Here is a 57,671-nt window from a genome sequence, read left to right on the forward strand (position 1 = left end):
CAGTCAGGCCATCCTCGTCGACGGTACCGGCCGCAGCTTCTCCGGCCGCGGTTGGCGTGTCGTCATCGACGGTGATCACCAGTTTTTCGGCCGCAGCCGTTACGGTGTCGCCGTCCTTGTCGGTGGCCGTCAGCAGCGAGCCTAGGTTGATGGTGATGTCGTTTTCATCATTGCCGGGCGCGTGGTCCAGCGGTTTGAGCAAGGTGAAGCTGTAGGCACCCGCAGCGCTGAGGCTGAAGGTGAAGACATCGACCGCACCGGCCTTGGCCGTGAGCGTATCGCCCACGACGCTGTAGACCAGCGCTACCCCACCCGAGCTCAGCGCTGGCAAGCCACTGGTGTCACTCGCCAGGGCATAGCTCAGCGGCGTGTCGGCACCGGACTGGAAGATACCGGTCACGCTGCCGTTGGCAGCCGTCGCCGTACCCGCCACATCGCCGATACCACCGGCAATGCCATTGGCCAGACCGTCCTCATCGACGGTGCCGGCTGCGGCTTCTCCAGTTGCGGTTGGCCCATCGTCGTCGAAAATCATCTTGGAGCCGATTTCGACGGTCTGCAGAGAAGCCTGGACCAGCCTGAAGCCACCGATATCAAAATCGGCGTGATCATTGCCCTTGGCGTTGGTGGCCGCGCCGTTCTCGACGAGCACGCGGTTGTGATCCGCCGTTGTGGTGTATTCAATGTCGTAACCGGCTTTGACGCCGCTGATGGTCACAACCCCGCCGGCAAAGCTGAAGACAATGCCCAGGGTATTCGACGGTGCGGTGGAGTCCGCGACGACCCCGGTGCTAATGTTGGTGACGCGAACGCTGGTGATTGCAATCGACGTATCACCCGCATATCCGTCGATGAAATTCACGCCAGGTTCAGCCGCGGTGCTGAAGGCACTGACTCTTACGACAGCAGTCTTGCCGCCCTGCAACTGCACGACGTCGAAACTCGCCGACTTCGTATTGTAGACGGCGGTAAAGTCGATGTTGGATTCAAGGTCTGCTTCGTTTTGATCGAGGAAGGGAACCGTCACATTCTGCCGGGCACCCGTGACGAACGAAAAGCGGATGCCCTCTTGCTCCACAATCATCTGATTGTTGGTGCCGAAGGTGGTCGGGCCACCCGCCTGGCTGGTATTGACCGTGTCGCCGGTGTTTATATTGACGCCGGTGGACTGGTTTGCCGGGTCCTTGCCGGTGGCGATGATGACGGGATCCGTGATCCGCGTGACACCATTGACCGTTGTAGTGTCCGGGTTCAGCTTCGTGAACATCAGGAAGAGGTTTTGACCGGAAGGTGCATTGAGCAGACTGAACGCCTGGTCCTGACTGGCGCCGATGAAGACTTTATTCATCAGATTGAGCGAGTCATCGGGGTTCGTCGCGTCTGGATGCTTGAGTGGTTGGTACTCCACGGTCCAGATCTTGCCGCCCGAAATTGGCGTTCCGGTTTCTTCTATATAAGCCGCGAACACAATCGCGCCGTTCGGCCCACCGGCTCGGCCCAGAACGATGTTGTTGTCGGTATCGGTATAGAGAAGGATGCTGGTGCCATCGAGTGTAAACAGTCCACTGACATCGCCATCGAGCGCTGCGCCAGCGCTGTCAACGAAGCTGACATCAGTCAGGCTTCCACCGGGTAAAGAGTTGATGGTGAATGCATTGCTGCCCGTGTTGCCCACGGCCCCGGTATAGCCGCTCAAGGCGGCACCTGTTGCGGTACCTGCCCCAAGTGCGGTCAATCGGGTCGCGAAACTCGTGGGCAGGGACGCCACCAGAATGTCATTGTCGTCTGCGTCTCCCGCTGGGGCTGGAGTGGCCGTGGCGTTCTGCAACCCGGCTGTCTCGTCCAGCGTAACGTCCTCGCCTGTCAGCACGACGCCCAAAATGCTGTCCGTAAAGGACGTAGTCGCTACAGCGTCGTCAGCCGTGCCGGGCGCACCATCGGCACCAGCCGAGGCCGCGGTGAGCAGAAACGTCGCGCCGGCCGAGTCGTCGGGGTTCACGTACCACGAGGTGGTAACACTGCCGTTGACTTTACCGTCGAGATCGCCGGCACCGCCGTCGGTCACGGACCAGGGCTCGTGCCCATCACCGGTGTTGGTATCGAGCACATCGTCGGACGTGCCCCACACCTTATCCGCGCCGGCACCGACAGCGTGGTCCACTTCGAACGTCACGGTGCTGCCGGGAGCGAAACCGTTGGCGGTGATGCTAGCGGTGCTGCCAGGGGCGTAGTCCTTCTGGTCAGTGGTGACGACCGGTGTGTAGGCGGATGAAGGATGGGTATCGGTGTTGTTGGTCAGGTCATTCGTAGGCGATGAGGTTTTCTTGCGCATAGTCATGGTTTTCTCCTGAACGGGTCCATTCATCGAGACCGACCGTGGACCATTGTTGTTTTATCAGGACACCACTATGAGCACGCACCGGAGATTGCGCATCGGCCGATACTCCCAGAGGAGGTAGGAGATTCAGACTACTTGGGAGGGGGAGGTTGACATCGCGAGAAGGCAGAATTGACTGCCCGGACTAGCCTGCCGTGCCCTTCAAGCCATTGCTGCTGAGCGTCACTGGCGGTTACTACATCAACCTGCTCCGCATACGCCAGGCCGGCGTGCTGTCCCGCCATCGCCACACCGGCGGCGCTCATGCCATCGTGCTCAAGGGGCGCTGGTATTACCTGGAGCATGATTGGGTCGCATCCGAAGGCTGCTTTGCGTATGAGCCTCCCGGTGAAACCCATACCCTTTTCGTGCCGGAAGATGTTGAAGAAATGATCACCTGATTCCACGTCCAAGGCGGATACACCTACGTCGATCCACAAGGTGTAGCGGTCGGCTACGAAGACGTTTTCACCACGCTTGAAGCAGCCCGCAAGCACTACAAAGAACCGGGTCTACCTGACGACTACATCAAGCAATTCATTCGCTGATCATTGATCTGAAAATCATAAGCGTGCTTATGGCACGCTTATTGTTTCAGCCCCAGAAAAGTGGCACGCTGATTTTCGAACAGCCCGTCGACAAGGTAGATCAATGGACAATTACTCGCAGATGTTGGCCTTTATTTGGGCCACCGAGCACGGAAATTTTTCTGCAGCGGCGCGCTCAAACGGACTGACTCCCTCTGCCATCAGCAAGCTCATCACTCGCCTGGAGGATCGGCTGCAGGCTCGCCTATTCCAGCGAGGCACTCGCAATCTCACCCTTACTGAAGAAGGTGCAGCTTACCTGGTCAGCGCGCGGGAAGTGGTCAACGCCATGGCAGAGGCAGATTCCCTGGCTGAAGCGTTCCCTACGCGCGTTAGCGGAACTCTACGCATCCATACGATGACAACCTTCGCCAAGCATCAAATTTTGCCCTGGCTACCAGAGTTCCTTGCCACATACCCTGCCCTGAGCGTCGACATTCAAGTTGGCCCCCAATACATCGACCAATTTGAACAGGGTCTTGATATAGCCATCCACAGCGGTGTCTTACCCGACTCATCACGGATTGCCAGAAAGGTGGGTGAAAGTGCTTGGGTCATCTGCGCCTCGCCGGAGTATATCGAGCGTTGCGGTAGACCCAATCACCCACAAGACCTTGAGAACCATGACTGTTTTAACTTCAGTTTCAAAAGCGCCTGGAATAACTGGGAGTTCGAAATCGACCACCAAAAAACCTTGATTCCTGTCAGCGCCAAAGCGTCTTTTGCCCAGGGTGACCTGCTGCGTCAGATGGCACTATCGGGTGCAGGTATCGTGAAGCTTGCGCAATTCCATATCGGGGCGGATATCAGGAAAGGGCGCCTGATCCCATTGCTTGAGGAGTACGCCCTGGATGAAAAAGAACCCATCTACATGGTGTACTCAAATCGCAAGCATCTCAGTCCCAGGATCAGGGTTTTTCGAGACTTCCTTGAGACCAAAATTGCTGAGCAACCTTGGGCCATATAGGCATCGCCCAGAAACAGCGCGCCCCATCTACCATGCAGCCTCACGCGAAAAAGCGAGGCGGTTAAACCGCCCCAAGCCACGGGGTAAATCGGCAACCTAACGATTACCCGGCGACATCCCCGGAACGCTGGTAGCACTGTTCGTGCCACACGCTATCAAAATCTGCCTGCGCTAAAGATTCTTCAGTGCTTGGCTGTCCCTACCGTTCCCGGATTAAACATCCATGGAACACAACACAACACAACACCACAGCAATGCTTAGTGGTACTTCAAGCATTGCTGCGACGAGCCCGCTCTCAGCAATGAATTGGCGCGGAGCCAAGTATCAAGTCGGCCCCACGCTCAGCAACAGCCATTACCGCACCCTGGATGTTGCCGGAGATCATTGATGGAATGACCGAGGCATCGACGACACGAAGACCACTTAGGCCATGGACTCGCAACTGTGAGTCGACCACGGCGCCCTCGTCCTCGCCCATCCTGCAGGTGCCGATGGGGTGATAAATCGTCTGGCCATTGTCTCGTGCAAATTCGAGCCAATCTTCATCGCTCTTGGTTTGGGAGCCCGGACTGGTTTCTGCATCGACGAATGCACTCATCGCCGGCTGTTCCATAATTCTTCGCGCGATTTTCATGCCCTGGATCAGACTCGTGCAGTCTTCATCCTCAGTCAGAAAATTCGGACGAATCGCAGGCATAACACCAGGATCCTTTGATTGGATGTGAATGCTGCCCTGAGACTTAGGACGTAGCTGACTGACGCCAATCGTGAAGCCTGGGTGCTTATCCAAAATTCGCTCGGCGGCATTGGCATAGCTTGCATGTACGATGAAATATTGCACATCCGGCGTAGGCATTTCAGGCTTGGTCTTCACAAAACCATGAACCAAGCCGGTACCCAGTGTCAGAATTCCTGTGCGCTTGGTGAAGTACTCAGCCACGGCAAGACCAAGTCTCCATCCGCGTGCCAGCTCATTGAGAGTCACCGTGTTCTTCAGCCGCCAGTTCATACGGGTGGCAAAGTGATCGATGTAATTTTCCCCTACACCATCAAGACGGTGCTTGAGTGGGATGCCAGTCTTGTCGAGCACATCAGGTCGCCCGATTCCCGACAGCTCCAGGATTTGCGGCGATTGAATGGCTCCGGCACACAGAATGACATCCTGTCGGGCACTGACAGTGACCTCGCGACCGCCTTGACGGTAAGTGATACCAGTGCAACGTGAGCCTTCAAGTTCGAGGCGCAACACATGTGCATTGGTCTCGATTTGCAGGTTAGCACGTGCTCTTGCCGGCTTGAGATAGCCGTCCACAACGCTCCAACGCCGCCCCTTGTGCTGGGCAACCTGGTAGTAACCAAATCCCGTCTGATCATCGCCGTTGTAATCTTTATTGTGCCGGTGTCCATCTTGAATGCTCGCCTCCAGGAAGGCGTCCGACACGGGATAGCGCTCTGTGACCTGCTGAATATGCATCGGGCCTTCATGCCCACGCGAGTCATCGCCTTGAGCATAAGTCTCGATTTTTTTGAAGTAGGGCTTGAGCGTGGCGAAATTCCACTGCTTCGCCCCTGTGGACTCCCAAGCGTCATAGTCCCCTGGCTGCCCACGCACATAGATCATCCCGTTAATTAGGGTAGATCCGCCGAGCCCCTTACCACGGGGTACGGAAATTTCCCTTCCGCGCGTGTTTGCCTCGGCCTGGGTCTTAAATCGCCAGTTGTAACGTTTGTCCACTAGCAGCTTGGTGAAGCCAGCAGGAATAGGAATCCAAAAACCGTTCGGTTCGCCCCCCGCTTCCAGCACCAAAACTTTGTATTTTCCGGAAGCAGTGAGCCGATTGGCGAGGATACAGCCAGCAGTTCCGCCACCAACAATGACGTAATCAAATGTACTCATGATTTTGCTCGTTCTTATTAGTCGCCATCGCCGCAGCCATCAACTCAATCTGACAAAGCAGCATTGGCATTCCATCAAGCACTCGACAGCCCTTTTCAGTTGCGGCTGCCAACAGGGGAGTGATCGCAGGTTTCATAATGATTTCTGCGACAATTTGCGATGAGGTGAGCAACGCTACATTCAAGGGCAGAATGTCATCCACAGAGAGCCCAAGGGATGTGCTGTTTACTACCAAATCATGGCCAGATGGATCATCTGAGCCGACACACAGCTCCACAGCGGGGAAGACGATGGCGAGTCTTTGGACAAGCTCCTCTGCCTTGCTTGTGGTGCGATTGAAGAGGGTGATTTTTCTGACGCCTGCAGCGGCGAGAGCGAACGCGATTGCCTTTGCTGCGCCCCCAGCACCTGCCAAATAGACCGACATGCCGGCCGGTTCTACGTCCCGTTGACGTAGACCTGCCAAGAAACCCGCGCCGTCCAGGATGTCGCCATGCAGGCTTCCATCTTCGTTGCGTCTCACTACGTTGACCGCACCTACGAGTCGCGCAGCATCTGACACAGAATCGCATAGCTCAACGATTGCGGATTTGTGCGGCACCGTAACGATGAATCCATCCAGGCTTTGTATTCCGCGTAGTCCTGCAACAACGCCGTGGAGACCATCTGTGCTGACATGAAATGGCACCATTACCCGATCATCACCGCGCTCAGTGAACAGGCGGTTCATCGCACCGGGTGTCTGCACATGATGGATTGGGTCAGCGATGATCGCGTATACCCGTGTGGTGCCAGTGATCTTGTTTTTGTTTTCCATGAGTTCAGGCCAATGTGTAGGTGGTTTTGACGGAGGTATAAAATTCCTTTGCGTACCCACCTTGCTCGCGAGGCCCATAGCTTGAGTTTTTGCGACCGCCGAAAGGTGCGTTGTAATCCACTCCTGCTGTTGGGACGTTGACCATCACCATGCCGGCGGTAGACCGTTGCTTAAAGTCCGAGCTGTGCTTGAGAGAAGTGGTGCAAATCCCAGATGACAAACCGAATTCGGTGTCGTTAGCCAGCGTGACTGCCTCCTCGTAATCCTTAACGCGGATGACACTCGCCACCGGGCCGAAAACTTCCTCCCGGTTGATACGCATCTGGTTAGTGGTTTCAGTGATCAGCGCCGGAGAAATGTAGAAACCTGGTGTGCCCCTTGTCAGCAGTTCGCCGCCGTAAGCGAGCTTCCCACCCTCTTCCTGGGCGCTCTTGATGTAATCGCAGTCTTGCTTGAGCTGCGCCTGTGACACGACAGGGCCCATGTCACAGCCTTCAGACAATGCGTGGTCAACCTTGAGTGAAGAGAGACGCTTGATCACGGCCTCAACAAATTGATCGTGTATGCCATCCTGGACAATCAATCGACTGGAGGCGGTGCATCGCTGGCCTGTAGAAAAGAAGGAGCCGGAGACCGCTACTTCAACTGCCTGATTGAGATCTGCATCATCCAAAATAATGAGCGGGTTTTTGCCGCCCATTTCCAGCTGGACTTTGGCACCGCGCTCCATGCAGGTCATGCCAATACTGCGGCCTGTGCCAGTGGAACCCGTGAACGTCAAAGCCCGTACTTTTTTAGACTTCGCAAAGACATCGCCCACTTTCGAGCCGGGCCCCATGACCAGATTGAACACTCCGGAGGGAAGCGCACCCGCGCGAACAATAATTTCCGCCAGTGCCCACGCACTGCCAGGCACCAGATCAGCTGGTTTGAAAACGACTGCGTTACCGAACGCCAATGCAGGGGCGATCTTCCAGGCTGGGATTGCGATAGGGAAGTTCCAGGGAGTGATGATACCGACCACGCCCTCTGGCTCGCGCCGTACATCGGCCTCAACCCCAGGGCGAATGGATGCCAGGCGTTCGCCCGAAAGGCGTAATGCTTCGCCCGCAAAAAACTTAAAAACCCTGCCGGCACGAACCACTTCACCAATACCCTCAGGCAGGGTTTTCCCTTCCTCGCGCGCGAGCAACCGGCCCAACTCTTCACGACGAGCCAAAATCTCAGTGCCTATGTGGTCGAGCGCGTCACTTCGCACCTCGGCGGTAGATCGAGCCCAGTTCGGAGCCGCCTCGAAAGCCGCATCAACAGCCATCGCCGCTTGAGAAGCATCAGCGCGCGCGTACTCACCGACCACATCATTAGTATCGGAAGGATTGATATTCAGGTTGATATCGGCGCCTTCAAGCCACTCTCCGGCAATAAAATTCTTATTCATGCATTCTCCCAGACACTAATATTTATGTAGGTGAACTGAAGGGTAAATATAACTTTCGTCAGCGCAGATCAATCAACAAGCACGTAACAAGCTGAGCCAGCCACGCCTCGCAATAAAACAAAACACGTTTGGCTCTAATAAAATGACGTCAATGAATTACAGTCGAGCTAGTAAGCTTTCATAGATTACTCGGGCTACCGTGATAATGACCTTGCAAGCATCTGAAGCACTGAACAAAACCATACCCCCCGGGCTCCATTACTGTCTACGGCGTAGCTGTGCCTGCAGTTCACACCCAGTATGAAGAACAAGAACGAAAGGATGCAGCCATCTCATTCATACAACGAACGTGAGAGCTCGCTCTAAAAGAAACTGGAGATACAACTACTTAAATCAAGTTCACAATTCTTACTCAGATTTAAACGACAAACTCAGGCACGCACGATCATTGATTTAATCTAGCGACGACTCGAATGCGTGCGCCGAAATTTGCCCATCATTTCCATGCTGATCATGCGCTGATAAATCGCGCCTTCGCTTAACTGACGGCTATCACCGTCTCACCCTCATCAGCTGCCAGATCGATACCTTTACTGGCAGCGGCTTTTATGCGCGAACAGCTCACCGAGAGGGGTCGGGAATGAAGAGTAACCGTCTGGCCAACACGCCTTCCTGTGGAAAAGTATATGTGCCATGCGCTTTACCCCAGGGAACACGATGTGGCGTGCGAATCGGGGCCACGTTAGGATTGTGCTCTTTTGGGAGACGCTCATGCCGGCACCAATTTTTGCAGCTGCCCAATGCGCCATTCGTGCTGGCGATATCAGTGCCAACCTGACGCTGCACATGGATTTCATGCAGCACGCTCGCGAGCAGGGGGTGGGGCTATTACTCTTTCCCGAGTTATCGCTCACAGGATATGAACCAACCTTGGCTAAAGCCCTGGCGCAGGATATAGATAGCCCACTTCTCTCCCCCTTGCGACACCTTGCGCGGGAAGCCTCCATGACCACGGTAGTGGGTTTACCGTTGCGCCTACCCGGTTATGACAAACCGCTAATTGCAGCTTTCATACTCCACCAAGATGGCTCGATTGGTGTCTATACCAAGCAGCATTTACACCCTGGCGAAGAGCAATTCTTTAGTGCGGGTAATGGGGGCGATTTAATGCTTATCGCCGACTTACCCATAGCCCTATCGGTGTGTGCTGATTTCAGTCACCCGGAACATTCATCACACGCTGCAAAACAAGGCGCGCAGTTGTATGCCGCTAGTGTGCTCATCGGTGAAACCGGTTACTCACGTGATAGCTCGCTATTGCAGAACTGCTCAAAGCGTCATGGAATGGCCGTGCTCATGGCGAATCATGGCGGCCCGACCGGAGGGTGGGCTGCTGCTGGGCAGAGCGCGTTTTGGAATGAGCAGGGTCGATGCGTTGCGTCCACGGACGGCGTGGGGAACCGGTTGCTGATCGTCTCGAAACAGCTTCATGGGTGGCAAGGTTTCGAAACTCCAGTCTCCGTTACTTCCTAAATTCGGTGAGGTGGGAGCGCCGGGCTTTTCTGCGCTTGCACCCGAATCCATTTGTGGACGAGGTTTGCGTTGAGGCTATGGCCGAGCGCGACGCTGGCAATCGAAGCGCCGGGCTGTGCACACTCTTGAATGACCTGGGCCTTGCGGGGCTGGGTAGATGACTTGGCCGGACGGTTACAATGAAGATCGTTTTCAGCGAGAACCCGGCATCCGAGCAAGAGTTTATCGAGTCGAAAGCTCCGAGCGGAGCAAGAACACAGGGCGGATGCTTATGGAATCAAGCCTGTGTCTACACGCACAGCCAATTGGCGCGCGTGCAGCCAAACACCCGATAACTCAAGGAAGTAGATCGGTCAGAACGTTGGGGGAGAAACCGCGCTCACCACGACACAAACTTCGTCAAAAGGATTGCGCATGCGATGCGGGAGTCTGCTGTCGAAGTAGTAAGCATCACCCACCGAAAGGATTCGCACCTCATCCCCAACGGTCATTTCAAGCTTGCCCTCGATGATGATTCCGCCCTCCTCGGCCTCGTGGGAATAAAGCTCCTCACCCTCTTGTCCAGTGTCAGCTCCTGGCTCGTACCGCTCGTGCAGGATCATCATGGAGCTGTTCGCCAGGTTCGCCCCCACCTGTCGATAAGAGAGTTTCTTGCCATCAGCAAGCTCCACCAATTCATCGGCTTTGTAGAAAACTGCCCGATCTACAACTGCCGAATCTGAAAAAAACACACTAAGGGTGACATTCAGGGGGCGTAGCAAGCGCTTCAAAATACTTACGGACGGGCTGGATTTGTCTCGCTCGATAATCGAAAGCGTGGCATGAGGAACTCCGGCCTGCTCAGCCAACCCTCGAATTGAAAGCCCGCGACTTTGTCGCAATGCTTTCAGTCTCGCCCCCACCGAAGCAGTCTCCTGAATTTCTGAAGGGTCTTCAGACGGATCTTCGGGGGCATGGGGGCTTCGACTAATCGCCGGTATTTCTATCACGGTTAAATCCTCAGATAAACGGCACCCGAGGGGGCCAAACTTCAGTTCGATGACTTGAACTGCCCACTCTCTTTGAAGCCAACACGAATCATACACACCAATTTGGGTTGTTTCGCACCACGCAATGCACCTCAAGGGAAGCAAAGTAACACGATTTCAAGATCGCTCGTCCATGACGAAAACTTTTAGCCAGGTAACAAAAACCACCAATATCTAGTCACCTAACGCTCAAAATCCTAAATTTTAAGCATTAAAAAACAATCGCTTACCGTTTATCCGGGCGATTGGAGATTTTTTCGGAGCCAAAAAATAAAACTTGCCTAGATTATTTTTGAGTGGTAAAAATTTTTACCACAACAACACAACAATCTGCGTCGAGGTTTCAAAATGCACAAGCCATGCCACGCTGTAGCAGCACTTGGATTTGCCCTCGTTGGGATTGCAGCTTCATCACAAGCTGCCAACGCCCGTGACCTCACGATTGTTTCCTGGGGAGGAAACTTTCAGGATGCACAACGTGAGATTTTTTTCGCGCCATTTGGAAAACAAATCGGAAAGAACGTCCTCGACCAAAGTTGGGACGGCGGCGTTGGTGTGCTCGACGCAAAAGTAAAAGCAGGAACACCGAATTGGGACGTCGTTGAAGTCGAAGCCGAGGATCTGGCTCTGGGATGCGACTCCGGCCTCTACGAAAAAATTGATTGGGCAAAGGTCGGAAACAAATCCGATTTCATCCCCGAAGCCGTCAACGAATGCGGGGTGGGCGCCATTGTTTGGAACACTGGCTTGGCCTGGGACGGCGACAAACTGAAGGCCACTCCAACTTCTTGGGCCGACTTCTTCGACACCAAGAAATTCCCTGGGAAACGTGGTCTGCGTAAGGGGCCAAAATATTCACTTGAATTTGCATTGATTGCAGATGGTGTAAAACCAGCCGAAGTCTACAACGTGCTGCGTACTCCAGAAGGTATCGACCGAGCCTTCAATAAACTCAACGAGATCAAATCGAGCATTGTCTGGTGGGAAGCCGGCGCACAACCGCTGCAAATGCTTTCTGCTGGTGACGTTGTCATGAGCTCTGCCTACAACGGTCGAATCACCGGCTTCAACCGTAATGAGGGCAAGCACTTCAAGTTCCTGTGGAATGGCAGCGTTTCGGCCATCGACTCGTGGACTGTTCTTAAAGGCAGCGAGAACAAAGCCGCCGCCATGGACTTCATTGGCTATGCCAGCAAAGCTGAAAACCAGGCAAAGCTGCCTAAGTTCATCGCTTACGGCCTGACCAACAAAAACGCCAACGAACTTGTACCGGCAGAAATGAAATCTGACCTGCCAACGACCCCAGAAAACCTTGCTCAATCGGTGCCTCTGGATGTCGAGTTCTGGGTCGAAAACACTGAACCACTGACCGAGCGCTTCAACGCCTGGATCGCCCAAAAGTAACCGATCCGCCTAGGTTGCTCCTGCCACCTATGGCCAGGTGGCAGGTCAACTACCGGCGTCCATCCTGCGACTAGAACAAATAACGGTTGCTTCTCCTTTTTTGAATAAGTAGGCGGACGAGTAGCGAAGATTATTTCTGCCTACTCCCGAATGAGGGTTGCCACATGAATCACTTGGTTAGCTTCAAAAACATCCAGAAAACCTACGATGGTTTTCGGCCAGTCGTTAAGGATCTAAACCTAGATATCAAAGAAGGCGAATTCGTGACACTACTCGGCCCATCCGGCTCTGGTAAGACCACTAGCCTCATGATGTTGGCCGGTTTCGAAACACCGACACACGGCGAGATTTTTCTGAAGGACAAGCCGCTGCACAACCTGCCACCCCACAAGCGCGATATCGGCATGGTGTTTCAGAATTACGCACTGTTCCCTCACATGACGATCGAGCAAAACCTCGCATTCCCGCTCTCTGTCCGCAAAATGAATAGCGTCGACAGAAGGGAAAAAGTCCGCCGTGCATTGGACATGGTGAAGCTCACCGACTTCGCAAAACGCTACCCCGCTCAACTGTCGGGTGGCCAACAACAACGAGTCGCGCTGGCTCGGGCCCTGGTGTTTGAACCCAAACTTGTATTGATGGATGAACCACTGGGTGCCCTGGACAAACAGTTGCGCGAACACATGCAACTGGAGATTAAACACCTCCACAAGCAGCTCGGGCTGACCGTTGTTTACGTGACACACGACCAAAGCGAAGCACTGACAATGTCCGACCGTGTCGCTGTCTTCAATGACGGCGTGATCCAACAGATCGACAGTCCTGCGGCAATTTATGAAGCCCCAACCAAAAGTTTCGTGGCTCAGTTCATCGGTGAAAACAACACCCTGATCGCAACGTTTGTTTCCAGAGATGACAGTCACACTATCGCACGCCTGGCTGACGGCAGCTTGATCCGGGCGATTTCGGTAGTTGGGGCTAAGCCTGGAGATCAGGTCGCGCTTTGCATTCGACCAGAGCGCGTTGTGGTTGGGCCGGCTGGCAGTACGCCATTGACTGCTCGCATTCAGGAGTACATCTACCTGGGTGACCACGTTCGAATGATTACTGAAATTGCAGGGCAACCGAACTTCATGATCAAGCTTCCTGCCTCGCAAATGGATAGCAGCTGGACTGTAGGTAGCTCGATTTCCATTTCTTGGGCGCCAGAGCACATACGTGCCCTGGACGTGACCACACACTGAGTCGCAGATCATGAGTCATTCAGTAGCAATTCTTTCAGGCAAGGCCGAAGCGCTAGATCTTAGAGCCAAGCTTAGAAAAGCCGAACGCTCATACAAACTGAAATCGCTAGCGCTCATCGCGCCGCTGTTTCTGTTCGTACTCGTGTGCTTTGCCTTCCCAATCGGCACCATGCTTACTCGAAGCGTGGACAACCCCGACGTGCATAGCGCCATGCCTGCAACAACAGAGGCGCTCGGATCCTGGGACGGTACCTCGCTGCCGAGCGAGGGCACTTACGATGCGTTGGTAAAAGACCTGGCTAGCGCAAAAGAGAGCGGTCAGATCGGAGCTCTTACCAAACGCTTGAGTTACGAAATCCCTGCTTACCGAACCGTTATCACTAAGACGCTGCGCAAGCTGCCGGACAGCACCGCTACGTCTAAGCGTGAGGCACTGATCGCTGTGGACAGTGCTTGGGGAGACGTGAATTATTGGAAGGCCCTGAAGCAAGCATCGTCGAAGCTGACGCCTTATTTCTTGCTTGCGGCCCTCGATCATCGTGTTGATTCCGCCACCGGTAGCATTGTCAAAGCAGAGCCGAACCAATCGATTTACTTGGATATTTTCACACGCACCTTCTATATCGGCGGCGTTGTAACCATCCTCTGCCTGTTACTCGGTTTTCCAGTCGCTTACTGGCTGGCCACTTTGCCAGAGGGTAAAAGCAATCTGTTGATGATCTGCGTTTTGCTGCCCTTCTGGACGTCTCTGATTGTTCGCACAGCGGCGTGGATCGTACTGTTGCAATCAGATGGCCTGATCAACCGCTCGCTCATGTTCCTTGGGGTTGTGGACGCACCTGTCCAGCTTGTTTTCAACAGGACTGGCGTAATCATCGCGATGACACATGTCCTTCTGCCGTTCATGATTTTGCCGCTCTACAGCGTGATGAAAAGCATTCCTTCGAACTATGTACGCGCCGCCATTTCTCTTGGGGCACATCCTTTCGTTGCCTTCTGGCGAGTGTATGTCCCCCAGACCTTCGCGGGTCTAGCAGCCGGTGGTTTGCTCACCTTCATTCTGGCAATTGGTTACTACGTGACGCCAGCGTTGGTAGGGGGTGCAGCGGATCAAATGGTCAGTTACTTCGTCGCGTTCTACACCAACAAAACCGTCAACTGGGGCATGGCATCGGCGCTAGGTAGCCTGCTGCTGATCGCAACCCTGCTGCTCTATATGGTGTACGGAAAGCTCACCAACCCAACCCAGGCGAGGTAATCGACATGTTGCAGCCTTACGCTTCCTCTGCAGAGAAACTGGCCAGGTTTGGATTGGTCTCTACCTCAATCCTTGTACTGCTGTTTTTGATCGTTCCGATACTGGTGATCATTCCTTTATCTTTCAATTCGTCATCTTTTCTCACATACCCAATGGATGGCTTCTCCTTCCGTTGGTATGAAGAGCTGATGACGTCTCAAGAATGGCGCCAAGCATTCAAGAACAGTTTCATCATCGCTCCAGGCGCCACCTTGCTGGCGATGGTGTTCGGGACGATGGCATCCGTTGGCTTGTGTCGGGGTAACTTCCCCTTCAAAAACGTGGTTATGGCCTTTCTCATTTCGCCAATGATCGTGCCTCTGATCATTGTCGCAGTAGGTCTGTACTTCTTCTTCGCCAAACTGCAGTTGCTCAATAGCTACATTGGATTGGTACTGGCGCACGCGATGCTGGGTGTCCCTTTCGTAGTTATCACGGTTAATGCGACTTTGCAGGGTTTCAACACCAATCTGAGCAGAGCAGCTGCCAGTCTTGGCGCCCCACCGCTCACGGTCTTCTTTAAGGTCGTGTTGCCTTTGATTGCCCCAGGAGTGATCTCGGGAGGACTGTTCGCGTTTGCCACGTCTTTCGATGAGGTGGTGGTCACTCTTTTCCTGGCTAGCCCGTCGCAAAGAACACTTCCGCTTCAGATGTTCTCGGGTATCAGAGAGAACATCAGTCCAAACATCGCGGCTGTCGCCACCATCATGGTCATCCTGTCCGTACTGATGTTGCTGACACTGGAATTACTCCGCCGTCGCAACGAAAAAATGAAGATAAAACAAGAATAAGAAGGCACACGCAGCCTATTCAGGCTCGTTAAAAGCTACGTAAAAACCCTCTCGGGCCCAATACCCGGGACGGCTAACTACTGTCAAAATTCAGAGGTTTTTATGCCTAATTTAGTTGGTGATGTTTCCAGTGCTGCTCGTATCCTGCCTGACCTGAATGGTGAAAAACTGTTCATTAGCAAAGGTAAAGGCGCGTACCTTTGGGATGACAAAGGTCGCAGATACATCGATACCGCGCTGGGCTTTGGTGCGGTATTGCTTGGCCACTCGAATGACTCGGTAAATGCTGCTGTTACTGAAGCATTGGGCGACAGTGCCGCGCCATCTTGGGCTCATGTCCGTGAGCATGGAGCCGCAACTGAACTGGCCAAACATACCGGCGAGCTCTCAAAGGTGATCTTCACTAACTCCGGTAGCGAAGCTGTACACCTCGCCTGCCGTGCAGCTCGGGCTTATACCAGCCGTGGAAAAATCGCTAAGATGGCTGCCGGTTTCGATGGATGGTTCGATGATGTCAGCTACGGCAACGTCACCTCCCGGGAAGCGAGCTTCCAGGATGGAAAGCGTCCGTTTACCGAACGTACTACGCTGATCCGCTACAACGATTTCGCAGATGTAGAGCGACTATTCGAAGAAGACAATGACATCGCGGCGGTCATCCTTGAGCCGATGCTGGCCAACGCTGGATGCATCATGCCATTGCCTGGTTACCTCAAACATGTGCAGGACATTGCTCATAAACACGGTGCACTGGTGATTTGTGACGAGGTTCTGATGGGTTTCCGGCTGTATGCCGGCCTGGCAGGGCTGCGTGAAGGTTTGAGCCCTGATATCGCGAGCGTCGGCAAAGCGATTGGTAACGGCGTTCCAGTTTCTGCGATCGTCGGCAAGCCTCACATCTTGGCAGGCTTTGAAGAAGGACGTGTCCTTCGCGGGGGCACATTCAGCGGTAATCCGCTGGCATGCGCAGCCATGACGAACACCCTGACTCAACTGGATAACAGCGACTACGAGAGTCTCATCCAATGCGGCAACGATCTACGCGTTGCGATTGAGGCCATTTTCAGATTGCATGGCGTGATCATTTCAACCAGCGGCTACGGGAATGTGTTTGGTGTTTGGTTGGGAATGACGCCCCCGGTAACGTACGAGCAGGCAGTCGAGAAAGCGAACCCTGCCTTCACCATGGCCCTGCACCTGGCGCTGCGCGAAGCAGGAGTGTTGATGATGCCGTCTCCGTACGGCCGTATTTACATTTCCTTTGAGCACAACAGCTTCGTGATCGAAGAAATGAAAGTTGCCTTTGAGAAAGCTGCTGCCAAGTTAAGCGCTGAATTCGCGAACGCTTGATCCAGAAAGGAGGTCTTCAGACCTCCTTTTCCCCACCTGATAAGTGGCAACTATTTGTGTACGACATTCGGCATCGCGACACTGGCAACAGCGTCGTATATGGCGATCGCGATGCTGATAGTCAATGTCGAAACACTCCCAATCGAGCCCGAGGTCATTCCCGGCAATCTCGAGTGTAGGCAATGTTTACGAGGAGGATGAAGGAAGGGTCACAGACGCAGCACCTATAGGTCCGCTGCTGCACCCATGGGTTTAGCTGGAGGAATTCAACTCCAGCTGAAGAGCCCGGAAATATGGTGTCCCAGGGCAGGTTCGAACTGCCAACCTTCCCCTTAGGAGGGGGATGCTCTATCCAATTGAGCTACTGAGACACAGATCGACCGCGGTGCGAAGCGTTGCGATAGACGGCGTGCATGTTAACGGGCAGGCCTGCTTTTGTCATGTCGTCCGTTGGCTTTTTAAGTGTAGGCAGGCGCCACTTTTGGGGGGGGCGAGTTGTTTACCGTGCAAATTGCATCAGCGCAAAAAGCCATCATTGCAAAATGCAAGATCGACACTTGGCAAAAATAACTTAATCCATTGTTTTTTAAGAATTTAATTACAGATAAACTCTGGCATGCGAGCTGCTTCAGCTGTTCTCACAGAACAATCGAGGCCAGCGTCATGAACCGCGCCCTCTTAATCTTCAATGCGATCGCACTGACAATCTTGCTGGGGGGGCATTTTTTCGTCGAGGACGGTGCGGCGCAGGTGGCCGAGCGCATGCCGTATTACCTTCAGCTGCAAAAGTCGCCGCAACTGGCAGTGATCAACGATCAGCACGGATTTGTCGGCCAGGACGTTAGCCAGGAAAACATCGTGTTGCCGGCGCCCTCTTCCGAACGCCTGGTCTTTTGAATGTCCCCCCTTGAGGAGCACAGCATGTCCAAATCAGCCGCAGGATTTTTTATCCTCGCCTTATTGAGCGGCATTCTTCATTTGTCGATGAGCCAGGACATGTCCTTCACCCTGCCGTTGATTGCCTGCGGAATATTCACCGCGCTATTCGTGCTGGCACTGATCGTCGGACGCAAGATCAAGTTTGACCCGGTACTGCGTTAACGCTGGTGGAAGGGACTGGCATCCATCCTGAACTTGCCCTGTAGAGACAACGCCCCTAGTAAATCGGCCATTTGCCACTATTCTGTATAAGCAAGGAACGTTGATCGAATTCGCATGTTCATTCCTTCAGGCACCGTTTGTCGGTCAGTGAGTGCAATCAGCGAATCGGGCGTGTCGAAGTTTTCAAACCAGTCCGCATTTCTGATAATTGGTGCTGGCAGAACGCCTTTATCCAGTTCAATATTTGTCACAGAATTGACGCCAAGGATCCGGCTCATTTGAGGCATGATGCGCGCCTCCATCAATTCAGGTTGAACATTTGGCCAGAGCGCTTGTCCTACCAGACATCCTGCGGCCGATCCCGAAAACCGCTCCCCTGAACTAAACCGGTTAAATATATGCGCCCATTGAAACAGGCAATTTATTCCAGCCGTACGGCTGACAAGTTCGTCGTACGTCTGCCAGACGGAATGCGTGAACGCATTGCCGAGGTGGCTCGCAATCATCATCGCAGCATGAACTCCGAAATCATTGCACGCCTTGAACAGAGTCTTATTCAGGAAGGCGCACTGGGCGAAGAGCTGAGCATGCGCCTGGACAGCCCGGAGCTTTCGTTGCACGAACGCGAGTTGCTGCAACGCTTCCGCCAACTTTCTCACCGTCAGCAGAACGCTCTTGTTTCGCTGATCGCTCATGACGCAGAAATGGCCTCCGACGCGTCCTGATACGCTCCGAAAGCCCAAGCCAGCCTGATCGCTGGCTTTTTTTTGCCTGAAATCCGGGCACAAAAAACCCGCCGGGCGGCGGGTTTCAGTGAACGTTGACTCAGAGCAGGAAAATGGTCGCCAGCCCCAGGAAGATGAAAAAACCACCGCTGTCGGTCATCGCGGTAATCATCACGCTGGCACCCATCGCAGGGTCTCGCCCAAGCCGCGCCAGCGTCATCGGGATCAAGACACCCATCAATGCCGCCAGCAACAGGTTAAGGATCATTGCAGCGGTCATCACCACGCCAAGCGACCAGCTGCCGTACAGCAGAAACGCGACGACACCGATCACACCACCCCAGATCACGCCGTTGATCAAGGCAACCGCCAGCTCTTTGCGCATCAGCCGTGAGGTATTGCCGGTGCTGACCTGGTCCAGCGCCATGGCCCGCACAATCATGGTGATGGTCTGGTTGCCCGAGTTACCACCAATGCCCGCCACGATCGGCATCAATGCCGCGAGCGCGACGAGCTTCTCGATCGAGCCTTCGAACAGACCGATCACCCGGGACGCCACGAAAGCGGTAATCAGGTTGATCGCCAGCCAGGCCCAACGGTTACGCAGGGATTTCCAGACCGATGCGAAGATATCTTCTTCTTCGCGCAGACCCGCCATGTTGAGAACTTCGTTTTCACTCTCTTCACGAATGAGGTCGACCATCTCGTCGATGGTCAGACGGCCGATCAGCTTGCCGTTCTTGTCGACCACCGGCGCGGAGATCAAGTCATAACGCTCGAAGGCCTGGGCGGCGTCGTAGGCGTCTTCGTCCGGGTGAAAACTCACCGGATCGCTGGCCATCACCTCGGAGACCTGTTTGTCCGGGTCGTTGACCAGCAAACGCTTGATCGGCAACACGCCCTTGAGGACGCCGTCGTAATCGACCACAAACAGTTTGTCGGTATGACCCGGCAGCTCCTTGAGACGACGAAGGTAACGCAAGACCACTTCAAGGCTGACATCCTCGCGGATCGTCACCATCTCGAAGTCCATCAGTGCGCCGACCTGCTCCTCGTCGTAGGACAGCGCCGAACGCACACGCTCGCGTTGTTGCTGGTCGAGGGTCTCCATCAGCTCGTGGACGACGTCTCGCGGCAGCTCGGAGGCCAGGTCAGCGAGTTCGTCGGCATCCATGTCCTTGGCCGCAGCCAGGAGCTCGTGATCGTCCATGTCGGCGATCAGGGTTTCACGAACCGAATCGGATACTTCAAGCAGGATGTCGCCGTCACGATCGGCCTTGACCAGCTGCCAGAGCGTCAGACGATCGTCCACCGGCAAGGCTTCAAGGATGTAGGCAACGTCGGCAGAGTGCAGATCATCGAGCTTGCGTTGCAACTCGACGAGGTTCTGCCGGTGAACCAGGTTCTCGACCCGGTCATGATGCGGGCCTTCCTGGCGGTGAGTCAGGTCTTCGACAACTCGCTGGCGCTGCAGCAATTCAACCACCTGAGCCAGGCGGTCCTGCAAGCTTTCCTGCGTTTTCTTTACTTCAACTTCAGACATAGGCGAACTCCACTCCCAGCAGCGGGGCGCGCCGGAAGGATCAATCAGTCAATTCATGATTGGAAAAACGGGGTGCTGAGTAACTACTGGGTAAGTCCATGGAGGTAATCCAAAAGCCCCGGCGGGGCTGACGGGCGCAATGATACACCGCCTGACGGTTTAAAACGTTAAAAAATCGCGGCTGAAACAAGCGCTTGCGAAACAAACTTGAGCACTGTCCTGACCCATGAAATTGCGACGACGCATCCTGAAAAGAAAACACACCGCCCTCGAAAATTGTTCCGGCTAACCTTCAGGCCAACCGTCATGGAGGACAATTGATGCGATCGAATGTGTCGTGCTTTTTACTGCTCGCCCTGCTCTGCCCGCCACCCCTGGCGCTCGCTACGACCGTTAACCGCTGCGAAGCCGTCGACGGACGCATTACCTTCACGACGCTGAGTTGCGCGAATGGAGAACAGCTTTCGCTACAGGATATCCGCACGTTTACACCAGGCAGCATCACGGCACTCATGCCGGAATCCGAAACGCGCGACACATCCAGTATGAAATCCACAAGGAGAGAACCGGTCGTGGTCGGCCAGCAGGAAGACAAGTGTGGAAACCTGCTCAATGCCAGGGAGCGTCGCGAAGCGATCATCAATCAGCGTGTGATCGCCGGCATGAGCCAACAAGACGTCGAAAGCGCCCTCGGCAAGCCAGACAAGATCAGCATTCGAAACTCAGCCACGCGTTACCGTTACGACACCCAGCGAGGTCGCAGCGCACACATTGAATTCGACGAGAAGGGATGCACGAAAGGAAAAGCCAAATCCCAGACGGCAAAAAGCCCGCATTAAATGCGGGCTTTCTGTTGTATGGTGCACTCGACAGGATTCGAACCTGTGACCGCTCGGTTCGTAGCCGAGTACTCTATCCAGCTGAGCTACGAGTGCATTTTGTGTTTTTAGACCAGATCACAACTGGCTGAAGCTGAGTTACCTACATTACTGCAAATAACTCTTAAATGGTGCACTCGACAGGATTCGAACCTGTGACCGCTCGGTTCGTAGCCGAGTACTCTATCCAGCTGAGCTACGAGTGCATTTGTTGCCGCGCATTATAGGCCGTCTAATCTCTATGTCAAACACTTTTTCTAGTAATTTCAACAACTTACCGAAGAAGCCAGATTACAACGTACTACGCAAATAATGGCGGAGAACGGGGGATTCGAACCCCCGACACCCTTGTGAGGTGTACTCCCTTAGCAGGGGAGCGCCTTCGGCCACTCGGCCAGCTCTCCGCAACACGGGGCGTATATTAACCAGCTTCTTCCCCGTTTGCAAACATAAAAAACGATAAAAATTAATGGCTTGGTTCTTCGTCCTTCTCTTTCTTGATACGCAGGTAAATTTCTTCCCGGTGAACCGCCACCTCTTTGGGGGCGTTGACACCGATGCGCACTTGATTTCCTTTGACGCCGAGCACAGTCACGGTGATTTCGCCATCACCGATAATCAGGCTTTCTGCACACCGACGAGTCAGAATCAGCATACCTTTCTCCTCACGCAATTCATTTCAGGGACAACAGTCTGCAAAAAAAAGGCACTCGACCCACAACCGGAGCGGTCACAGCCCTACATGCCTGAGTATTGACCAGCGCGAGCAAAAGAACAGGCTCGGGTCTCGCCATTCAAAAAAACAAAAGGCGCGGTCAGACCGCGCCCTTTGGCAAACGCATCACTCGCCCTGTCGGGCCGGTGCGTCCAGTTCGAAAGCCGTGTGCAGCGCGCGCACAGCCAGTTCCAGGTACTTCTCTTCGATCACTACGGAGACTTTGATTTCCGAAGTCGAGATCATCTGGATGTTGATGCTTTCCTTGGCCAGGGATTCGAACATGCGGCTAGCGACGCCTGCGTGCGAACGCATGCCAACACCCACGATCGAGACCTTGGCGATCTTGGTGTCGCCAACCACTTCACGGGCACCCAGCTCGGCAGCGGTCTTTTCCAGCACCGCTTGCGCAGCCTGGTAGTCGTTGCGGTGCACGGTGAAGGTGAAGTCGGTGGTGTTATCGTGCGCAACGTTCTGCACGATCATGTCGACTTCGATGTTCGCGGCACTGATCGGGCCGAGAATCTTGAAGGCAACGCCCGGGATGTCTGGCACGCCACGGATGGTCAGCTTGGCTTCATCGCGGTTGAAAGCGATACCGGAAATGATCGGCTGTTCCATGGTTTCCTCTTCATCAATAGTAATGAGGGTGCCCGGACCCTCTTTGAAGCTGTGCAGAACGCGCAGCGGAACGTTGTACTTGCCGGCGAATTCGACCGCACGGATCTGCAACACCTTGGAACCGAGGCTGGCCATTTCCAGCATCTCTTCGAAGGTGATCTTGTCCAGGCGCTGCGCCACGGAGACCACACGCGGGTCGGTGGTGTAGACACCATCGACGTCGGTGTAGATCTGGCATTCGTCAGCCTTCAGGGCTGCCGCCAACGCCACGCCGGTGGTGTCGGAACCGCCACGACCGAGGGTGGTGATGTTGCCGTGCTCGTCGACGCCCTGGAAACCGGCGACAACCACCACGCGACCGGCCTTCAGGTCACCACGAATCTTCTGGTCGTCGATCTGCAAGATACGCGCTTTATTGTGCGCGCTGTCCGTCAGAATCCGCACCTGGTTGCCGGTGTAGGACACCGCTGGCACGCCACGCTTGATCAGCGCCATGGCCAACAGGGCAATCGTCACCTGCTCACCGGTGGAAACGATCACGTCCAGTTCACGGGGAACCGGTTGATCTTCGCCACTGATTTGCTTGGCCAGATCGATCAGACGGTTGGTTTCGCCGCTCATTGCAGACAGCACAACCACCAGGTCATCGCCGGCCTCGCGGAATTTCTTAACCTTGTCGGCGACCTGCTCGATTCTCTCGACAGTACCGACCGAGGTGCCTCCAAATTTCTGTACGATCAAAGCCATTTCAAAGCCGCCTCTGCCCATGAAGGGCGCCCAAATAATCACTCAAACAGCGTTCCGGCCCGCCACTAGACTGCGGACCGGAGGCGTTGCCTTATAAACCCTGCTCTACAAACGGAACGGTCAGGGCCAGTGCCGCGTCCAGTGCGCCAGCGTCGGTACCGCCGCCTTGCGCCATGTCTGGACGACCACCGCCCTTCCCGCCCACTGCCGCAGCGGCTTGCTTCATCAAATCACCGGCTTTGAGTTGGCCAGTCAGGTCTTTGGTTACGCCTGCAACCAGAACGACCTTTTCCTCATGGACACTGCCGAGCAGGATCACTGCGCGGCCGAGTTTGTTTTTCAGTTGATCGACCAGCGCCAGCAGCGCCTTGCCATCCTGACCGTCCAGACGCACGGCCAGCACTTTCACGCCTTTGACGTCCTGTGCCTGCGCCGACAGATCGTCGCCCGCCGCACTGGCTGCCTTGGCTTGCAACTGCTCGAGTTGCTTCTCCAGCAGACGGTTGCGCTCCAGCACAGCCGACAGCTTGTCGATCAGGTTGTCACGGCTGCCCTTGACCAGACTGGCCGCTTCCTTGAGTTGTTCTTCCGCCGCGTTCAAGTACGCCAGCGCGGCTGCGCCGGTGACGGCTTCGATACGACGCACGCCCGACGCCACACCGCCTTCGCTGATGATTTTCAGCAGGCCGATGTCGCCGGTACGGTTGGCGTGAATGCCGCCGCACAGCTCGACGGAGAAATCGCCGCCCATGCTCAACACGCGCACGTTGTCGCCGTACTTCTCGCCGAACAGCGCCATGGCGCCTTTTTGCTTGGCGGTTTCGATATCGGTTTCTTCGGTTTCAACGGCGGAGTTCTTGCGAATCTCGGCGTTGACGATGTCTTCCAGCGCTTTGATCTGCTCAGGCTTGATCGCTTCGAAGTGGCTGAAGTCGAAGCGCAGGCGCTGACTGTCGACCAACGAACCTTTCTGCTGCACGTGATCGCCCAGCACTTTGCGCAATGCCGCGTGCAGCAAGTGCGTGGCCGAGTGGTTCAGCGAAGTGGCATGACGCACGTCAGCCTCGACGTGGGTTTCCACCGGCGCGCCAACGATCAGGCTGCCCGACGCCAGCACGCCGTGGTGCAGGAACGCGCCGCCGGTCTTGGTGGTGTCGCGCACGTCGAAACGGGCATTGCCGGCCTGCAGGTAACCGCAGTCGCCCACCTGGCCACCGGATTCGGCGTAGAACGGGGTCTTGTCGAGAACGATCACGCCCTCGTCGCCTTCGCTCAATACGTCGACCGACTGGCCGTTTTTGTACAGGGCAACGATTTTTGCCGAACCACGGGTGTCGGTGTAACCGGTGAACTCGGTCGCCACGTCAACCTTGACCAGGGTGTTGTAGTCCAGGCCGAACGAACTGGCCGAACGTGCACGCACGCGCTGGGCTTCCATCTCGCGCTCGAAACCGGCTTCGTCGATGGTCAGCTCGCGCTCACGGGCGATGTCGGCGGTCAGGTCCATCGGGAAACCGTAAGTGTCATACAGCTTGAACACTACGTCGCCCGGCACAACGGTGCCTTTGAGTTCCAGCAGATCCTGCTCGAGAATCTTCAGGCCGTGCTCCAGCGTCTTGGAGAACTGCTCTTCTTCGCCCTTGAGGACGCGCTCGATGTTGCTCTGCTGCGTTTTCAGTTCCGGGAAGGCTTCGCCCATCTCGGCGACCAGCGCCGCGACGATCTTGTAGAAGAAGCTACCGGTGGCGCCCAGCTTGTTACCGTGACGGCAGGCGCGACGGATGATCCGGCGCAGCACGTAACCACGGCCTTCGTTGGATGGCAGCACGCCGTCGGCGATCAGGAAACCGCACGAACGGATGTGGTCGGAAACCACTTTCAGCGAAGACTGATCACCATTTTCGCAGCCGATCGCTTCGGCCGACGCGCTCAGCAGGTTCTTGAACAGGTCGATTTCGTAGTTGGAATTGACGTGCTGCATCACCGCACTGATCCGCTCCAGGCCCATGCCGGTGTCGACCGACGGCGCTGGCAACGGATGCAACACGCCATCGGCGGTGCGGTTGAACTGCATGAACACGTTGTTCCAGATCTCGATGTAGCGGTCGCCGTCTTCTTCCGGCGAGCCCGGTGGGCCGCCCCAGATGTGGTCGCCGTGATCGTAGAAAATTTCGGTGCATGGGCCGCACGGGCCGGTATCGCCCATGGTCCAGAAGTTGTCGGAAGCGTAAGGCGCGCCCTTGTTGTCGCCGATGCGGATCATGCGCTCGGCCGGGACGCCGATGTCCTGGGTCCAGATGTCGTATGCCTCGTCATCGGAGGCATAGACGGTCACCCAGAGCTTTTCCTTCGGCAGCATCAGCACGCCGGTCAGGAAGGTCCAGGCGTAGGTGATGGCATCACGCTTGAAGTAATCACCGAAGCTGAAGTTACCCAGCATTTCGAAAAAAGTGTGGTGACGAGCGGTATAACCGACGTTTTCCAGGTCGCTGTTCTTGCCGCCGGCGCGTACGCACTTCTGGCTGCTGGTGGCGCGGGTGTATGCGCGCTTTTCCTGGCCCAGGAAGCAGTCCTTGAACTGGTTCATCCCCGCGTTAGTGAACAGCAGGGTTGGGTCGTTGCCCGGAATCAAAGAGCTGGAGGCTACACGGGTGTGGCCTTGCTCTTCGAAGAAGCGAAGGAAGGCTTCACGGATTTCTGCGCTTTTCATTAGGTTCTTCCACGGAGGCTGCGGCCAAAGGCCTGTTCGAAACGTCAACAGACGAAACGACGGCAAAGGGCCGCATTATATCGGCCCTGCGCGCGCGGTACAGCGTGTTTATACGATAGAAACGGTCAAATGGACCGCTAACCCTATCACTTGCGAGAAAAGTCGACGAATGTCGCGACGACCTGCTCGATTTGCCCGCGGCTGACGTCCATGTGCGTGACCATGCGCAGACGAGCGGCAGCGCTGAGCTTGATACCACGTTCGGCGGCAAATGCCTTGATCGCCTCGGCTTTATCACCCATCGCCACGTAAACCATGTTGGTCTGCACCGGCTCGACCTCAAAACCCGCTGCGCGCAGGCCTTCGGCCAACAACTGTGCATTGGCGTGGTCGTCGGCCAGGCGCTGGACGTTGTGATCCAGTGCATACAAGCCTGCCGCCGCCAGAATCCCGGCCTGACGCATGCCGCCACCGACCATCTTGCGCAAACGGCGTGCCTTGCCGATCAACGCCTCGGAGCCGCACAGCACCGAACCGATCGGCGCGCCCAGGCCTTTGGACAGGCACACCGAGACCGAATCGAAATACTGGGTGATTTCCCGGGCATCGACACCCAGCTTGACCGCTGCGTTGTACAACCGAGCGCCGTCCAGATGCAGCTGCAGGCCATGTTCGCGGGTAAAGCTGCGCGCTCGTGCCAGGTACTCCAGCGGCAGGACCTTGCCCTGCATGGTGTTTTCCAGCGCCAGCAAACGCGTGCGCGCGAAGTGGAAGTCATCCGGTTTGATCGCGGCGGCAACCTGCGCCAGGTCAAGCGAACCGTCCGCCTGCACGTCCAGTGGTTGCGGCTGGATCGAACCGAGCACCGCCGCCCCGCCACCTTCATATTTATAGGTGTGAGCCTGTTGACCGACGATGTACTCATCACCGCGCTCGCAATGAGCCATCAGCCCCAGCAGGTTGCTCATGGTGCCGGTCGGCACGAACAGCGCGGCGGCAAAGCCCAGGCGCTTGGCCAGTTCGGCTTCCAGGTGATTGACCGTCGGGTCTTCGCCATACACATCGTCACCCGTGGCGGCTTTGGCCATCGCGTCGAGCATTGCGGCGGAGGGTTGGGTGACGGTGTCGCTGCGAAGATCGATAACGCTCATGAATCTGGCCTCGGTAAGCAGGGGGAAATCCCTTTCGGAAGATTTACTGCGGGCATGGCGATGAATATTCAACCCTTGAGCCCGGATAATGCCCGCTAATACAACGAAATACTCGATAACAATCATCCAAAAGCAACGATGCGAACGCAGGAAATATGTGGTAAAAACGCTGCGCCGCCACACTTTTAAGGCGGCAAAAACGTTCTCAGGGCGGGGTGCAACTCCCCACCGGCGGTAATTGCGCGCAATGCGCATAGCCCGCGAGCGCTTGGTGGCAGCACGGCTTCGGCGGTGACTGGCGACAAGGTCAGCAGACCCGGTGTGATCCCGGGGCCGACGGTCATAGTCCGGATGAAGAGAGAACGGGATTGGCACCAAAGGGCCGTCCGCAGGCATTCGTGCAGGCGCGTACCCTTAAATCCCCTTCGATTCATAACGCCCTGTTTTTCACACAAACAGGAGTCAGAACATGCAACCCACCGCAATCGACAGCAAAAGCAAACACCATCATGGCGAGCGCGTAGCGTTCATCCAGGCCTGCTGGCACAAGGATATAGTCGATCAAAGCCGTAAAGGCTTCCTCGCTGAAATGATTGCCCAGGGTTATCAGGAATCCGACATCGATTTCTTTGAAGTCGGCGGTGCTTTTGAAATGCCCCTGCACGCCAAGCTGCTGGCCAAGACCGGTCGTTATTCCGGCATCGTCGCGGCAGCCCTGGTGGTGGACGGCGGCATCTACCGTCACGACTTCGTCGCCCAGTCGGTGGTCAGTGGCCTGATGCAGGTTCAGCTGGAAACTGAAGTACCGGTGTTCTCGGTGTCCCTGACCCCGCACCACTTCCATGCGGGCGAAGAACTGCATCACAAGTTCTTCTTCGATCACTTCGTGCACAAAGGCCAGGAAGCGGCGAAGACCTGTGCCGATACGCTGCACAAAATCCGCGCCCTGCGCCGCTCGGAGCCGCGTGCACTAGCGGTCTAAACACCGCAAAACCTGTAGGAGCCGGCTTGCTGGCGATAGCGGTGGGTCAGTCAACAGTTCGTTAACTGGCAGTACGCAATCGCCAGCAAGCCGGCTCCTACAGGGGTTGTGTCAGATGAGGTTTTCATCGGTGGTCGGCACGACCAGGATGCCGGCGCGCAGGCCGTTCTTCACCTTGGGGTTCGGGAAGATGATCCGGGCGCCCTCCTCCTCGATGATCCAGCGGGTATTGGCGATGTCTTCCGCCAACAGGTAACCCACTTCCAATTCCGAAAAATTCTCGATGTCCACGGGCAGGTTCAGGCGGAAGCTGTCGCTGTGCTTGATGATTTCCCGTGCCACGCTATACAACTGCAAACCGTCCAGCGCCGCATCGGTCATTTCCGGCTCGGTGCCTTCGATGATCTGCTTGAGTCGGGTTTCCAGCAGGGACACATTGACCCCGTCGTTCTGCCCGAACGGCCGCGCCTTGCCCAGTTCCAGGGTGAAGGCCTCGGCGCCGAGTTTGTCGTAGGTGTACGAGCTGAACACGATGGACGGCTTGTTCTGCAGCAGCACCGCCTCTATGCCCGCAGCCCGCAAACGAGCCAGTTCCTGGCGCGAGTGCTGGCGGCCTTCCTTCCACGGATACAAGGCGAACTGTTCGATTTTCGAACCGCGAATCGCGGTGTGCAGGTCGTAATGCAGACGCTGACGATCCGGCAGACTGAAGAAACTCGCGGCCAGCCGCTCCAGCTCACAAGCACGCAGGGCTTCGGAACCGCTGCTTTGTTCGTGACGGCCGTTGAACAGCCGATTGACGTCCTGCTCGACGAAACGCTCGCCTTTGCGAATCGCTTCGGGGTTGCCGAACAGGAACAGAATACGGGCGCGCGGTTTCAGGTCACCGCGAGCGATGTCATGCAACAGGCGATCGAGCAACTCGATCGGCGCTGTTTCGTTGCCGTGGATCCCCGCCGACAGCAGCAGGTCCAGGCCGTTGTCGCGAGCTTCAGGTGGCCGGACTTCCAGCGCACCTTCGCTCAACCAGCGCATGCGCACGCCTTCGACAGTCAGTTGAGTCTTCTCCGCCGGTTCACGGCCGGCGAGGGTCAGTTCAAGCAGTTTGCCGAGGGCGAGCATAGAGCGGTTTCCTTAGTGATCGTGGTTGCAGTCCGGACCGTGGACGTGATCCTCGTCGTCGTCGAGGTCAGCCGGTTCCATCTCCAGTTGCAGACTTACCAGATTAGTCGCCAATGGGCGCAACAGCAGGTTGGCGTACTCGGCGTCACCTTCTTCGACGTCCACGCCGATCAACAGTTGGCCGCGGCCGTCCTGCTGGATCCACAGCTCTTTGCCTTGCCACAGGACCGCGACGCGGGTGCAGGAAGTTTCCAGTTGCGTGCCGTCGGTGTCTTCAAGGATCAGCTGCAGGGAATCGCTCATGTTTTACGCTCTCATTTGAGATGAAGCGGTGCGCCGTCTTCTTGGACAGCGCACCGTCGATCAATTGATCTGGAATGGATAAACCGCGCCCAGTTTAAGGATTTGCGTCAGTTCATCCAGTGCCGTCCGGCACTCAAGCAGCAACTGCGGGTCCGCCAGATCGTTTTCGGTCATGCGGTCGCGGTAGTGCTTGTCGACCCATTCGGTCAGTGAGCCGTACAACGGTGCGGTCATGATAACCCCTGGGTTGACCGCCGCCAGTTCGGTTTCGTTGAGCGCGACGCGTAGTCGCAGGCAAGCCGGGCCACCGCCGTTCTGCATGCTCTGCTTGAGATCGAAAACCTTCACTTCGCGGATCAGGCCGCCGGAGCTGGTCAAACCTTGCAGGTAGTTCCAGACACGTTCGTTACCACGGCACTCTTCCGGCACGATCAACAGCATGGAGCCGTCAGGGCGCGACAGAAGCTGGCTATTGAACAGGTAGGAGCGAACCGCGTCCTCCACGGAGACCGCGGAACGAGGCACGCACACCGACTGAAATTTCCCACCGACCTTGGCGAGTTTGCTCTGCAACTCAGCGAGCATCTTCTCGGTCTCGAGGAACGCGTCCTCGTGATAGAACAGCACTTCGCCATTGCCCACGGCGATCACGTCATTGTGGAAAACACCCTGATCGATCACCGACGGGTTCTGCTGGGCGTAGACCACGCCGTCATCGCTCAAGCCGTGCAGACGGGCGACCGCCTGGGACGCTTCGAGGGTCTGGCGCGCCGGGTACTTCTGCGGTGCCGGGTAGCGGGTGTCGAACGCGCTGCGACCGAACACGAAGAACTCGACGCCGGCTTCGCCGTACTCACGGCAGAAACGCGTGTGGTTGGCCGCGCCTTCGTCACCGAACTGCGCCACGGCCGGCAACGCGGCGTGGTGGGCGAAGTGTTGCTGGTCAGCGAACATCGCACCCAATACGCGACTGGTGGTCGGGTGTTCAATGCTGCGGTGGTATTTGCAGTTGAGGTTGGCGGCGGTGAAATGCACGCGGCCATCCGCGGTGTCGGCGCTCGGGCTGACGGTGGCAGCGTTGGCCACCCACATGCTCGACGCCGAGCAACTGGCGACCAGCAGCGGCATCGCTTCCTTGGCGGCGCGCTCGATCACTTGAGCGTCGGTGCCGCTGAAGCCCAGGCGACGCAGGGCTGCCACGTCCGGGCGCTCTTGCGGTGCCAGCACGCCTTGCTGGAAACCCATTTCCATCAGCGCTTTCATCTTCGCCAGGCCTTGTAGCGCGGCTTCCTTCGGGTTGGAAGACTGCTGACTGTTGCTCTGGGACGCGACGTTGCCGTAGGACAGACCGCCGTAGTTATGGGTCGGCCCCACTAGACCGTCAAAATTGACTTCATAGGATTTCATCAGCGAGGCTCCACGAGAATCTGTTGTTATAGGCTTCAGTAACCAATTTTTGAGACCGCAGCGCGGCCATCGCCAGCAGGCTGGCTCCCACAGTGATTGAGTCTTGCGAACTCAGCCGAACCTGTGGGAGCTGGCTTGCCAGCGATGGGCATCACGCCATCTTCACGCCAGGCGTCAAGGTGGCAGGCATCACCAGGCTCGGTGTTTCCAGCGAGGCCACCGGGTACGCGCAGTAATCCGCCGCGTAGTAAGCGCTGGCGCGATGGTTACCCGAGGCGCCGACACCGCCGAACGGCGCGCTGCTCGCGGCACCCGTCAGTTGCTTGTTCCAGTTGACGATACCGGCGCGGCTTTCCAGCCAGAACTGCTGATAACGCGCTTCGGAATCCGACAGCAAACCGGCAGCGAGGCCATAAGCGGTGTCGTTGGCTTCAGTGATCGCCGCTTCAAAATCAGCGTAGCGGATCACTTGCAGCAACGGGCCGAAGAGTTCTTCGTCAGGACGATTGGCCACGGCCGTCACGTCCAGAATGCCGGGGGTCAGCAAGGCCGATTGAGCCTGAGGCTGCGTCATATCCAACAGCGCCACAGCGCCATTGGCCAGCAGATGTTCTTGCGCATCCATCAACGCTTTCGCAGCGCCAAGGGAAACCACCGAGCCCATGAACGGCGCCGGTTGCTGATCGAAAGCACCGACTTCAATCGTCGAGCTGACGGCCACCAGACGCGCCAGCAACGAGTCGCCCCACGCACCTTGCGGCACCAACAAGCGACGGGCGCAAGTGCAGCGCTGACCGGCCGAAATGAACGCCGATTGAATGATGGTGTAAACCGCGGCATCAAGATCAGCGACTTGATCGACCACCAGCGGGTTGTTGCCGCCCATTTCCAGCGCAAGGATCTTGTCCGGACGACCGGCGAATTGCTGATGCAGGTGATTGCCGGTGCGGCTGGAACCGGTGAAGAACAGACCGTCGATGCCCGGGTTCGCCGCAAGGGCGATACCGGTTTCGCGAGCGCCTTGCAGCAGGTTCAACACACCGGCCGGCAGCCCCGCCTCGATCCAGCACTTGACCGTCAGCTCGGCGACTTTCGGCGTCAGTTCGCTTGGCTTGAACAGCACGCTATTACCGGCCAGCAGCGCCGGCACGATGTGGCCGCTCGGCAGGTGACCCGGGAAGTTGTAAGGGCCGAACACCGCCACCACACCGTGAGGTTTGTGGCGCAGTACGGCGGTGGCGTCGCCCAGCGGGCCGCTCTTCTCGCCGGTACGTTCGCGGTAGCTCTGCACCGAGATCGCAATCTTGTTGACCATGCTGGTGACTTCGGTCGCGGCTTCCCACAGGGGTTTGCCGGTTTCTTCGCCGATGGTGTGCGCCAGTTCGTCAGCGTGGCTCTTCAGCGCTGCGGCGAAGGCCTCCAGCACCGAAATACGTTCTTCCAGGGTCCGACGAGCCCAACCCGGGAACGCCTGACGTGCAGCTTGCACCGCCGACTCAACCTGATCAGTGGTGGCACCGGTCCCGGACCACAGCACTTGCTGGGTCACCGGGTTCAACGATTCAAAGGCTTCGCCCTGACCGGCCAGCCATTCACCTGCAACGTATAGCGACTTCATTATTTCGACTCCCGGGCAGCGGACAACGCGACGGCGCGCACTTGGTCGCCAGCGTTGAGTTGAAGACGTTTGGCGGTCAGCGGGTCGACCACCAGCGTACCGGCGGCCAGACGTGCCGGTGCAGCAGTGATGCGGCAGTCATCGCGTTTACGGTTATGGATGATGAACGGCGTGGCGTCGTCGCCCGGCGTGCCAACGGCCAGCACCAGTGCCTGACTGTCGCGCACAGCGCGGATCTTGCCGGTTTCGCACTCGATGGCCGGGCCCGCGTCGAAGATGTCGACGTAGCCCTGATAGCTGAAGCCTTCGCTTTTGAGCATGGCCAGCGCCGGTTCGGTGTCCGGGTGTACCTGACCGATCACGTTGCGCGCATCCGGCGACAGGAAGCAGGTGTACAGCGGGAATTTCGGCATCAGTTCGGCGATGAAGGCCTTGTTGCCCACGCCGGTCAGGTAGTCAGCCTGGCTGAATTCCATTTTGAAGAAGTGCCGACCCAGGCTTTCCCAGAACGGCGAACGCCCGGCTTCGTCGGAGACACCGCGCATTTCGGCAATGATCTTGTTACCGAACAGCTGCGGGAATTCGGCGATGAACAGCATCCGCGCCTTGGACAGCATGCGGCCGTTGAGACCGGTACGGTAATCGGCGTGCAGGAACAACGAGCAAAGCTCGGAGTTGCCAGTCAGGTCGTTGGCCAGGAACAGCGTCGGGATTTCGCGATAGATGTTCAGCTCTTGCGAGGCACTGACGGTCAGACCGACGCGGAAGTTGTACCACGGCTCACGCAGGCCGACAGCACCGGCAATGGCGGAAATACCGACCACGCGACCGTCGTCGTCTTCGAGCACGAACAGGTAGTCCGCATCGCCCCGCCCGGCTTCGCCGCGAAAGGTCTTCTCAGCCCAGCCGACCCGATGGGCCAGACGTTCTTCGTTGGCCGGCAAGGTGGTCAGGCCGGTGCCGGTGCTGCGGGCCAGGTCGATCAGAGCGGGTAAATCGCTGCTGCGTACGGGACGAACGATCATGCTATCTCCTCAAACGGGCCGCTTGCGCCACCCGTGAAACTTCGCTGCTTACTAGGCATCAATTGCGACGTTAAACCGCTACCAGGCGCACGCTTGCACCTTCACCGACGCCCAGGGCTTCGGCGGTTTCCAGATCCAGGGTCACGGGTTTGCCCGGCGCGTAGTCGAGCTCGAGCATGACGGCGCGGTAATCCTGCAACTGGGCATTGGCCACCAGATATTGACGGCCGACGCCTTTGACCGGCTCGCCGATTTTCACCGGCACCACGCGGCTCTGGGCGATCGAACGGATCCCCGAGACGCGGGCGTGCAAGGTCGGGCCGCCGTCGAAGATGTCAATGTAATGATCGGTCTCGAAGCCTTCGCGCATCAGGATGTCGAAGGTGATCTGTGCCCGCGGATGCACCTGGCCCATCGCTTCTTGCGCGGAGTCCGGCAGCAACGGCACGTAGATCGGGTAATGCGGCATCAGTTCGGCGAGGAACGTACGGCTCTTGAGCCCGCACAGGCGCTCGGCCTCAGCGTAGTTGAGGTCGAAGAAGTTGCGACCGATGGCATCCCAGAATGGCGAGTCACCGTTTTCATCGCTGTAACCGACGATCTCGGTCACCACGGAATCAGCGAAGCGTTCCGGATGGCTGGCGACGAACAGCAAGCGGCCACGGGAATTCAGTTCTGCCCAAGGCGAACCCACCAGCTCACGCTGCACATAGAAACTGGTCAACAAGCTGTTGCCGGTCAGGTCGTGGCACTGCGAGAGCACGTGGATCTTGTTGTGAATCTTCAGCTCGCGGGAGGCGTGCACGAAGGTTTCGTTGCGGAAACTGTAGAACGGCTCGGAATAACCGGCCGAGGCCACGATGGCGGAACAGCCCACCAGTTTGCCGGTGGTCGAGTCTTCAAGAACGAAGAAATAGCTCTCTTCACCGTTGAAGCTCACTTCGGCGGCGAACGAAGCTTCGCTCGCGGCGATCTTGTCGCTCAGGCGTTCAACGTCATCCGGCAAGGAAGTGACACCAATCGGGCTGTCCGCAGCCAGACGCTGTACCTCGCCCAGATCAGCCATTTGCGCGGGGCGCATCACCAGCATGGTGTCACTCCTTATCGTAAAACTCTTATAGGAAAAAACACCGGATTCAACTTGCCCCCCCCTTTGTAGGAGCCGGCTTGCTGGCGATGGCGGCAGGTTGATCGCCGCAAGGCTTAAGGGCCTCATCGCCAGCAAGCCGGCTCCTACAGGTGTGGTGAGTCAGAGCGGATCCGGCATCAAAATTGGGTTCGACACCTGAAAGCTCAGGCGTCGAAGGGTCTATCAGGCTTGTGTCAGTTTTGCAGCAGCACGCTCGAAGCGGTCCAGACCGGCGTCGATATCGGCATCTTCCACCACCAGGCTCGGGGCGAAACGCACCACGTCCGGGCCGGCTTGCAGGACCATCAGGCCTTCTTGCTCAGCGGCGTTGAAGATGTCCTTGGCCTTGCCTTTCCAGGCATCGCTCAGCACGCAACCGATCAACAGGCCCATGCCACGGACCTTGGTGAACAGGCCGTACTTCTCGCCGATCTGCTCAAGGCGCGCCTTGAACTTGTCGTGCTTGGCGTTGACGCCGGCCAGCACTTCAGGGGTGTTGATCACGTCGATCACGGCTTCGGCGACAGCACACGCCAGCGGGTTGCCGCCGTAAGTGGTGCCGTGGGTGCCGACGACCAGGTGCTTGGCCAGGTCTTCGGTGGTCAACATCGCCGCGATCGGGAAACCGCCGCCCAGGCTCTTGGCGCTGGTCAGGATGTCCGGGATCACCCCGTAATGCTGGTAGGCGAACAGATGACCGGTACGGCCCATGCCGGTTTGCACTTCGTCGAAGACCAGCAGCGCGTTGTTCGCGGTGCAGAGCTCGCGAGCGCCTTGCAGGTATTCGAGTTCAGCCGGGATCACACCGCTTTCGCCCTGGATCGGTTCCAGCACCACAGCGCACGTCTTGTCGGAAATAGCGGCTTTCAGCGCGGCCAGATCGTTGTACGGCACGTGGGTGATACCGGTGATTTTCGGACCGAAGCCATCGGAGTACTTCGACTGGCCACCGACGTTCACGGTGAACAGGGTGCGGCCGTGGAAGCTGTTGAGCGCGGCGATGATCTCGTACTTCTCGCTGCCGAAACGGTCGAACGCGACACGACGGGCCAGCTTGAAGGCGGCCTCGTTGGCTTCGGCGCCGGAGTTGCAGAAGAAGGCGCGGTCGGCAAACGTGGCGTCGATCAGCTTATGGGCCAGGCGCAGGGCCGGCTCATTGGTGAACACGTTGGACACGTGCCACAGCTTGTTCGCCTGCTCGGTCAAGGCACCGACCAGCGCCGGGTGCGCGTGGCCCAATACGTTGACGGCAATCCCGCCGGCGAAGTCGATCAGCTCGCGGCCAGACTGGTCCCAAACGCGAGAACCGGCGCCACGCACAGGAATGAATGCGGCAGGCGCATAGTTGGGAACCATTACCTGATCGAAATCGGCGCGTTGTACCGCAGCGTGCTCAACGGACATCGGAGTCTCCTGAAGAGAAAACACTCGCCTGAAACTGGCGAGCTTGGTGAGGATTGTAAGGACAGTTTTCAGCCCGGCCTTGCCGCCAAGCGACAACTTCTTATAGCGCAAACCCCGGATTTTCCCGGGTTTACGGCAATGCGACATATAGGGTCGCAAAGGCGCAGTTTAACTGGCGGAGGACGTTTGCGGCAGGCTTGCTCAGTTGTATCGCATGCCGAATTGCCAAGTGCGGTAACTATGTACCGCACGTCGCCCTCCTAGCCGGGTTTTTCTAGGGCTTTCAATAGCCGACGAACACCCTTCGCCATGAACACCGAACCTACCGACATAGTTGCATCCGATGCTTTGCGACCAGACACCCATTATCAGCCACTGATCGACGGCATTCCGGCCTGGCTCCGCCATTCGTCCGCCCAACGGCGTGAAGCGCTGGGTAACATCAAACCGATCATGCCCGCGACGCTCAAAGACCCGCCGGCGCATCATCACGCAGAACTGGGCAAACTGATCACTCGCCACACCGTCAGCCAGAATCGAGTCGATCAAGTCCTGGCGCAGTTGAAAAATCCCGCCGACTTCGCAGCACCGTTGCTCAAGGCTGAACTCAAGACACGTTTCGGGCTGGACCTGGACGTTCGCAACACCTTTCTACGCCTTTACATTCCAGCCCATATTCCCTGGCTGCGGCTGAAGTCCGGGGCTGCACGCACGTGGAGCGTGTCATTGCTGGACGCGGCGCTGCATAACTTCGAAAGTTCGGAAACCGAAACCGACGCCTTCGAGCCCGCCTCGACCTACATCACAACGCCTTCTGCCGACGGGCTATTCAATGTCCTGCCGAACATCCTGGAAAAAATGCCCATTACGGCGTTCACCGGTCTGTGCCGGGAACTGGACATCGGCGAGCGCTACAAATCCTATCTGCACGATAATCTGGGGATCAGCAATCCGCTGGTTGCAGCGACCCTTCGAACCAACGTCAGTGAAAGTCATAAAGCGGCAATGACCGCTGCCTTGCAAATGGCGCAGATGCAAAAACTGCTGAGCGCCGACGTCCATCGCCTGATCCTCGGCCTGCTCGACAACCTGCCCTATCTACGCTTGCGCGGTCAGCCGTGGGGCTATCACGACCTGACGATCATGAACGCCCGCCTGACCGGCATCGTGCTGTTCGCCCCGGACCTGGAAGCGGCGCGGGAAGCGGTCAGGGTGGTCGCCTACATTCCCGACGACCCCGAGCACCCGATAAAAGAGTACGCCTCGTCGGCAGCATTCGCCGAGGAGCTGGGGCGGCGCTTGCGAAAACCTGACTATCAGCAGTTTTTCAGTCGATTTATCGACCATGAGGATCGCGGTCACTTTTTCGCTCAATTGAACCACCAGCTCGCACCCATCACCTGGCAGCCAGTTCAAACGGGGGACCCGCGCCCAACATGGCGAGAATCACCCAACCAGCGCCCCGAACTACGCATCGCCTGCATGCCGATCAAGGGCGAACTGCTGCCCCATCTCTATCAGAGCAAACTGAACAAGATCCTGAATGATGCGCGAGTGATTGCAGTCCCCACCGCGACGGTCGATCAGCGAGCCCGTTGGGCGCTGTGGGATTCCTTCGCCGAAATAGCATCGACGCTGCTGAACATTGCGGCTTTTATCGCCCTGCCCTTCGTGCCGTTCCTCGGCGAGTTGATGCTCGCCTACATGGCTTACCAGTTACTCGACGAAACCTTCGAAGGCGTGATCGACTGGGCCGAAGGCAAGGCAACCGAAGCTTTTGAGCACCTCATGGGGGTGGTTGAATCCGCCCTGCAACTGGGCGGCTTTGCAGTGGGTGGAGTGATCGCGGCGAGTGAGTTTCGGGCAATTTTGCCCAAGGAGATTGTTCAGTTCATCGACCGCTTGAATGCAGTGAAAACACCTCGTGGGCCAACCCGCTACTGGCAGCCCGATCTGAGACCCTACGAACACCCCGTCGTACTGCCCAAGGACCTCAAACCGGATGCGCTCGGACTTTACCCGCATGAAGGCAAAACCCTGCTGGCACTGGAAAACAATCGCTACGCGGTCAGCAAAGACGCGCGGACAGGCCAGTATCGAATTGACCATCCTTCGCGAGCCGACGCTTACAAGCCTGCGTTAAAACACAATGACGAGGGCGCCTGGCAGACCGAACTGGATCAACCGTTGAGCTGGGATCAAGCCACGCTGCTCCAACGCATCGGTCCGCAGATGGAGGAGTTTTCCCCAAGCGAGCGCGAACGCATGCTCACCGTCAGCGGCTGTCACGAAAATGTGCTGCGCAAAATGCACGTCCATAACGAGCAACTTCCACCGTTGCTGTCCGACACCCTCAAGCGCTTCAAGATAGAACAGGACATTCAAACGTTCATCGAGCGCATCGGCAGCGAGCATGCACACGACTATCTCAAGGCCGACCCCGTTACGCAGTTCGAACTGCTATACGAAACTCGCGACTGGCCAGATCACAAAGTGCTGCAATTGATTGATGGCGATGGGCAGGTCCTCTGGAGCCAGCCCGACGCCAAGGGGCAAGCCGTGACCATTGATATCACTGGACACGACGGAGACGTAATCAAGACGCTGCTGCTGACACTCGATGAAGGGGAAATCAAAGCGATATTGGGGGAAGCCTTCGGCGAGCCACCTTCAAGCGTGGACAGTCGCGCACGCAAACTGCGCCAAACATTGGCAGGTATTGCCAAACGCAAAAGATCCACACTGTTCGGCGAACGCTACCGCCAACTCGAACGCGCCAATCGTCCACTGGCACAAACCATTATCGATGCTGAACCGGGACTGCCGAAGGTCTTGGCTGAAGCCATACTCGACACCGCCAGCGAAAAGGAACTGCAACAACTGCAACGCGGCACACTCTCCCAACGTCTTGCAGACCTGACGCAAGAAGCTCGGTTACAAGTGCGGATTTCACGCGCCTACGAAGGCCTTGATCTGATATCCACCGCCGAAAACCCTGACACCCACCGCCTTGCCCTGCATACGCTGGAAAGCCTGCCCGGCTGGTCCGGACGCGTGCGCGTGGAGATTCGCCAGTATTCCCACGAAGGTCCTGTGTTCGACAGCATCGGTGGTGCCGAGGCCCCGGAACAGAAAGTCCTTGTGCTGGATGAAGAGGGATCGTTTCAAGCCTTCGATCAAACCGGCCTTGAGCTCGGCGGCACAGGTTCTTTTTATCGTTGCTTGCTGCAGGCCCTGCCAGACAGTGAACGTCGCGGCATGAACCTGCAAATCAGCGACCAGACAAAGCTGCATCAATCGATACGCCAGCATGCCATCCACCGCCAGGACCTGCGTTCCATACTGGTACAAAACCCGACCTCAAAGCCTGCTTACGATCCGGCCGTCATGCGCCTGCTGGGCGGAACGGACGGTTACCTTCGCACCCCACCCGCCGCATCGACCCTTCAGGTCCGAACCCATGCGCTATTTCCGCATCTGTCGCCGGAGCAATTGGAACGTTTTGTCGAGCAATTGCAGCGGCACCCCAACGGGCCGCGCGCAGAACTGACCCGGTTGTATGCCGAACACACACAATTGTTCGAAGACCTGCAAAGCTGGATCGCCGACGTACCGCAGTTTGCGCCGCAGACCTTACGCCGATACAGCCCCGAACAATTAGCGATTCAACGACGCAACCGGATAAATCTGGCGGGCGAGTTACAGAACTGCTGGCGCCGAGCAATGACTTTTTTGATTGCTGACCAAACACCCATGGAGCTGTATTCGTCGCCCATTGCAGGGCACCTTCCACAGTTGAATCACTCATTTTCCAATGTGAGTCGACTCGCATTCGAGGGGCATCCTGCCTCCAGCGGCATGAATGATTTTCTGAGCCACTTTCCCGGATTGCGACGCTTGGCGCTGCGCGATTTCAGGCTCGACAGTTTCCCGGAGGCCATCACCGGTTGTACCGACATCGACGAGTTGATCCTCAGCGATTGCGGTATCACCCTGACGCCCGAAAGCCACACAACACTGTCGTCATTTCAAAAGCTCAAGATCCTGGATCTGTACAAAAACCCGCTCGGCCTAATCCCTGATCTCGGCAATATGCCGGACCTGAACTATATAGATCTGTCTGAAACAGGTATCTCAGCGTTCCCGAGCGGGTTGTGGTCCCGACCGAAGCTGCGAACCGCCTTGCTCAATGGCAACCAGATACGAGAACTGCCAAGGGATTTGTTCCTCTTGCCGGAGGACGTTCAGGCGGGAATCGATTTGGGAGAAAACCCGATTAACCAAGGTGATCGCGAGCGCATAAAACAACATTACGCCAGCACGAATCACGACCTCGGCATCTATGCCGAGCAAGCGGATATCCAACGAGCGCAACGACTCTATCCTCTGCTCGATCAAGAGCAAGCCAGCCAATTCATCTATCGCTTGCCCGGCACCCTGATTGAAGGCAAAGCAGAATTGACGCGCCTGGAAAACGAGTTCGAAAGCCTGACCAATAATCTTGCAACCTGGACGGCTGACATCCCACCGATCCACCCAATGACCGGCGCTCCATTCACTGATCAGCAACTGACGCTGGAACAATGGACCCGGGATGAATTCAAGAGTCTCGTGGAACGTTGCTGGCGGCGGACCACCGTTCCGTATGAATACGATGAGGATCTTCAACCCGGTTATGAACTGGTGCTATCGATGACCATCACCGGCGATCTGCCAACCCTGAACGCCGACTTCAGCCATGTGAGCCTTTTACATCTACAGAGCAACGGCGGCCTGACTTCAGGCGCAGGGCGTTTCATCGAGAGTTTTCCTCGCCTGAAAAGCCTGGCCATCCATGACTTCCGACTGGGCAGCATTCCTGACGCGGTGTTCAGAATGGAGGACCTGTCGGTTCTGGCGCTTGAGCATTGCAACGTCACACTCACGCCGCAATCCGCCCTTCAACTGGCCCAAATGGAGAAACTCGATTACTTGAATCTGAGCAATAACCCGCTGGGACAATCGCCCGACCTCAGTCAGATGCCAAACATAGCGACACTTATGTTGAGCAACACAGGCATCACCGAATTACCCGCTGGTTTGTTGCAGCTCAGGCAGTTGGATTTGGCGGATTTAAGCGCAAATGCGATCACCCACATCCCCCACGACTTATTGGAACTCCCCATGGAGATCGGGGAAAGCATCATTCTGAGAGGAAATCCGGTATCCGAAGAAAGCCTGCAAATTCTGCTCGCCTATTTTGATCGGACCATCGTCGACTTTGGGCTGCAACAGGTGATCGAGCGAGCAGAACTGCAGGCTTCCGATTCCGAGGACTCAGCCATCGAAGACTGATCGAACTTAACCGCGTTCGGAAGGCACCGACGACAATTCGAACGGGCTGCTGCTGCGCCGCTGATTGCGATCTTCCCGCGGCGTGGCGCCGAAGAAGTTGCGGTAAGCGCTGGAGAAATGCGGCCCCGAGGAGAAGCCACACGACAGGCCGATCTGGATGATCGACTTGCTGGTTTGCATCAACATCTGCCGGGCCTTGTTCAGGCGCAGTTCCAGGTAGTACTGGCTCGGCACGCGGTTGAGGTATTGCTTGAAAATGCGCTCCAGCTGCCGACGGGACACGCACACGTGCTGGGCGATTTCGTCGGTGGTCAGCGGCTCTTCGATGTTGGCCTCCATCAACAACACCGCTTGGGTGAGTTTTGGATGGCTGGAGCCAAGGCGGTTTTGCAGTGGAATGCGCTGGCGCTCGCCGCCTTCACGAATACGCTCGACCACCAGCTCTTCGGACACGGCTCCGGCCAGCTCGGCGCCGTGATCACGGGCCAGCACGGCCAGCAGCAAGTCGAGTACCGACATGCCGCCGCACGCGGTCAGGCGATCGCGGTCCCAGTCGAACAGATGGCTGGTGGCGATGACTTTCGGGAAGCGCTCGGCGAAATCGTCCTGCCAGCGCCAGTGCACGGCAGCGCGATAGCCGTCGAGCAAACCAAGCTGAGCCAACGGATACACACCGGCCGACAGACCACCGATCACGCAACCGGCGCGCACCAGTTGCTTGAGCGCACTGCTGAGTGCCGGCGTAATGGCGGTCGGTGGCTCGTCGGCGAGCAGGAACAGTTTCTGGAAGTTTTCGAGCTTGCCGGTCCACGCCTCACCAGGTAATTGCCAGGCGCCTTCGGTCGATGGTTCGGCCTGCAAGAACGTCAGTTCGTAGACCACGTCCGGATGCACACGCTGAGCAACACGCAAGGCCTCCTCAGCCAGCGCAAGCGTCAGTGCTTTAGTGCTGGGCCAAATCAGGAAACCAATTCGATGGGCAGTCATTGTGGGCTATCCGAAGCGAAAAACAGTGATGAAGGCATGGGCCAATGCTAGCCCCTAAATGAACGCAAATCTTAAAACCAGCAACGATCAAACCTGGGACCTGACCTGCTCGCCACCCCCTGTAGGAGCTGTCGAGTGAAACGAGGCTGCGATTTTTTGATATGAACAATCAAGATCAAAAGATCGCAGCCAGCGACAGCGCCTACAGGGGATTGGGGCCGGCCTCTAAGTTGCGAAGCATGCACGATCCCGGTGCACAACGGCAGTCTTGATTATTTCAAGCTGCCGGACAGGAATTGCTGCAAACGCTCGGACTGCGGGTTCACCAGCACTTCACGCGGGTTGCCGCTTTCTTCGACAATACCTTTGTGCAGGAACACCAATTGGTTCGACACTTCACGGGCGAAGCCCATTTCGTGGGTCACCACGACCATGGTCCGGCCTTCCTGAGCCAGGGCCTGCATGACTTTCAGCACGTCGCCGACCAGCTCCGGATCGAGGGCCGAGGTCGGTTCGTCGAACAGCATCACTTCAGGTTCCATCGCCAGCGCACGGGCAATCGCCACACGCTGTTGTTCGCCACCGGACATATGGCCCGGGTACGCGTCTTTGCGATGGGCCACGCCGACCTTGTTCAGGTAGTGCTCGGCTTTCTCACGCGCTTCAGCTTTCGATATGCCGAGCACGTGAACCGGCGCTTCCATGATGTTTTCCAGCGCGGTCATGTGCGACCACAGGTTGAAATGCTGGAACACCATCGACAGGCGCGAACGCATGCGTTGCAACTGTTTCGGGTCGGCAGCCTTCAGCGCGCCGTCCTTGTTCGCCACCAGCTTCAACTCTTCGTTGTTGAGCAGGATCTTGCCCGCGTGCGGCTGCTCCAGCAGGTTGATGCAGCGCAGGAAAGTACTTTTGCCAGAGCCACTGGAGCCGATGATGCTGATCACATCGCCGGCCGCCGCTTTCAGGGACACGCCCTTGAGCACTTCGTGACTGCCGTAGCGTTTATGCAGGTCTTGGACTTCAAGTTTGTACATGCGGTCGGTTCTCACAAAAACAGTCAGTCAGTCGTTGAGCAAGCGCCCGTGACGCAGCGCTTCGCGCCCCGCCACCTTGGCCAGCCAGAAACCGGGTTGGGCATAACGCAGCCGTTCAATGGCAAACAGCACCCCGGACGTACCAGCACACACCGTGCTGACCCGATCCGCCAGCGGATCGATCACTTCAAAAATCTCGTCACCCGCCTCAACCCATTCGCCGGGTTTACGCAGGAAACTCACCACACCGGGGTGCGGCGCGAACAGCAATTCAGTGCCCTCGAACGGCAGGCCTTCGCAAGGGTCTTGCGCAGGTTTTGGCCATTCGCCGCTGATCAGGCCTTGCTCGGCAAGGAACGCCAGAATGCCCTCGGCGTACGCTTGGGCCTCGGCACGACCGGTATCGGCCTGACCGCCTAATTCAATGGTAGTCGCCAGGCACGCCAGTGGAATCTGTACATCGGGGAACAGACGCGACAGACGCAACCACGGCAGCGAACAGGCTTCGTCGAACGAACTGCCACCGGAATCTTCCGCCAGCAAACCGACCCGCACGTTCAGGTGCGCGGCCAGCGAGCGCCACTGCGGCCAATGCTGCGGCAAGGCATACATGTGCAGCGCCGCCTCGGCGTCGCAATGCAGATCCAGCACGACATCAGCGGTGCAGGCGTGACTGAGCAGCACGCGCTGCATGCCCTGCAACTGGCTGCTCGCCGGTGGCAACGCGGCCAGATGATCGCTCATGGCCTGGCGGATCAATCGAACATTGGCGTGCGGGTCATCGCCCAGATGTCCATCAAGCTGTGCGGCAATCGGCCCGCTCAGCTCGACGAAATCGCGGTTGAAGTTCTTGCCGCTGCCCGCCTCGAAACGCCCTTGATGATTACCCTGAAGCAATTGACTGAGGCCCAGCGGGTTCGCCACCGGCACCAGTTCGATCACACCGTTGAGCAAGCCTTGGGCTTCAAGTTCGGTCAGGCGCTTTTTCAGCTCGAATGCCGTGCGCATGCCCGGCAGTTCATCGGCGTGGAGGCTGGCCTGGATGTAGGCCTTGCGCTCACCACTGCCGAAACGGAACACCGAAATCTGGCGCTCGCTGCCCAGGTGGCTCCACGGCAAAGCATGATCGATGCGTTCCATATCAGTGCTTCCGCGGAGCCAGGTAGCCCAGCCAACGACGCTCGGCCAGCTTGAACAGCTTCACCAGAATAAAGGTCAGGCACAGGTAGAAAACGCCCGCGGTGATGTACGCCTCGAACGGCAAGTAGTATTGCGCGTTGACCGTACGCGCAGCGCCAGTGATGTCGATCAGGGTCACGATGGACGCCAGACTGGTGGTCTGCAGCATCATGATCACTTCGTTGCTGTACTGCGGCAGCGCCCGGCGCAGGGCCGACGGCAGCAAAATGCGCTTGTACAATTTGAAGCGCGACATGCCCATGGCTTTCGCCGCTTCAATCTCACCGTTCGGCGTGGCCCGCAGGCTGCCGGCGATGATCTCGGCGGTGTAGGCGCTGGTATTGATCGCGAACGCCAGACACGCACAGAACGTGGCGCTGGACAGCCACGGCCAGAGGAAGCTTTCACGCACCGCTTCGAATTGCGCCAGACCGTAGTAGATCAGGAACAACTGCACCAGCATCGGCGTGCCGCGAATCACGTAGGTGTAGAGCCAGGCCGAAATGTTGACGACGGCGTTTTTCGAAACGCGCATCAAGCCCAGGGGCAACGCGCACAGCAGGCCGAAAAACAACGACAGCCCGAGCAATTTGAGGGTAGTCAGCAGCCCGCCGAGGTACAGCGGCAACGACTCCCAAATGACGTTGTAGTCGAAGATCATAGATCAGCCGCCCTTACGCCTACCGAGTAGCGCTTCTCAAGGTGACGCAATGCCAGCAACGAGACGCTGGTGATCACCAGGTACATCGCCGCCACTGCGAGGAAGAAGGTGAAAGGTTCGCGGGTAGCGTCTGCCGCCTGCTTGGCCTTGAACATCATGTCTTGCAGGCCCACCACCGAAATCAGCGCGGTGGCCTTGGTCAGTACCAGCCAGTTGTTGGTGAAGCCCGGAATCGCCAGACGAATCATCTGCGGCACCAACACCCGGAAGAACACCTGAAAACTGCTCATGCCGTACGCCATGCCCGCCTCAGCCTGACCTTTGGGGATCGCCATGAACGCGCCACGGAAGGTTTCCGACAGGTAGGCACCGAAGATGAAACCCAGGGTGCCGATACCGGCGGCCAATGGATTCAGATCGATGTACTCGTCGAAACCGAGCAGCGGTGCGACACGGTTGAGCAGGTCCTGACCACCGTAGAAAATCAGCAGGATCAGCACCAGATCGGGAATACCGCGGATCACCGTGGAGTACAGATCGCCCAGCCACGCCAGCCAACGCACTGGCGAAAGACGCAGTGCCACGCCGATCAGGCCCAGAACAATGGCCAGGACCATGGACGACAAGGCGAGCTGAAGCGTCAGCCAAGCGCCATCGAGGATGACAGCCCCGTAGCCTTTCAACATGATTCAGGTCCTCGAAAGTTGGGATGAAAAAATGGCGCAAACCTCAGAGATCCTGTTGCTTGCGCCATTTCGGACTTGTCGCTTGGACGTGTTACTTGCCGTAGATATCGAAGGCGAAGTACTTGTCCTGGATTTGCTTGTATTTGCCGTTCTCGCGAATGGCCGCGATCGCGGTGTTGATCTTGTCTTTCAGCGCGTCACCCTTGCGAACTGCGATACCTACGCCGTCGCCGAAGTATTTGACGTCGGTGAATGCCGGGCCGACGAACGCGAAGCCTTTACCGGCGTCGGTCTTCAGGAAGCCGTCATCCAAAAGCGTAGCGTCTGCCACGGTGCCGTCGAGACGGCCGGCAGCCACGTCGAGGTAAATTTCGTTCTGCGAACCGTATGGCTTGATCTCGGCACCCAGCGGGGCCAGGACTTCGCGGGCGAAACGCTCGTGGATCGAACCGCGCTGCACGCCGATGTTCTTGCCCTTGAGCTCGGTCAGGCCATCGCTGACCTGGGTGCCGGCCTTCATCACCAGACGCGCCGGGGTGTTGTAGTACTTGTTGGTGAAGTCCACGGACTTCTTGCGATCTTCAGTGATCGACATGGACGACAGGACCGCGTCGATCTTGCGCACTTTGAGTGCCGGGATCAGACCGTCGAACTCTTGCTCGACCCATACGCACTTGACCTTCATCTCTTCACACAGCGCGTTGCCGATGTCGTAGTCGAAACCGACGATGCTGCCGTCCGGCGCTTTGGAAGCGAACGGAGGGTAAGCCGCTTCGATACCGATTTTCAGAGGCTTTTCATCGGCGAAGGTTGGCAGGGACAGCACGGACAGTGCCAGGGCGCCAAGCAGCACGAGTTTCTTCATCTTGGGACTCCATCGGTAAAGGGCTAAAACGGCAGAGTGAGCAGGAGCCCAATATGCGAATGAGTGAACCGGAAAGCGTTGCTGCGTCCTAGGAAGCGAGCGTTGAAATTCAACACGGGCAACGACGAGCGAGTGATCGGCATTCTAACGACAGGCCGTAAGCCGATATTTCTTCAATGCGACAACTAATTACAGAAGCACCGAGAAAGCCGTTTGAGCGCGTTGACAGCCCTGCAAAATCATGCAAGAGCAAAAGACATTGAACCGATCTATGTAGCAAATTGCGGGCCTATTATTGGCAAACCCTTCTAATCCGGCAAGCGCAGTGTAATGGCTTATTTTTTTGAGGTGTATTTTTGGCCCGGATTTGAGCCCCGGCGTTTCCCAATGCCCCGTCTTGGCGCGATGCGGTTACACATTCAGTAACCTGAAAGATCTCAGGTAACAGTAGGAATGTTCCCACGAGCGATGCCGATAATTATTGGCCGCTGTTTAAGTGTTGTCTGATAGTCCGCTATCGCTAGCAGGCTAGCTCCCACAATGGTTTTGTGTGGTACTCATATCTTTCACCCACCCCAAATCCCCTGTGGGAGCTAGCTTGCTAGCGATGAGGCCAGCCCAGCAACACAAAACCCTCAGGCACAAAAAAGCCCCGCCAGGCTCATCACCTGACGGGGCTTTCAGTGACTCAGAATCAGCGCTTACGCGACATTCATCGTCTTGTGCGTATCAATCAAATGCTGCACCACACTCGGATCAGCCAGGGTGGAGATATCCCCCAACCCATCATATTCAGCCGTCGCAATCTTGCGCAGAATCCGACGCATGATCTTGCCCGAGCGAGTTTTCGGCAGCCCCGGTGCCCACTGGATCACATCCGGCGAAGCAATCGGGCCGATCTCCTTGCGCACCCAGTTTTTCAGTTCCAGGCGCAGCTGCTCGTTTGGCTCTTCACCGTTCTTAAGGGTGACATAGACATAAATGCCCTGCCCCTTGATGTCGTGCGGCACACCAACCACAGCCGCTTCGGCGACTTTCGGGTGAGCGACCATCGCGCTTTCGATCTCGGCGGTGCCCATGCGGTGGCCGGACACGTTGAGCACGTCGTCCACGCGACCGGTGATCCAGTAGTAACCATCGGCATCGCGACGGGCGCCGTCACCGGTGAAGTACATGCCACGGAAAGTCTTGAAGTAGGTATCAACGAAACGGTCGTGGTCGCCAAACAGCGTCCGCGCCTGGCCTGGCCACGAATCGAGAATCACCAGGTTGCCCTCGGCCTCGCCCTCGATGATGTTGCCCAGGTTGTCCACCAGTGCCGGCACCACGCCGAAGAACGGACGCGCCGCAGAACCCGGCTTGAGCGCATGAGCACCCGGCAGCGGGCTCATCATGTTGCCGCCGGTTTCGGTCTGCCACCAGGTATCGACGATCGGGCAGCGGGACTTGCCGACATTCTTGTAGTACCAATCCCACGCTTCCGGGTTGATCGGCTCGCCGACCGAACCCAACAGACGCAGGCTGCTGCCATCGGCACCTTCCACAGCGGCTTGGCCCGAGGCCATCATGGCGCGGATCGCCGTCGGTGCGGTGTAGAGAATGTTGACCTTATGCTTGTCGACGATCTTCGCCACCCGGGTGATGTCCGGATAGTTCGGCACGCCTTCGAACAGCAACGTGGTCGCGCCGTTGGCCAGCGGGCCGTAGACGATGTAACTGTGGCCGGTGACCCAGCCGACGTCGGCGGTGCACCAGTAGACTTCACCCGGGCGGTAGTCGAACACGCGCTCATGGGTCATGGCTGCGTACAGCAAGTAGCCGCCAGTGGTGTGCTGCACGCCCTTCGGCTTGCCGGTCGAGCCCGAGGTATAAAGGATGAACAGCGCTTCTTCGGCGCCCATCTCTTTCGGCGCACAGACGGTGCCCGCCACTTTCATCAGGTCTTCAAACCAGATGTCGCGATGCTGGTTCCACTTGATCTCGCCACCGGTGCGCTGGCACACGATGACTTTCTGGATGCTGCTGGTTTCCGGGTTGGTCAGCGCGTCGTCGACGTTGGCCTTGAGCGGGATCTTCTTGCCGGCACGAATGCCTTCGTCAGCGGTGATCACCACTTTGGATTTGCAGTCGATGATGCGACCGGCCAGGGCTTCCGGAGAGAAACCGCCGAACACCACCGAGTGAATCGCGCCGATCCGGGTACAGGCCAGCATGGCGACCACGGCTTCGGGGATCATCGGCATATAGATAGTCACCACGTCGCCGCGGTGTACGTCCTGACCACGCAGGGCGTTGGCGAACTTGCACACTTGCTCGTGCAGTTCACGGTAAGTGATGTTGCGGCTTTCGGCAGGGTCATCGCCCTCCCAGATGATTGCCACTTGATCGCCGCGCTCGGCCAGATGACGGTCGAGGCAGTTGTAGGAAACGTTCAGCGTGCCGTCGGCGAACCATTTGATGTCGACATGGTGATCGTCGAAAGACGTCTGTTTCACCGTGGTGAAAGGCTTGATCCAGTCGAGGCGCTTGGCTTGCTCGCGCCAGAAGCCGTCGGGGTTGACGACCGACTGCTGGTACATCGCCTTGTAGGTCGCCTCGTCGGTCAGCGTGTTAGCCAGAACCTCGGGACGAACGGGATACAGGGAAGCCGCACTCATCTTTCTTACCTCGGTGGAATAGTTGTTTTTGTATGGCCCCAGTTGTAGCCGGGCCGGCCCTATAGAACCATTCGACGATGGTAGTAACAAGTCCCTACAAATTGCCCTGATAAGCCCTCAAACCCTCTAACACCGCGGTACCTGCAGGAGCGAGCCTGCTCGCGATGGTCGTCAACGATAACGCGCCCAATCTGAAACCCCACGGTGCTCTCTGGCTCATCGCGAGCAAGCTCGCTCCTACAAAAGAAGAGGCCATTCAGGGATTGTTACAGGATCTGTCAAAAGTGTTTATCAAAACCACGGCTATATGGACGAGTCGCGCCCACCTAAAATCCACCTCGCCAACAAGGCAACCTGATTAACCCAGTTGCAGCCCCCACGAAGGCAGTTAATCAAAACCCCTGATACCGAAGCTCCACACGCAATCCCAAAAAGATTGCGTGCCCCCTTTCGACCTCCAAAAGGTAAATCCGAAATGAAAGCTTTATTAGTTCTGGCCCTCAGCAGTCTGTGCGCAACCGCCATGGCCAACGAGGTCCCGACTGATGTCGCGCAGCAACAACCGGCCATAGAGGAATACACCTACTCCACCCACCTGGACATCGCCAAAGTGATCTCCATGAGCGAAGCGCCAAATGTGTGTGAAGTGGTCCCGATGAAAATGGAATACGAAGACTCCCAAGGCCAACGGCATATCCTGCGTTACAGCATGATGGGCAACGGTTGCTCCAACGGCTGATCTCCCGCTTCACCCCTCCCTCCAAAAGGTTCGACCCACCTGCCGCGATCAGACAGATGCAGTGCCGAACCTTAATGATCGATTAATTCGATTGATTTAAGCATTTATTTGCGCTTTTTAATCGAATTTATCGGCGTAGTATCAACTGCAACCCAACACAAACAACGCTTACGAAACTGGAGCAACGACCATGAAAACCCAACTGATCCTCGCCCTGACCCTCTCCGTCCTGGCTGCCAACACCTTCGCTGCCGATGGATACGACCGCACCGGCTCGGCTGCTTACACCACTGAAGCGTCTGTCGCTTCCGACGGTTCTGACCATACCGGCGCCGCCCGCCTCGCTGCCGATGGTGCTGATCGCGTCGGTGCAGGCAAACTCGCCTCCGACGGCGCCGACCACACTGGTGCCGCCCGCCTCGCCGCCGATGGTGCCGATCACGTCGGTGCCGCTCGCCTGAGCTGATCCGCGGGCGTGACTTCACAGCCCGACTTCGGTCGGGCTTAGTTGTGTCTGGAGCCTGAGAAAACCCCACCGAAACACAAGATGTAGTGAAAAATGCCTTTTTTGGTTATTTCTTGAACAAAAATTATCCGCGGCAAAAAATTAAGAAAAAAAATCTTCCCCCACCAACCTCGTGCAAAGCCCTGTAAACCCTCACTCCGATCGAAAAACCGTCCTCGTCAACCGTTTTGTGAGCCATTTCGCCGCACCACAGCCGGTAAAACTTCCCTATAATGCGGCCTTAAACGGGCCTGCAATATCCCCTTACAGGGATGAATAGCCAGTCTGAAGCCCCGCACAAGCGATCAACGCTTGCTGCGCCCATCAGAGGCTCTCGGAACCCCGTACAAAATTCTGTTTGATGCCTGCGTATAGCTGCCGCAAAAAACGATTCCTTTAGATCCAACGCGGCCAGTACGGCCGTGTGAAAAACCAACCATCCATTTTCACACGGGCACACTGGCCCTCACGCAGGAGACGACACGTCATGCTGAGCTGGGACGAATTCGACAAAGAAGACACGGAAGTAGCAGTCAAGGGCACTAACGCTGGCCACGCCACCGAAGCCAACATGGACCGTCTCGACAGCGCCGGCGGTGCCGCCGCCCTGGAAGCCCGCGCCGTGACCGCTGCCGACTCCGCCGCCGTGGCTCGCGCCAAAGCTGCACTGGATTCCCTCGACGTCGCCGAAGGTCTGGCCGAACTCGAAGGCGCCTCCGCCCGTGTCGCCGTTGACGAAAAGCGCATGATCAACTGCCGCGCCGACCTCAACCAACTCGTGCCCTTCAAGTACGACTGGGCCTGGCAGAAGTACCTGGACGGCTGCGCAAACCACTGGATGCCGCAAGAAGTCAACATGACCGCCGACATCGCCCTCTGGAAAAACCCGGAAGGCCTGACCGACGACGAGCGCCGCATCGTGATGCGCAACCTCGGCTTCTTCTCCACCGCCGACTCCCTGGTTGCCAACAACCTGGTCCTGGCCGTGTACCGCCTGATCACCAACCCGGAATGCCGCCAGTACATCCTGCGCCAGGCCTTCGAAGAGGCGATCCACACCCACGCCTACCAGTACTGCATCGAATCGCTGGCCATGGATGAAGGCGAAATCTTCAACATGTACCACGAGATCCCATCGGTCGCGAAAAAAGCCACCTGGGGCCTGAAGTACACCCGCTCGATCTCCGATCCGAAGTTCGAAACCGGCACCGTCGAAACCGACAAAGAACTGCTGCGCAACCTGATCGCCTACTACTGCGTTCTGGAAGGCATCTTCTTCTACTGCGGCTTCACCCAGATCCTCTCCATGGGCCGCCGCAACAAAATGACCGGCGTCGCCGAGCAGTTCCAGTACATCCTGCGCGACGAATCCATGCACCTGAACTTCGGCATCGACGTGATCAACCAGATCAAAATCGAAAACCCACACCTGTGGGATGCCGAAATGAAGGAAGAAGCTTCGCAGATGATCCTGCAGGGCACTCAACTGGAAATCGAATACGCCCGCGACACCATGCCTCGCGGCGTGCTGGGCATGAACGCGGCGATGATGGAGGACTATCTGAAGTTCATCGCTAACCGTCGTTTGTCGCAGATTGGTTTGAAGGAAGAGTACCCAGGGACGACTAACCCGTTCCCTTGGATGAGCGAGATCATGGACTTGAAGAAAGAGAAGAACTTCTTTGAGACGCGGGTTATTGAGTATCAGACTGGTGGGGCGCTTAGCTGGGATTGATTCCAGAGCTAGCCGCGATTTGACGACTTGAATCGACAAATCGAAAACCGAAAAGCCCCGATCTGATCGGGGCTTTTTTGTGGAGTAGGAAAACTCTTACTCGCCATTTCAGTAGTAACTAAATCTCCTACATGTATTTCAGCACATTCTGTATTGAGAGCCATTCCAAACGACCCTAAGCTCTACTGCAGGTGCCTAAGAAACGCCCAACGTAGAAAGCTAGCCAATTACTCAGACGAGGAGTCACCCTTGGTGATTTATCGTACGGCTGTGTGAGGCTTTTGCTCGTTGGAGCTTCTTATGTCCGATCTACGTTGGGGTCAGTGCCCACCAAAGTCCAAACGTAGAGGTAATGGATATGCCTGAACGCAAGCTTCTCGTCACTCTCCGAACCCTGGAGATCGGCCATGTCTGATCTCTTCTCTGTAACAGTCTTCACACGCCACAACCTCCCTCTCCACGCCCTCCTCCTAGAAAACCAGCCATGGTTCTGCGCCCGCGATATCGGCCGCTTGATGGGTTTCCATTTGAGTGAACGCATGGTCAACAAGCTAGACAAAGACCAACACCGCACGCTGTGGATTGAGTATTACCGACAACCGGAAAAACAGTTGATGCTCAGTGAGTCCGGTGTCTACGCGCTGCTGGTCTATCACTACGCGCCAGGAAATCGGTTGCTGCGAGAGTGGATCACTCATCAAGTGGTGCCGGCCTTACGTGATGCGGAGCAGTCGGACAATTCGGATCGGCCGATGCTGAGTTTGTTGGATTGGCCAGAAATGTCGCTAAGCCTGCTGCACTGGCAGGATGAAGGTTGGATTCGGCTTCGGGACATGCCTTATCTGTTACTCGATCACACGCAACGGCAGATGCCGGTGGTTAAACCTTGGTGGCGTAAGGTTGCGCGGATGTTTCAGTCGTCGAAGCATTCGATGGGTTAGGTGCCCTGCCTGTAGGACCGCCTGCAAGAACGCTCTCTTCTTTGTGTAGGAATTTTCGTAGACAGTCGTAGTAACCACTCAGTATCGTCCGAGGGTATTTAACCCTCGGCGATTGTATGGATACGGAAAAGAACGGCGATTGGAGTGAGGTAGAGATTCAGGCTGCGGTCGATGCCTATCTCAGCATGCTTTCTCGCGAGCAGAACGGTCAGGCGATCAACAAGGCTCATGAAAATCGCGTCCTGCGCGAGGGTGCTTTGGCTGGCCGGACCAAAGGTTCGGTTGAGTTTCGGATGCAGAACATTTCTACCGTGCTGGTCGAACTCGGGCGTAAGCGCATCGAGGGCTACAAACCCGCCAAGAATGTCGGCGCCAATGTAGCGAAGAGCATTCGTGAAGCACTCAATGCTCCAGGCCATTTGACTCCCGAAGACTTCGCCCCGACAGCCGACGAAGCGACGCTGGAGCGGCGAGCTGCAAAGCTTGAGCGACAACCGATTCAAGTCGAGCCGAAGGGAATTGAGAAACCAGAGCAAACTCAGTCCAGCGCAAAGTCTTATGTTCGCGATCCCGAAGTGAGAGCGTGGGTTCGACAACAGGCCGAAGGTAAATGCGAAGGCTGTGGTAACCCAGCTCCGTTTGAAAAGTCGGGCAGTCCATTTCTTGAGGTTCACCACATTAAGCATTTGGCACAGGAAGGTTCAGACCGTCCGAGCAATGCTGTAGCGCTGTGCCCGAACTGTCATCGACGTTGTCACCATTCGAGTGATCGCGATGAGTTCACTGCATTGCTTTATACAAAGGTGAAGCGGTTGAAACCCGAATAAGCACGCACTGTAAAATCCGTGGTGACGGAAAAAACATCCTCTCCACAATTCTGAGAAACAAAGACAATTCCTAGCATCATCCAAGAACCATCCTACTGCCACACGCTGTCCCGTTCGCTAACGTCGCGCAGCCCTTCTACAGGGTTGCCGATGGACGAACGCACAAGGACAGTCAGTGGCTGGCAACAAAGACATTCCCAAGGTTAGAAACCCGCCTTCCGGTGACGGCCATCACGTCACTTACCGTTTCATGACGCCCAGCGAATTGGCCGAGCGCGAAGCTCGGCAAAACGACTACGAGGCCATGCTCGCCAGGCAAGACGAATACATGCGCAAGCGCCAGGTTGTCGAGGTCGAACGGAAACCTGTTCAAGTCGGATGTGTCTTCGCCAAATCCTGCAAGTTGCCGGATGCGGTCATTAATTACTCCAATCCTTCTGGCATGGTGCCCACCGACAGCCTTCAGGACTATGGCGAGATCGCCTGGCTCGGCGCTCGGGAGGTGGACGATGGCGGCCTGCTGAATCTGCAGACGGTCAGTGGCTCTACCCTTTCCCTTGGCATCGGCCGACTTGCACTTCGCGCACCGAATGTCGCGGCCCCGGTCTTGGGCGCAATCAGCGCGGCCGGCTCGACCGCTTTAGCCGCCATGGTCGCCGTGTTCTGGACACCAACTCTCGGCGACAGCGCCCTCTACAGCGAAGACCAACTCCGCGCCCTCAAACAGGCCCGCACTCGTGTGCGCCTGCATATTGAGCAACAGGCCGACGGTAGCCTCAAGGGCTACGGCTTTTACACGGGCGGGAACCGCGATTGGGAAATGGTTGATGTCGTGCAGATCGGTTTACGCGGCGACCAATACGTCGCGGACCTGGGAGAGGGTATCGAACTGATTTGGACCCCGGCTGAAGACGGCTCCGACATTCTCGGCATACCCAAACTGGAGGCCGCTCCGCAGGCGCCGCACATTTGGGTTTTCCCGCCGACGAAACACGCTGACAGCATCATCGTGAATCCGATTTATCCGCCTGAGTACAAGGATTTCATTCTTGTGTTTCCAGTGGGGTCGGGGGTTAGGCCGGTTTACATTGTGTTCAGCACAACTCGTAAAGGATTACCAAGGTCAGGTCACAGTTATCATCCTGCGCCAAAAACCGAAGAGATACTTGCGTTTCCTGGATTGATAAAAGGAAAGAAAAAGAACCCAATTGTGGGAGGCGGTGGCCTCCGGAAACGCTGGACGGATGCAAAGCGCAAAAAGATCTACGAATGGGACTCGATGCATGGCGAGCTAGAGGTGTATCGCGCTAGTGACGGAGGCCACTTGGGAGCATTTGATCACATAACAGGCGAACGACGGGACGACCCGAAAACTGAACGAAACATCCCCAAAAAATACTTGTGAGACGACGATGGGACTCAAGCTAACGTTGGATTGGTATGACAAAAAAACCGAGGTTTTTCAAGGCGAGGAATACTCTTCGGATTTAGGAGATGACGCTTCAATACTTGAAGCCCTCGGCCTGTCCGTGGACAACACTATTAATAATGGTGGCTTTAATGTTGGTGAAGATTGGGTCGATATCATTCAACCTCATTTTCAACACGCTATCGTGTTGAACGCCTATGACTACCAAATTTCATTTGATTATCGTGATACCTGGTGAATTCTTGCATCACTTACATCCGCGACCCTGAAGTCAGAGCCTGGATTCGACAGAATGCCAAAGGCATCTGTGAAGGCTGTGATCAGCCCGCACCGTTTGAAAAGGACGGCTCGCCGTTTCTTGAGGTTCACCACGTTAAGCATTTGGCGCATAAAGGTTCTGATCGGACGAGCAATGCCGTTGCGCTGTGCCCGAACTGTCATCGTCGCTGTCATCATTCGGGTGATAAAGATGCATTCACCGTGTTTTTGTATGAGAAGGTGAAACGGCTGGAACGTGAGAAATAGCAGTCTGTTGCTAGGCGTAACTCCGTTCGTTGAGATCGTTGGAGCCAAGGCTGGCGCCATCGCTAGCAGGCTCGCTCCTACAGGGGGTAGCGGTGGGTTTGAAAAACCTCAGTGCCCTCACAACTTTGCCGAAACCACCCGAACCCCATACTGCGGAATAATCCCGTCCGCTGTGACCAGCTCCAGCCCTTCCGCCTGGGCTTGGGCAATCAACATCCGATCAAACGGGTCGCGATGAATCTCTGGTAACTTGCCCGCCTGCTGTCCATGAAACAGCGAAATCGGCAGTTTGGTAAAACCTTCGTCCTCAACGAGCACTTCAAGATCCGCTGGAGCCTCCAGCATTCCTTTAGCCTGTTTGATCGATATCTCCCAGATCGAAGCGGCGCTTACCAGTACCTGATTACGCGGCTCACTCATAATCTGTCGAGCTTCTGCACCCAGTGCTGGGTCATCGGACAACCACCAAAGAAACGCATGGGTATCCAACAGCAAGCGCCTCATAGGCTGCCCTCGAATCCATCAATGATGTCCTCAGGGGTTTTGTCGAAATCAGCTGACATCCGGATTTTCCCTTTCAAACGCCCAGGCTTGCGCGCCCGAGGCGTTTCGACATGAGGAAGAAGATCCAGATAAGGTTTACCTGCCTTGGCAATTACCACTTTGTCACCACGCCATACACGTTCGGCGAGTTGCGAAAGCTGGGACTTCGCCTCGTGCATATTTACCTGCACCACTTCATTCATAGGACACCTCCAAAAGATTAGCTAAGCTAGCCTAAGCTGGCGATTTTCGATAGGCAAGGTAACGAGATGACCGTCTGTCAAAAATGGCCTTTCAAAAGTGGTACAAGTGATTTCGTAGGTCTCCAGACAACCATCCCTCAACGCCCCTCCTCCCCCTCCTCATAACCCACCCCATAATTCGCCACATAACTATCCACAGCCGTCCCAATCGTTGGAAAAAACGCCGTCTCCCCCAACCGTGCAAACAACCCGAACCGCTTCAGCTTGTCCTTTACCGGGTCTTTCATCTCGGCAATGCACAACTCGATACCCGCCGCATGTAACGTGTCGTCCAGCTCAGCCAGCATGTCGGCGGAGGTCACGTCGACGCTGGTGACCGGTTCGGCGGCGACTACCAGCCAGCGCACGGGTGTGGGGGATGCGGCGACGGCGTCCAGGACTCGGTCGTTGAATTGTTCGGCGTTGGCGAAAAACAGCGGGGCGTCCCAGCGGAATAGGACCAGGCCGGGGATTCGGTGGGCGTCGGGGTAGCGTTTGATGTCGTGGTAGCCCTTTACGCCGTCGGCGCGGCCCAGTACGGCGGAGTACGGGCGCCAGGCGTCCCAGAGGAATTCGATGATTGCTATCACGATGGCCAGGCCGATGCCTTCGATGGCGCCGAATACGGCCACGCCGACGGTGCAGACGATCGACAGCCAGCATTCCCAGCGCTGGATGCGGTAGATCCGGCGTAGGTCGCTGATCTCGATCAGGCCGATGGCCGAGGCGATCACGACGGCGGCCAGTGCGCTGGACGGTAGATGTTGCAGCAGGTCCGGGGCGACCACCAACAGCAAGGCGACCGCCAGTGCGCCGACCACGCCGGTCAGTTGGGTTTTGGCGCCAGCGGCTTCGGCCACGGGGGTT

47 protein-coding genes, 4 tRNA genes, 3 pseudogenes and 1 riboswitch (1 of these 55 running past the window's edge) are annotated in these 57,671 nt (G+C 56.9%); of the genes and pseudogenes, 22 read left to right on the forward strand and 32 right to left on the reverse strand.

What is annotated here, in order from left to right:
• A pseudogene (locus CKW19_RS16635) lies at window positions 1-2,338 on the reverse strand (hypothetical protein); the annotation flags it as partial.
• A 194-nt stretch (window positions 2,339-2,532) separates the two neighbouring features.
• Here CKW19_RS16635 and CKW19_RS16640 point away from each other — a divergent pair.
• Window positions 2,533-2,925: pseudogene (locus tag CKW19_RS16640) on the forward strand (2,4'-dihydroxyacetophenone dioxygenase family protein); the annotation flags it as partial.
• Window positions 2,926-3,028: 103 nt separating this feature from the next.
• Window positions 3,029-3,931: a LysR family transcriptional regulator gene (locus tag CKW19_RS16645; protein WP_095058829.1), complete on the forward strand. Its 903-nt coding sequence runs from the start codon at window positions 3,029-3,031 to the stop codon at window positions 3,929-3,931.
• Between the two features lie 296 nt (window positions 3,932-4,227).
• On the opposite strand, the gene CKW19_RS16650 is transcribed toward CKW19_RS16645, so the two are convergent.
• The 3 genes from CKW19_RS16650 to CKW19_RS16660 are packed head-to-tail and all read right to left on the reverse strand — an operon-like array spanning window position 4,228 to window position 8,084.
• Entirely contained in the window at window positions 4,228-5,829 is a 1,602-nt protein-coding gene (locus CKW19_RS16650; protein ID WP_095058830.1) for a GMC family oxidoreductase, read from the reverse strand.
• Window positions 5,816-6,646: a shikimate dehydrogenase gene (locus CKW19_RS16655; protein WP_095058831.1), complete on the reverse strand. Its 831-nt coding sequence runs from the start codon at window positions 6,644-6,646 to the stop codon at window positions 5,816-5,818. Before CKW19_RS16655 ends, CKW19_RS16650 begins: the two co-directional genes overlap by 14 nt.
• Before the next feature lie 4 nt (window positions 6,647-6,650).
• Window positions 6,651-8,084, reverse strand: a complete 1,434-nt coding sequence (locus CKW19_RS16660) for an aldehyde dehydrogenase family protein (protein ID WP_095058832.1) — start codon at window positions 8,082-8,084, stop codon at window positions 6,651-6,653.
• Window positions 8,085-8,855: 771 nt separating this feature from the next.
• Here CKW19_RS16660 and CKW19_RS16665 point away from each other — a divergent pair.
• Complete coding sequence (locus CKW19_RS16665) at window positions 8,856-9,617, forward strand: carbon-nitrogen hydrolase family protein (protein WP_095058938.1); 762 nt, start codon at window positions 8,856-8,858, stop codon at window positions 9,615-9,617.
• 353 nt (window positions 9,618-9,970) lie between these two features.
• Here the strand turns inward: CKW19_RS16665 and CKW19_RS16675 are convergent, their stop codons facing one another.
• Entirely contained in the window at window positions 9,971-10,606 is a 636-nt protein-coding gene (locus CKW19_RS16675; RefSeq protein WP_095058833.1) for a cupin domain-containing protein, read from the reverse strand.
• 387 nt (window positions 10,607-10,993) lie between these two features.
• Between CKW19_RS16675 and CKW19_RS16680 the strand changes: the two genes are divergently transcribed.
• The 5 genes from CKW19_RS16680 (at window position 10,994) to CKW19_RS16700 (ending at window position 16,731) form a co-directional block, all read left to right on the forward strand.
• Window positions 10,994-12,049, forward strand: coding sequence for an ABC transporter substrate-binding protein (locus CKW19_RS16680; protein ID WP_095058834.1), 1,056 nt, complete (start codon window positions 10,994-10,996; stop codon window positions 12,047-12,049).
• A 164-nt stretch (window positions 12,050-12,213) separates the two neighbouring features.
• Window positions 12,214-13,293, forward strand: a complete 1,080-nt coding sequence (locus CKW19_RS16685) for an ABC transporter ATP-binding protein (RefSeq protein WP_095058835.1) — start codon at window positions 12,214-12,216, stop codon at window positions 13,291-13,293.
• Between the two features lie 10 nt (window positions 13,294-13,303).
• Entirely contained in the window at window positions 13,304-14,551 is a 1,248-nt protein-coding gene (locus CKW19_RS16690; RefSeq protein WP_095058836.1) for an ABC transporter permease, read from the forward strand.
• A 5-nt stretch (window positions 14,552-14,556) separates the two neighbouring features.
• On the forward strand, window positions 14,557-15,381 hold the full coding sequence (locus CKW19_RS16695) for an ABC transporter permease (RefSeq protein WP_095058837.1): 825 nt from the start codon (window positions 14,557-14,559) through the stop codon (window positions 15,379-15,381).
• 102 nt (window positions 15,382-15,483) lie between these two features.
• On the forward strand, window positions 15,484-16,731 hold the full coding sequence (locus CKW19_RS16700) for an aspartate aminotransferase family protein (RefSeq protein WP_095058838.1): 1,248 nt from the start codon (window positions 15,484-15,486) through the stop codon (window positions 16,729-16,731).
• 294 nt (window positions 16,732-17,025) lie between these two features.
• Here CKW19_RS16700 and CKW19_RS16705 read toward each other — a convergent pair.
• Window positions 17,026-17,102: transfer RNA gene (locus tag CKW19_RS16705), tRNA-Arg, on the reverse strand.
• 292 nt (window positions 17,103-17,394) lie between these two features.
• Here CKW19_RS16705 and CKW19_RS16715 point away from each other — a divergent pair.
• Window positions 17,395-17,628: a hypothetical protein gene (locus tag CKW19_RS16715; protein WP_095058839.1), complete on the forward strand. Its 234-nt coding sequence runs from the start codon at window positions 17,395-17,397 to the stop codon at window positions 17,626-17,628.
• A 24-nt stretch (window positions 17,629-17,652) separates the two neighbouring features.
• Entirely contained in the window at window positions 17,653-17,832 is a 180-nt protein-coding gene (locus tag CKW19_RS16720; RefSeq protein ID WP_095058840.1) for a PA3371 family protein, read from the forward strand.
• Between the two features lie 77 nt (window positions 17,833-17,909).
• Here CKW19_RS16720 and CKW19_RS16725 read toward each other — a convergent pair whose 3' ends face one another.
• Entirely contained in the window at window positions 17,910-18,119 is a 210-nt protein-coding gene (locus CKW19_RS16725) for a hypothetical protein (protein ID WP_095058841.1), read from the reverse strand.
• A 111-nt stretch (window positions 18,120-18,230) separates the two neighbouring features.
• Here CKW19_RS16725 and CKW19_RS16730 point away from each other — a divergent pair, with 111 nt between their 5' ends.
• Window positions 18,231-18,557: an Arc family DNA-binding protein gene (locus tag CKW19_RS16730; RefSeq protein ID WP_007992792.1), complete on the forward strand. Its 327-nt coding sequence runs from the start codon at window positions 18,231-18,233 to the stop codon at window positions 18,555-18,557.
• A gap of 100 nt (window positions 18,558-18,657) precedes the next feature.
• On the opposite strand, the gene mgtE is transcribed toward CKW19_RS16730, so the two are convergent.
• Entirely contained in the window at window positions 18,658-20,100 is a 1,443-nt protein-coding gene (mgtE, locus tag CKW19_RS16735; RefSeq protein WP_095058842.1) for a magnesium transporter, read from the reverse strand.
• Window positions 20,101-20,420: 320 nt separating this feature from the next.
• Between mgtE and CKW19_RS16740 the strand changes: the two genes are divergently transcribed.
• Entirely contained in the window at window positions 20,421-20,939 is a 519-nt protein-coding gene (locus CKW19_RS16740; protein ID WP_095058843.1) for a cell envelope protein SmpA, read from the forward strand.
• 19 nt (window positions 20,940-20,958) lie between these two features.
• On the opposite strand, the gene CKW19_RS16745 is transcribed toward CKW19_RS16740, so the two are convergent.
• From CKW19_RS16745 to ltaE, 7 genes are all read right to left on the reverse strand, one after another.
• A tRNA-Arg gene (locus CKW19_RS16745) sits at window positions 20,959-21,035 on the reverse strand.
• A 72-nt stretch (window positions 21,036-21,107) separates the two neighbouring features.
• Window positions 21,108-21,184 (reverse strand) — tRNA-Arg (locus CKW19_RS16750).
• Window positions 21,185-21,291: 107 nt separating this feature from the next.
• A tRNA-Ser gene (locus tag CKW19_RS16755) sits at window positions 21,292-21,382 on the reverse strand.
• Between the two features lie 62 nt (window positions 21,383-21,444).
• Entirely contained in the window at window positions 21,445-21,633 is a 189-nt protein-coding gene (gene csrA / locus CKW19_RS16760; RefSeq protein ID WP_002554426.1) for a carbon storage regulator CsrA, read from the reverse strand.
• Window positions 21,634-21,819: 186 nt separating this feature from the next.
• Entirely contained in the window at window positions 21,820-23,061 is a 1,242-nt protein-coding gene (locus CKW19_RS16765) for an aspartate kinase (protein WP_095058939.1), read from the reverse strand.
• Window positions 23,062-23,152: 91 nt separating this feature from the next.
• Window positions 23,153-25,771 carry an alanine--tRNA ligase gene (gene alaS / locus CKW19_RS16770; RefSeq protein WP_095058844.1) on the reverse strand — a complete coding sequence of 873 codons (2,619 nt, stop codon included), beginning with the start codon at window positions 25,769-25,771 and terminating at the stop codon, window positions 23,153-23,155.
• A gap of 146 nt (window positions 25,772-25,917) precedes the next feature.
• Window positions 25,918-26,922, reverse strand: coding sequence for a low-specificity L-threonine aldolase (gene ltaE / locus CKW19_RS16775; protein WP_095058845.1), 1,005 nt, complete (start codon window positions 26,920-26,922; stop codon window positions 25,918-25,920).
• 197 nt (window positions 26,923-27,119) lie between these two features.
• A riboswitch (FMN riboswitch) is annotated at window positions 27,120-27,290 on the forward strand.
• Window positions 27,291-27,391: 101 nt separating this feature from the next.
• Between ltaE and CKW19_RS16780 the strand changes: the two genes are divergently transcribed.
• Window positions 27,392-27,904 carry a 6,7-dimethyl-8-ribityllumazine synthase gene (locus CKW19_RS16780; RefSeq protein ID WP_095058846.1) on the forward strand — a complete coding sequence of 171 codons (513 nt, stop codon included), beginning with the start codon at window positions 27,392-27,394 and terminating at the stop codon, window positions 27,902-27,904.
• 111 nt (window positions 27,905-28,015) lie between these two features.
• Here CKW19_RS16780 and astE read toward each other — a convergent pair whose 3' ends face one another.
• From astE to CKW19_RS16815, 7 genes are all read right to left on the reverse strand, one after another.
• On the reverse strand, window positions 28,016-29,026 hold the full coding sequence (astE, locus tag CKW19_RS16785; protein ID WP_095058847.1) for a succinylglutamate desuccinylase: 1,011 nt from the start codon (window positions 29,024-29,026) through the stop codon (window positions 28,016-28,018).
• Window positions 29,027-29,038: 12 nt separating this feature from the next.
• Window positions 29,039-29,329 (reverse strand): topoisomerase II, encoded by a 291-nt coding sequence (locus CKW19_RS16790; protein ID WP_095058848.1) that lies wholly within the window; start codon window positions 29,327-29,329, stop codon window positions 29,039-29,041.
• 60 nt (window positions 29,330-29,389) lie between these two features.
• Entirely contained in the window at window positions 29,390-30,736 is a 1,347-nt protein-coding gene (astB, locus tag CKW19_RS16795; RefSeq protein WP_095058849.1) for an N-succinylarginine dihydrolase, read from the reverse strand.
• Window positions 30,737-30,887: 151 nt separating this feature from the next.
• Entirely contained in the window at window positions 30,888-32,354 is a 1,467-nt protein-coding gene (astD, locus tag CKW19_RS16800) for a succinylglutamate-semialdehyde dehydrogenase (protein ID WP_095058850.1), read from the reverse strand.
• On the reverse strand, window positions 32,354-33,379 hold the full coding sequence (gene astA / locus CKW19_RS16805) for an arginine N-succinyltransferase (RefSeq protein ID WP_095058851.1): 1,026 nt from the start codon (window positions 33,377-33,379) through the stop codon (window positions 32,354-32,356). Before astA ends, astD begins: the two co-directional genes overlap by 1 nt.
• Window positions 33,380-33,449: 70 nt before the next feature.
• Entirely contained in the window at window positions 33,450-34,469 is a 1,020-nt protein-coding gene (aruF, locus tag CKW19_RS16810; RefSeq protein ID WP_095058852.1) for an arginine/ornithine succinyltransferase subunit alpha, read from the reverse strand.
• A gap of 222 nt (window positions 34,470-34,691) precedes the next feature.
• Window positions 34,692-35,912, reverse strand: a complete 1,221-nt coding sequence (locus CKW19_RS16815) for an aspartate aminotransferase family protein (RefSeq protein WP_095058853.1) — start codon at window positions 35,910-35,912, stop codon at window positions 34,692-34,694.
• Between the two features lie 309 nt (window positions 35,913-36,221).
• On the opposite strand from CKW19_RS16815, the gene CKW19_RS16820 reads away from it, so the two are divergent.
• On the forward strand, window positions 36,222-41,246 hold the full coding sequence (locus CKW19_RS16820; RefSeq protein WP_095058854.1) for a dermonecrotic toxin domain-containing protein: 5,025 nt from the start codon (window positions 36,222-36,224) through the stop codon (window positions 41,244-41,246).
• A gap of 6 nt (window positions 41,247-41,252) precedes the next feature.
• On the opposite strand, the gene argR is transcribed toward CKW19_RS16820, so the two are convergent.
• From argR to acs, 7 genes are all read right to left on the reverse strand, one after another.
• A complete protein-coding gene (argR, locus tag CKW19_RS16825) occupies window positions 41,253-42,233 on the reverse strand; it encodes a transcriptional regulator ArgR (RefSeq protein ID WP_095058855.1) in 981 nt (326 codons plus the stop codon).
• Between the two features lie 272 nt (window positions 42,234-42,505).
• On the reverse strand, window positions 42,506-43,270 hold the full coding sequence (locus CKW19_RS16830; protein WP_053156092.1) for an ABC transporter ATP-binding protein: 765 nt from the start codon (window positions 43,268-43,270) through the stop codon (window positions 42,506-42,508).
• A 27-nt stretch (window positions 43,271-43,297) separates the two neighbouring features.
• Window positions 43,298-44,410 (reverse strand): M14 family metallopeptidase, encoded by a 1,113-nt coding sequence (locus CKW19_RS16835; RefSeq protein WP_095058856.1) that lies wholly within the window; start codon window positions 44,408-44,410, stop codon window positions 43,298-43,300.
• A gap of 1 nt (window position 44,411) precedes the next feature.
• The gene (locus CKW19_RS16840; protein WP_095058857.1) at window positions 44,412-45,110 is read right to left on the reverse strand and encodes an ABC transporter permease; all 699 of its coding nucleotides are present in this window, start codon (window positions 45,108-45,110) and stop codon (window positions 44,412-44,414) included.
• Window positions 45,107-45,796 (reverse strand): ABC transporter permease, encoded by a 690-nt coding sequence (locus CKW19_RS16845; protein WP_046819608.1) that lies wholly within the window; start codon window positions 45,794-45,796, stop codon window positions 45,107-45,109. The genes CKW19_RS16840 and CKW19_RS16845 overlap by 4 nt, the downstream gene beginning before the upstream one ends.
• A 91-nt stretch (window positions 45,797-45,887) precedes the next feature.
• Entirely contained in the window at window positions 45,888-46,661 is a 774-nt protein-coding gene (locus CKW19_RS16850; RefSeq protein ID WP_095058858.1) for an ABC transporter substrate-binding protein, read from the reverse strand.
• Between the two features lie 701 nt (window positions 46,662-47,362).
• A complete protein-coding gene (gene acs, locus CKW19_RS16855) occupies window positions 47,363-49,318 on the reverse strand; it encodes an acetate--CoA ligase (protein ID WP_095058859.1) in 1,956 nt (651 codons plus the stop codon).
• Window positions 49,319-49,793: 475 nt separating this feature from the next.
• Between acs and CKW19_RS16865 the strand changes: the two genes are divergently transcribed.
• From CKW19_RS16865 to CKW19_RS16900, 8 genes and pseudogenes are all read left to right on the forward strand, one after another.
• The gene (locus CKW19_RS16865; protein WP_053156077.1) at window positions 49,794-50,057 is read left to right on the forward strand and encodes a DUF2790 domain-containing protein; all 264 of its coding nucleotides are present in this window, start codon (window positions 49,794-49,796) and stop codon (window positions 50,055-50,057) included.
• A gap of 190 nt (window positions 50,058-50,247) precedes the next feature.
• Window positions 50,248-50,523 (forward strand): hypothetical protein, encoded by a 276-nt coding sequence (locus CKW19_RS16870; RefSeq protein WP_095058861.1) that lies wholly within the window; start codon window positions 50,248-50,250, stop codon window positions 50,521-50,523.
• A gap of 526 nt (window positions 50,524-51,049) precedes the next feature.
• Window positions 51,050-52,297 carry a ribonucleotide-diphosphate reductase subunit beta gene (locus tag CKW19_RS16875; RefSeq protein WP_046042310.1) on the forward strand — a complete coding sequence of 416 codons (1,248 nt, stop codon included), beginning with the start codon at window positions 51,050-51,052 and terminating at the stop codon, window positions 52,295-52,297.
• A 407-nt stretch (window positions 52,298-52,704) separates the two neighbouring features.
• The gene (locus CKW19_RS16880) at window positions 52,705-53,238 is read left to right on the forward strand and encodes a Bro-N domain-containing protein (protein WP_095058862.1); all 534 of its coding nucleotides are present in this window, start codon (window positions 52,705-52,707) and stop codon (window positions 53,236-53,238) included.
• Between the two features lie 116 nt (window positions 53,239-53,354).
• The gene (locus CKW19_RS16885; RefSeq protein ID WP_095058863.1) at window positions 53,355-54,065 is read left to right on the forward strand and encodes an HNH endonuclease; all 711 of its coding nucleotides are present in this window, start codon (window positions 53,355-53,357) and stop codon (window positions 54,063-54,065) included.
• Between the two features lie 175 nt (window positions 54,066-54,240).
• Window positions 54,241-55,470 carry an S-type pyocin domain-containing protein gene (locus tag CKW19_RS16890; protein ID WP_095058864.1) on the forward strand — a complete coding sequence of 410 codons (1,230 nt, stop codon included), beginning with the start codon at window positions 54,241-54,243 and terminating at the stop codon, window positions 55,468-55,470.
• Between the two features lie 7 nt (window positions 55,471-55,477).
• On the forward strand, window positions 55,478-55,732 hold the full coding sequence (locus CKW19_RS16895) for a colicin E3-like toxin immunity protein (RefSeq protein ID WP_095058865.1): 255 nt from the start codon (window positions 55,478-55,480) through the stop codon (window positions 55,730-55,732).
• A gap of 11 nt (window positions 55,733-55,743) precedes the next feature.
• Window positions 55,744-56,019 (forward strand): annotated as a pseudogene (locus CKW19_RS16900) (HNH endonuclease); the annotation flags it as partial.
• Window positions 56,020-56,136: 117 nt separating this feature from the next.
• Here CKW19_RS16900 and CKW19_RS16905 read toward each other — a convergent pair.
• From CKW19_RS16905 to CKW19_RS16915, 3 genes are all read right to left on the reverse strand, one after another.
• Window positions 56,137-56,508 carry a type II toxin-antitoxin system VapC family toxin gene (locus CKW19_RS16905; RefSeq protein ID WP_256580349.1) on the reverse strand — a complete coding sequence of 124 codons (372 nt, stop codon included), beginning with the start codon at window positions 56,506-56,508 and terminating at the stop codon, window positions 56,137-56,139.
• An 11-nt stretch (window positions 56,509-56,519) separates the two neighbouring features.
• The gene (locus tag CKW19_RS16910) at window positions 56,520-56,765 is read right to left on the reverse strand and encodes a type II toxin-antitoxin system Phd/YefM family antitoxin (protein ID WP_095058868.1); all 246 of its coding nucleotides are present in this window, start codon (window positions 56,763-56,765) and stop codon (window positions 56,520-56,522) included.
• A 137-nt stretch (window positions 56,766-56,902) separates the two neighbouring features.
• Window positions 56,903-57,671, reverse strand: partial view of a SulP family inorganic anion transporter gene (locus CKW19_RS16915; protein ID WP_095058869.1) — the final stretch only. The gene runs 1,010 nt beyond the window's last position; the window shows 769 of its 1,779 coding nt (coding positions 1,011-1,779); the start codon falls outside the window, past its right edge; its stop codon occupies window positions 56,903-56,905.

The organism is Pseudomonas sp. Irchel s3f7, assembly GCF_900187615.1.
Taxonomy (GTDB): domain Bacteria; phylum Pseudomonadota; class Gammaproteobacteria; order Pseudomonadales; family Pseudomonadaceae; genus Aquipseudomonas.

Coding starts and splice junctions, on each gene's coding strand:
- aruF (WP_095058852.1), bottom strand. CDS start 34,469: ATGCTGGTGATGCGCCCCGCGCAAATGGCTGATCTGGGCGAGGTACAG.
- CKW19_RS16645 (WP_095058829.1), top strand. CDS start 3,029: ATGGACAATTACTCGCAGATGTTGGCCTTTATTTGGGCCACCGAGCAC.
- argR (WP_095058855.1), bottom strand. CDS start 42,233: ATGACTGCCCATCGAATTGGTTTCCTGATTTGGCCCAGCACTAAAGCA.
- CKW19_RS16665 (WP_095058938.1), top strand. CDS start 8,856: ATGCCGGCACCAATTTTTGCAGCTGCCCAATGCGCCATTCGTGCTGGC.
- CKW19_RS16660 (WP_095058832.1), bottom strand. CDS start 8,084: ATGAATAAGAATTTTATTGCCGGAGAGTGGCTTGAAGGCGCCGATATC.
- CKW19_RS16790 (WP_095058848.1), bottom strand. CDS start 29,329: ATGAGCGATTCCCTGCAGCTGATCCTTGAAGACACCGACGGCACGCAA.
- CKW19_RS16685 (WP_095058835.1), top strand. CDS start 12,214: ATGAATCACTTGGTTAGCTTCAAAAACATCCAGAAAACCTACGATGGT.
- CKW19_RS16740 (WP_095058843.1), top strand. CDS start 20,421: ATGCGATCGAATGTGTCGTGCTTTTTACTGCTCGCCCTGCTCTGCCCG.
- CKW19_RS16880 (WP_095058862.1), top strand. CDS start 52,705: ATGTCTGATCTCTTCTCTGTAACAGTCTTCACACGCCACAACCTCCCT.
- alaS (WP_095058844.1), bottom strand. CDS start 25,771: ATGAAAAGCGCAGAAATCCGTGAAGCCTTCCTTCGCTTCTTCGAAGAG.
- astD (WP_095058850.1), bottom strand. CDS start 32,354: ATGAAGTCGCTATACGTTGCAGGTGAATGGCTGGCCGGTCAGGGCGAA.
- CKW19_RS16885 (WP_095058863.1), top strand. CDS start 53,355: ATGGATACGGAAAAGAACGGCGATTGGAGTGAGGTAGAGATTCAGGCT.
- CKW19_RS16845 (WP_046819608.1), bottom strand. CDS start 45,796: ATGTTGAAAGGCTACGGGGCTGTCATCCTCGATGGCGCTTGGCTGACG.
- CKW19_RS16730 (WP_007992792.1), top strand. CDS start 18,231: ATGCGCCCATTGAAACAGGCAATTTATTCCAGCCGTACGGCTGACAAG.
- CKW19_RS16725 (WP_095058841.1), bottom strand. CDS start 18,119: ATGCCTCAAATGAGCCGGATCCTTGGCGTCAATTCTGTGACAAATATT.
- CKW19_RS16700 (WP_095058838.1), top strand. CDS start 15,484: ATGCCTAATTTAGTTGGTGATGTTTCCAGTGCTGCTCGTATCCTGCCT.
- acs (WP_095058859.1), bottom strand. CDS start 49,318: ATGAGTGCGGCTTCCCTGTATCCCGTTCGTCCCGAGGTTCTGGCTAAC.
- CKW19_RS16895 (WP_095058865.1), top strand. CDS start 55,478: ATGGGACTCAAGCTAACGTTGGATTGGTATGACAAAAAAACCGAGGTT.
- CKW19_RS16815 (WP_095058853.1), bottom strand. CDS start 35,912: ATGTCCGTTGAGCACGCTGCGGTACAACGCGCCGATTTCGATCAGGTA.
- CKW19_RS16780 (WP_095058846.1), top strand. CDS start 27,392: ATGCAACCCACCGCAATCGACAGCAAAAGCAAACACCATCATGGCGAG.
- mgtE (WP_095058842.1), bottom strand. CDS start 20,100: ATGTCTGAAGTTGAAGTAAAGAAAACGCAGGAAAGCTTGCAGGACCGC.
- CKW19_RS16690 (WP_095058836.1), top strand. CDS start 13,304: ATGAGTCATTCAGTAGCAATTCTTTCAGGCAAGGCCGAAGCGCTAGAT.
- CKW19_RS16850 (WP_095058858.1), bottom strand. CDS start 46,661: ATGAAGAAACTCGTGCTGCTTGGCGCCCTGGCACTGTCCGTGCTGTCC.
- ltaE (WP_095058845.1), bottom strand. CDS start 26,922: ATGAGCGTTATCGATCTTCGCAGCGACACCGTCACCCAACCCTCCGCC.
- CKW19_RS16835 (WP_095058856.1), bottom strand. CDS start 44,410: ATGGAACGCATCGATCATGCTTTGCCGTGGAGCCACCTGGGCAGCGAG.
- CKW19_RS16820 (WP_095058854.1), top strand. CDS start 36,222: ATGAACACCGAACCTACCGACATAGTTGCATCCGATGCTTTGCGACCA.
- CKW19_RS16840 (WP_095058857.1), bottom strand. CDS start 45,110: ATGATCTTCGACTACAACGTCATTTGGGAGTCGTTGCCGCTGTACCTC.
- CKW19_RS16655 (WP_095058831.1), bottom strand. CDS start 6,646: ATGGAAAACAAAAACAAGATCACTGGCACCACACGGGTATACGCGATC.
- CKW19_RS16650 (WP_095058830.1), bottom strand. CDS start 5,829: ATGAGTACATTTGATTACGTCATTGTTGGTGGCGGAACTGCTGGCTGT.
- CKW19_RS16830 (WP_053156092.1), bottom strand. CDS start 43,270: ATGTACAAACTTGAAGTCCAAGACCTGCATAAACGCTACGGCAGTCAC.
- astE (WP_095058847.1), bottom strand. CDS start 29,026: ATGCTCGCCCTCGGCAAACTGCTTGAACTGACCCTCGCCGGCCGTGAA.
- CKW19_RS16875 (WP_046042310.1), top strand. CDS start 51,050: ATGCTGAGCTGGGACGAATTCGACAAAGAAGACACGGAAGTAGCAGTC.
- CKW19_RS16870 (WP_095058861.1), top strand. CDS start 50,248: ATGAAAACCCAACTGATCCTCGCCCTGACCCTCTCCGTCCTGGCTGCC.
- CKW19_RS16695 (WP_095058837.1), top strand. CDS start 14,557: ATGTTGCAGCCTTACGCTTCCTCTGCAGAGAAACTGGCCAGGTTTGGA.
- CKW19_RS16765 (WP_095058939.1), bottom strand. CDS start 23,061: ATGGCTTTGATCGTACAGAAATTTGGAGGCACCTCGGTCGGTACTGTC.
- astA (WP_095058851.1), bottom strand. CDS start 33,379: ATGATCGTTCGTCCCGTACGCAGCAGCGATTTACCCGCTCTGATCGAC.
- CKW19_RS16720 (WP_095058840.1), top strand. CDS start 17,653: ATGTCCAAATCAGCCGCAGGATTTTTTATCCTCGCCTTATTGAGCGGC.
- CKW19_RS16910 (WP_095058868.1), bottom strand. CDS start 56,765: ATGAATGAAGTGGTGCAGGTAAATATGCACGAGGCGAAGTCCCAGCTT.
- CKW19_RS16865 (WP_053156077.1), top strand. CDS start 49,794: ATGAAAGCTTTATTAGTTCTGGCCCTCAGCAGTCTGTGCGCAACCGCC.
- CKW19_RS16715 (WP_095058839.1), top strand. CDS start 17,395: ATGAACCGCGCCCTCTTAATCTTCAATGCGATCGCACTGACAATCTTG.
- astB (WP_095058849.1), bottom strand. CDS start 30,736: ATGAAATCCTATGAAGTCAATTTTGACGGTCTAGTGGGGCCGACCCAT.
- CKW19_RS16680 (WP_095058834.1), top strand. CDS start 10,994: ATGCACAAGCCATGCCACGCTGTAGCAGCACTTGGATTTGCCCTCGTT.
- csrA (WP_002554426.1), bottom strand. CDS start 21,633: ATGCTGATTCTGACTCGTCGGTGTGCAGAAAGCCTGATTATCGGTGAT.